This is a genomic window from Rhodococcus sp. M8, assembly GCF_015654185.1.
In the GTDB taxonomy this organism is placed as follows: domain Bacteria; phylum Actinomycetota; class Actinomycetes; order Mycobacteriales; family Mycobacteriaceae; genus Rhodococcus; species Rhodococcus aetherivorans.
The window spans coordinates 921,650-979,320 of the sequence record NZ_CP064065.1 but is presented as its reverse complement, the minus strand read 5'-3'; the positions used below and the strand labels follow the sequence as shown (position 1 = coordinate 979,320).

Annotated in this window: 49 protein-coding genes (2 of these 49 running past the window's edge); 35 read left to right on the top strand and 14 right to left on the bottom strand. The window is 70.9% G+C overall.

Annotated elements, in window-relative coordinates; genetic code table 11:
• The 5 genes from ISO16_RS04340 to ISO16_RS04320 form a co-directional block, all read left to right on the top strand.
• On the top strand, positions 1-562 hold the 3' portion of the coding sequence (locus tag ISO16_RS04340; protein WP_072635363.1) for an isocitrate/isopropylmalate dehydrogenase family protein. 533 nt of this gene lie to the left of the window's left edge; 562 of the gene's 1,095 nt are visible here — the last part of the coding sequence; its start codon lies off the left edge, out of view; it ends in the stop codon at positions 560-562.
• Between the two features lie 49 nt (positions 563-611).
• The gene (locus ISO16_RS04335) at positions 612-941 is read left to right on the top strand and encodes an antibiotic biosynthesis monooxygenase family protein (protein ID WP_072635410.1); all 330 of its coding nucleotides are present in this window, start codon (positions 612-614) and stop codon (positions 939-941) included.
• Positions 942-1,073: 132 nt separating this feature from the next.
• Positions 1,074-1,937, top strand: a complete 864-nt coding sequence (locus tag ISO16_RS04330) for an ABC transporter substrate-binding protein (RefSeq protein ID WP_050036368.1) — start codon at positions 1,074-1,076, stop codon at positions 1,935-1,937.
• A 14-nt stretch (positions 1,938-1,951) separates the two neighbouring features.
• Positions 1,952-2,938 (top strand): amino acid ABC transporter permease, encoded by a 987-nt coding sequence (locus ISO16_RS04325; RefSeq protein WP_006941147.1) that lies wholly within the window; start codon positions 1,952-1,954, stop codon positions 2,936-2,938.
• Entirely contained in the window at positions 2,935-3,696 is a 762-nt protein-coding gene (locus ISO16_RS04320; RefSeq protein ID WP_006941148.1) for an amino acid ABC transporter ATP-binding protein, read from the top strand. Before ISO16_RS04325 ends, ISO16_RS04320 begins: the two co-directional genes overlap by 4 nt.
• A gap of 13 nt (positions 3,697-3,709) precedes the next feature.
• On the opposite strand, the gene ISO16_RS04315 is transcribed toward ISO16_RS04320, so the two are convergent.
• From ISO16_RS04315 to ISO16_RS04305, 3 genes are all read right to left on the bottom strand, one after another.
• Positions 3,710-6,505, bottom strand: coding sequence for an AMP-binding protein (locus ISO16_RS04315; RefSeq protein WP_072635362.1), 2,796 nt, complete (start codon positions 6,503-6,505; stop codon positions 3,710-3,712).
• A 97-nt stretch (positions 6,506-6,602) separates the two neighbouring features.
• Positions 6,603-7,304, bottom strand: coding sequence for a TMEM175 family protein (locus tag ISO16_RS04310; protein WP_072635361.1), 702 nt, complete (start codon positions 7,302-7,304; stop codon positions 6,603-6,605).
• A gap of 75 nt (positions 7,305-7,379) precedes the next feature.
• Positions 7,380-8,228: a class I SAM-dependent methyltransferase gene (locus tag ISO16_RS04305; RefSeq protein WP_072635360.1), complete on the bottom strand. Its 849-nt coding sequence runs from the start codon at positions 8,226-8,228 to the stop codon at positions 7,380-7,382.
• Positions 8,229-8,449: 221 nt separating this feature from the next.
• On the opposite strand from ISO16_RS04305, the gene rpsA reads away from it, so the two are divergent.
• Positions 8,450-9,913: a 30S ribosomal protein S1 gene (gene rpsA / locus ISO16_RS04300; RefSeq protein ID WP_029543987.1), complete on the top strand. Its 1,464-nt coding sequence runs from the start codon at positions 8,450-8,452 to the stop codon at positions 9,911-9,913.
• A 169-nt stretch (positions 9,914-10,082) separates the two neighbouring features.
• Here rpsA and ISO16_RS04295 read toward each other — a convergent pair whose 3' ends face one another.
• Positions 10,083-10,298 carry a hypothetical protein gene (locus ISO16_RS04295; RefSeq protein ID WP_006948069.1) on the bottom strand — a complete coding sequence of 72 codons (216 nt, stop codon included), beginning with the start codon at positions 10,296-10,298 and terminating at the stop codon, positions 10,083-10,085.
• 216 nt (positions 10,299-10,514) lie between these two features.
• Between ISO16_RS04295 and coaE the strand changes: the two genes are divergently transcribed.
• Positions 10,515-11,732, top strand: a complete 1,218-nt coding sequence (gene coaE, locus ISO16_RS04290; protein WP_072635409.1) for a dephospho-CoA kinase — start codon at positions 10,515-10,517, stop codon at positions 11,730-11,732.
• A 24-nt stretch (positions 11,733-11,756) separates the two neighbouring features.
• Here the strand turns inward: coaE and ISO16_RS04285 are convergent, their stop codons facing one another.
• Together ISO16_RS04285 and ISO16_RS04280 are read right to left on the bottom strand one after the other, a co-directional pair.
• Positions 11,757-12,269 (bottom strand): DUF402 domain-containing protein, encoded by a 513-nt coding sequence (locus ISO16_RS04285; RefSeq protein ID WP_065922522.1) that lies wholly within the window; start codon positions 12,267-12,269, stop codon positions 11,757-11,759.
• A gap of 49 nt (positions 12,270-12,318) precedes the next feature.
• Positions 12,319-12,912: a DUF3267 domain-containing protein gene (locus ISO16_RS04280; protein WP_006948084.1), complete on the bottom strand. Its 594-nt coding sequence runs from the start codon at positions 12,910-12,912 to the stop codon at positions 12,319-12,321.
• Between the two features lie 218 nt (positions 12,913-13,130).
• Here ISO16_RS04280 and uvrB point away from each other — a divergent pair, with 218 nt between their 5' ends.
• The 3 genes from uvrB to ISO16_RS04265 all read left to right on the top strand — a co-directional run bounded on the left by uvrB (position 13,131) and on the right by ISO16_RS04265 (position 16,789).
• Positions 13,131-15,284, top strand: coding sequence for an excinuclease ABC subunit UvrB (uvrB, locus tag ISO16_RS04275; protein ID WP_072635359.1), 2,154 nt, complete (start codon positions 13,131-13,133; stop codon positions 15,282-15,284).
• A 10-nt stretch (positions 15,285-15,294) separates the two neighbouring features.
• A complete protein-coding gene (locus ISO16_RS04270; protein WP_006948091.1) occupies positions 15,295-16,167 on the top strand; it encodes an SCO6745 family protein in 873 nt (290 codons plus the stop codon).
• A 169-nt stretch (positions 16,168-16,336) separates the two neighbouring features.
• Positions 16,337-16,789 carry a universal stress protein gene (locus ISO16_RS04265; protein ID WP_006948093.1) on the top strand — a complete coding sequence of 151 codons (453 nt, stop codon included), beginning with the start codon at positions 16,337-16,339 and terminating at the stop codon, positions 16,787-16,789.
• Between the two features lie 8 nt (positions 16,790-16,797).
• Here ISO16_RS04265 and ISO16_RS04260 read toward each other — a convergent pair whose 3' ends face one another.
• From ISO16_RS04260 to ISO16_RS04250, 3 genes are all read right to left on the bottom strand, one after another.
• Positions 16,798-17,211, bottom strand: coding sequence for a DUF732 domain-containing protein (locus ISO16_RS04260; protein WP_230304473.1), 414 nt, complete (start codon positions 17,209-17,211; stop codon positions 16,798-16,800).
• 94 nt (positions 17,212-17,305) lie between these two features.
• Complete coding sequence (locus tag ISO16_RS04255; protein WP_139311025.1) at positions 17,306-19,546, bottom strand: HelD family protein; 2,241 nt, start codon at positions 19,544-19,546, stop codon at positions 17,306-17,308.
• A gap of 166 nt (positions 19,547-19,712) precedes the next feature.
• On the bottom strand, positions 19,713-20,792 hold the full coding sequence (locus ISO16_RS04250; RefSeq protein ID WP_083662524.1) for a DoxX family protein: 1,080 nt from the start codon (positions 20,790-20,792) through the stop codon (positions 19,713-19,715).
• A gap of 127 nt (positions 20,793-20,919) precedes the next feature.
• Here ISO16_RS04250 and ISO16_RS04245 point away from each other — a divergent pair, with 127 nt between their 5' ends.
• The 22 genes from ISO16_RS04245 to ISO16_RS04135 all read left to right on the top strand — a co-directional run bounded on the left by ISO16_RS04245 (position 20,920) and on the right by ISO16_RS04135 (position 45,329).
• Entirely contained in the window at positions 20,920-21,447 is a 528-nt protein-coding gene (locus tag ISO16_RS04245; protein WP_037201728.1) for a hypothetical protein, read from the top strand.
• Between the two features lie 129 nt (positions 21,448-21,576).
• Positions 21,577-21,936 carry an ArsR/SmtB family transcription factor gene (locus tag ISO16_RS04240; protein ID WP_029543966.1) on the top strand — a complete coding sequence of 120 codons (360 nt, stop codon included), beginning with the start codon at positions 21,577-21,579 and terminating at the stop codon, positions 21,934-21,936.
• Positions 21,937-22,018: 82 nt separating this feature from the next.
• Positions 22,019-23,821 (top strand): SulP family inorganic anion transporter, encoded by a 1,803-nt coding sequence (locus ISO16_RS04235; RefSeq protein WP_072635356.1) that lies wholly within the window; start codon positions 22,019-22,021, stop codon positions 23,819-23,821.
• Positions 23,822-23,999: 178 nt separating this feature from the next.
• On the top strand, positions 24,000-24,422 hold the full coding sequence (locus ISO16_RS04230) for an Rv3143 family two-component system response regulator (protein ID WP_029543962.1): 423 nt from the start codon (positions 24,000-24,002) through the stop codon (positions 24,420-24,422).
• Between the two features lie 292 nt (positions 24,423-24,714).
• Positions 24,715-25,074: an NADH-quinone oxidoreductase subunit A gene (locus tag ISO16_RS04225; RefSeq protein WP_003937927.1), complete on the top strand. Its 360-nt coding sequence runs from the start codon at positions 24,715-24,717 to the stop codon at positions 25,072-25,074.
• A gap of 67 nt (positions 25,075-25,141) precedes the next feature.
• The gene (locus ISO16_RS04220) at positions 25,142-25,708 is read left to right on the top strand and encodes a NuoB/complex I 20 kDa subunit family protein (RefSeq protein ID WP_006931008.1); all 567 of its coding nucleotides are present in this window, start codon (positions 25,142-25,144) and stop codon (positions 25,706-25,708) included.
• A gap of 110 nt (positions 25,709-25,818) precedes the next feature.
• A complete protein-coding gene (locus ISO16_RS04215; RefSeq protein ID WP_230304562.1) occupies positions 25,819-26,502 on the top strand; it encodes an NADH-quinone oxidoreductase subunit C in 684 nt (227 codons plus the stop codon).
• Positions 26,502-27,815, top strand: a complete 1,314-nt coding sequence (gene nuoD / locus ISO16_RS04210; RefSeq protein WP_006931006.1) for an NADH dehydrogenase (quinone) subunit D — start codon at positions 26,502-26,504, stop codon at positions 27,813-27,815. Before ISO16_RS04215 ends, nuoD begins: the two co-directional genes overlap by 1 nt.
• Complete coding sequence (gene nuoE / locus ISO16_RS04205; protein ID WP_072635355.1) at positions 27,812-28,675, top strand: NADH-quinone oxidoreductase subunit NuoE; 864 nt, start codon at positions 27,812-27,814, stop codon at positions 28,673-28,675. The genes nuoD and nuoE overlap by 4 nt, the downstream gene beginning before the upstream one ends.
• A gap of 1 nt (position 28,676) precedes the next feature.
• The gene (nuoF, locus tag ISO16_RS04200; RefSeq protein WP_006931004.1) at positions 28,677-30,002 is read left to right on the top strand and encodes an NADH-quinone oxidoreductase subunit NuoF; all 1,326 of its coding nucleotides are present in this window, start codon (positions 28,677-28,679) and stop codon (positions 30,000-30,002) included.
• On the top strand, positions 29,999-32,470 hold the full coding sequence (locus tag ISO16_RS04195; protein ID WP_072635354.1) for an NADH-quinone oxidoreductase subunit G: 2,472 nt from the start codon (positions 29,999-30,001) through the stop codon (positions 32,468-32,470). The genes nuoF and ISO16_RS04195 overlap by 4 nt, the downstream gene beginning before the upstream one ends.
• On the top strand, positions 32,463-33,869 hold the full coding sequence (gene nuoH / locus ISO16_RS04190; RefSeq protein ID WP_442800809.1) for an NADH-quinone oxidoreductase subunit NuoH: 1,407 nt from the start codon (positions 32,463-32,465) through the stop codon (positions 33,867-33,869). Before ISO16_RS04195 ends, nuoH begins: the two co-directional genes overlap by 8 nt.
• Entirely contained in the window at positions 33,862-34,455 is a 594-nt protein-coding gene (nuoI, locus tag ISO16_RS04185) for an NADH-quinone oxidoreductase subunit NuoI (RefSeq protein WP_072635353.1), read from the top strand. Before nuoH ends, nuoI begins: the two co-directional genes overlap by 8 nt.
• Positions 34,456-34,488: 33 nt before the next feature.
• Positions 34,489-35,295 (top strand): NADH-quinone oxidoreductase subunit J, encoded by an 807-nt coding sequence (locus ISO16_RS04180; RefSeq protein WP_170914106.1) that lies wholly within the window; start codon positions 34,489-34,491, stop codon positions 35,293-35,295.
• Positions 35,292-35,591 (top strand): NADH-quinone oxidoreductase subunit NuoK, encoded by a 300-nt coding sequence (gene nuoK / locus ISO16_RS04175; RefSeq protein WP_050035308.1) that lies wholly within the window; start codon positions 35,292-35,294, stop codon positions 35,589-35,591. The genes ISO16_RS04180 and nuoK overlap by 4 nt, the downstream gene beginning before the upstream one ends.
• Positions 35,592-35,698: 107 nt before the next feature.
• On the top strand, positions 35,699-37,651 hold the full coding sequence (gene nuoL / locus ISO16_RS04170) for an NADH-quinone oxidoreductase subunit L (RefSeq protein WP_072635352.1): 1,953 nt from the start codon (positions 35,699-35,701) through the stop codon (positions 37,649-37,651).
• Positions 37,651-39,285: an NADH-quinone oxidoreductase subunit M gene (locus ISO16_RS04165; protein WP_050035306.1), complete on the top strand. Its 1,635-nt coding sequence runs from the start codon at positions 37,651-37,653 to the stop codon at positions 39,283-39,285. The genes nuoL and ISO16_RS04165 overlap by 1 nt, the downstream gene beginning before the upstream one ends.
• A complete protein-coding gene (gene nuoN / locus ISO16_RS04160) occupies positions 39,282-40,928 on the top strand; it encodes an NADH-quinone oxidoreductase subunit NuoN (protein WP_072635351.1) in 1,647 nt (548 codons plus the stop codon). The genes ISO16_RS04165 and nuoN overlap by 4 nt, the downstream gene beginning before the upstream one ends.
• Positions 40,929-41,410: 482 nt before the next feature.
• On the top strand, positions 41,411-42,988 hold the full coding sequence (locus ISO16_RS04150) for an alkaline phosphatase D family protein (RefSeq protein WP_072635349.1): 1,578 nt from the start codon (positions 41,411-41,413) through the stop codon (positions 42,986-42,988).
• Positions 42,989-43,095: 107 nt separating this feature from the next.
• Positions 43,096-43,368 carry a helix-turn-helix transcriptional regulator gene (locus tag ISO16_RS04145; RefSeq protein WP_326839324.1) on the top strand — a complete coding sequence of 91 codons (273 nt, stop codon included), beginning with the start codon at positions 43,096-43,098 and terminating at the stop codon, positions 43,366-43,368.
• Between the two features lie 154 nt (positions 43,369-43,522).
• Positions 43,523-43,804: a hypothetical protein gene (locus tag ISO16_RS04140; protein WP_043799581.1), complete on the top strand. Its 282-nt coding sequence runs from the start codon at positions 43,523-43,525 to the stop codon at positions 43,802-43,804.
• A gap of 328 nt (positions 43,805-44,132) precedes the next feature.
• On the top strand, positions 44,133-45,329 hold the full coding sequence (locus ISO16_RS04135; RefSeq protein WP_083662523.1) for an adenylate/guanylate cyclase domain-containing protein: 1,197 nt from the start codon (positions 44,133-44,135) through the stop codon (positions 45,327-45,329).
• Positions 45,330-45,653: 324 nt separating this feature from the next.
• Here the strand turns inward: ISO16_RS04135 and ISO16_RS04130 are convergent, their stop codons facing one another.
• A complete protein-coding gene (locus ISO16_RS04130; RefSeq protein WP_195886185.1) occupies positions 45,654-45,995 on the bottom strand; it encodes a hypothetical protein in 342 nt (113 codons plus the stop codon).
• Positions 45,996-46,351: 356 nt separating this feature from the next.
• On the bottom strand, positions 46,352-49,822 hold the full coding sequence (locus ISO16_RS04125; RefSeq protein WP_072635347.1) for a serine/threonine-protein kinase: 3,471 nt from the start codon (positions 49,820-49,822) through the stop codon (positions 46,352-46,354).
• A 1,038-nt stretch (positions 49,823-50,860) separates the two neighbouring features.
• Between ISO16_RS04125 and ISO16_RS04120 the strand changes: the two genes are divergently transcribed.
• Complete coding sequence (locus ISO16_RS04120; protein ID WP_006936541.1) at positions 50,861-51,577, top strand: hypothetical protein; 717 nt, start codon at positions 50,861-50,863, stop codon at positions 51,575-51,577.
• The gene (locus tag ISO16_RS04115) at positions 51,574-52,926 is read left to right on the top strand and encodes a nitroreductase/quinone reductase family protein (protein WP_072635346.1); all 1,353 of its coding nucleotides are present in this window, start codon (positions 51,574-51,576) and stop codon (positions 52,924-52,926) included. Before ISO16_RS04120 ends, ISO16_RS04115 begins: the two co-directional genes overlap by 4 nt.
• A 364-nt stretch (positions 52,927-53,290) precedes the next feature.
• On the opposite strand, the gene ISO16_RS04110 is transcribed toward ISO16_RS04115, so the two are convergent.
• Entirely contained in the window at positions 53,291-54,757 is a 1,467-nt protein-coding gene (locus ISO16_RS04110) for a CYTH and CHAD domain-containing protein (protein ID WP_072635345.1), read from the bottom strand.
• A 662-nt stretch (positions 54,758-55,419) separates the two neighbouring features.
• On the opposite strand from ISO16_RS04110, the gene ISO16_RS04105 reads away from it, so the two are divergent.
• The gene (locus ISO16_RS04105) at positions 55,420-56,259 is read left to right on the top strand and encodes an alpha/beta fold hydrolase (protein ID WP_170914095.1); all 840 of its coding nucleotides are present in this window, start codon (positions 55,420-55,422) and stop codon (positions 56,257-56,259) included.
• Between the two features lie 83 nt (positions 56,260-56,342).
• On the opposite strand, the gene ISO16_RS04100 is transcribed toward ISO16_RS04105, so the two are convergent.
• Both ISO16_RS04100 and ISO16_RS04095 read right to left on the bottom strand, forming a co-directional pair.
• Positions 56,343-56,987: a hypothetical protein gene (locus tag ISO16_RS04100; protein WP_029543921.1), complete on the bottom strand. Its 645-nt coding sequence runs from the start codon at positions 56,985-56,987 to the stop codon at positions 56,343-56,345.
• Positions 56,988-57,226: 239 nt separating this feature from the next.
• On the bottom strand, positions 57,227-57,671 hold the 3' portion of the coding sequence (locus ISO16_RS04095) for a universal stress protein (protein WP_080688533.1). It continues 11 nt past the right edge of the window; only the last 445 of its 456 coding nucleotides appear in the window; the start codon falls outside the window, past its right edge; it ends in the stop codon at positions 57,227-57,229.

Genomic DNA, 57,671 nt, shown 5'->3' with positions numbered 1-57,671 from the left:
CTTCCGGCTCGCCACCCGCCGCCGCCGCCGCGTCACGATCGTGCACAAGGCCAACGTCCTGTCCCTGACCACCGGCCTGTTCCGGGATGTCTGCCGCGAGATCGGCGCACAGTATCCGTCGGTGACGGTGGACGACGAGCACGTCGACGCCATGGCCGCCCACCTCGTCCGCCACGGTGCCGATTACGACGTCGTCGTCACCGAGAACATGTTCGGCGACATCCTCTCCGACCTCGCGGGCGAACTGTCCGGCTCGCTCGGCACCGCGGCGTCGATCAACGCATCCGACACCCAGGCCATGGCGCAGGCCGCACACGGCGCCGCCCCGGACATCGCCGGCCGCAACCGCGCCAATCCCACGGCACTGATCCTGTCCGCCGCGATGCTCCTCGACCGGCTCGGCACCGCCCACGACCTGCCGGAATTCGTCGCCGCGGCCCGCCGGATCGAGCACGCCGTCGACGCGACCGTCGAGGCGGGCGTGGCTACCGCGGATCTCGGCGGCCTCGCTTCGACCGCCGAATTCACCGAGGCCGTCGTCGCCCGCACTCGTCGCCGCTGAGCTCGTAGCTCTTGACCTCGAGTCGGCTCGAGGTCCTACCGTGGCCGCCATGACGACCGAGATCCTGCGCATCGACAAGTTCTCCGTGCCCGCGGCCGCACGGGAGACCTTCCTCGCCGCGGTCCACGAGACGCACCGCGAGCTGCGTACCCAGCCCGGGTTCCACGGCGACGACGTCGTCGAACTGTGCTCCGGCCCGAGCGAATACAACATCGTCACCGTGGTGCGCTGGGCGGACCACTCGGCACTGCAGCGGGCCCGGGCGGCCCTGCAGGAGAGCCACGCACGTCGGGGGTTCGACCCGCCCGCGTTCCGGCTCGAGCTCGGCGTCGTCGCCGACGTCGGCAACTACGTACCGGTCGCCGCCGGCGACCGGTAGGCAGGTGCGGCCGTCGACACCGAGGGCCGTCCGGGGCGGATTCCGTAATCCGGGCCCGCCGATGGATACTGTGCGGTTGTGGACGAACCAGCACCTACCGGACCGACCGGCCGCCGACGCCTCGTCGCGGGGCTGCTCGGGACGTTGCTGACGGCCGCGGTCCTGTCCGGCTGCGTCGTCAACACCGAGTCGACCGTGCCGCCCGGCGAACCGGTCGGCGCCGAACGGGTCGAGGCGATCGCCGACCAGCTGCCGGCGCCCGTCGCGGCGACCGGCGAGCTGAAGGTGGGCGTCAACGTGCCGTACGCCCCGAACGAGTTCAAGGACGACGACGGGCGCATCGTCGGTTTCGCGGTCGAACTCGTCGACGCCCTCGGCGACGTCCTCGGCGTCCGTCCGGTGTTCAGCGAATCCGACTTCGACCGCATCATCCCCGCAGTCCAGGCCGGCACGTTCGACATGGGTTCGTCGTCGTTCACCGACACCGAGGAACGCGAACAGTCCGTCGACTTCGTCACCTACTACAGCGCCGGCGTGCAATGGGCCCAGCGCGTCGGCGACGACGTCGACCCCGACAACGCCTGCGGGTTGCGGGTCGCGGTGCAGACCACCACCTACGAGGACATCGACGAGGTGCCCGCCAAGAGCGAGGCGTGCGTCGCCGCCGGCAAACCGCCGATCGACAAGGTCAAGTACGACAGCCAGGACGAGGCCACCAACGCCCTCATCCTCGGCCGGGTCGACGCCCTCTCGGCCGACTCGCCGATCACCGCGTACGCAATCGCCCGTAGCGACGGCCGGCTCGAAACCGCCGGAGCCGTGTTCGACGCCGCCCCCTACGGCTTCGTCGTCGCGAAGGGCTCGCCCCTCGGACCCGTGCTGCAGCAGGCGATGCAGCACCTCATCGACTCCGGCGTCTACGCGCGCATCGCGCAGCGGTGGGGCATGGAAGAAGGAACCATCGACACCGCGCAGATCAACGCGGCGACGAGCTGAGCGAAAGGGGTGCGATGAGCGACCGCTCGACATCCGTCACCGGACCGGAACCGCAGACCGAACCGGAAACCATCAAGGCCGTGCCGCTGCGCCGGCCCGGCCGCTGGATCGCCGGCATCGTCGTCGCCGTGCTGCTGGCGCTGTTCCTCTACGGCGCCGCCACCAACGAGGCGTACCGCTGGGACGTGTACGCGCAGTACCTGTTCGACCGCCGCATCACCGAGGCGGCCTGGAAGACCGTGCAGCTGACCGTGCTGGCGATGCTGCTCGCCGTGCTCCTCGGCGTGCTCCTCGCGGTCATGCGCCTGTCACCGAACCCGGTGCTCAAGACCGTCTCGTGGGTGTATCTGTGGATCTTCCGCGGCACCCCCGTCTACGTGCAGCTGGTGTTCTGGGGTCTGTTCCCCTCGATCTACAAGCAGCTCGACCTCGGCATCCCGTTCGTGCACCAGTTCGTGCACATCGACCTGCAGGGCATCAACGCCGCCTTCCTGTTCGCCGTGATCGGCCTCGGGCTGAACGAGGCCGCCTACATGGCCGAGATCGTGCGCGCCGGGATCGGCTCGGTCCCCGAAGGCCAGACGGAGGCCTCGGTGGCGCTCGGCATGTCGTGGTCGCAGACCATCCGCCGCACCGTCCTGCCGCAGGCGATGCGGGTGATCATTCCGCCGACGGGCAACGAGCTCATCAGCATGCTCAAGACCACCTCGCTGGTCGCGGCGGTGCCGTACAGCCTCGAGCTCTACGGCCGCGCCCGGGACATCTCCGGCGCCAACTTCCAGCCCATCCCGCTGCTGCTGGTCGCCGCCACGTGGTACCTGGCCATCACGAGCCTGCTCATGGTGGGCCAGTACTTCCTGGAACGGCACTACTCGAAGGGCCTGAGCCGCCAGCTCACCGCGCGGCAGTTGCAGGCTCTCGCCGACGCGCAGGGCAAGCCCGTCCCCGTCGAGCCCGGCGCGGCGCAGGCACCCGACATCCCCGGAGGAGAACGCCGATGACACCGATGGTCCAGGCCGACCGGGTCTACAAGAGCTACGGTGCCCTGCGGGTGCTCAACGGCATGTCGCTCGACGTGCCCGACGGCACCGTGGCATGCCTGATCGGGCCCTCCGGCTCCGGTAAGTCCACCTTCCTGCGCTGCATCAACCACCTCGAGAACATCGACGCCGGCCGCCTGCACGTCGACGGCCATTTCGTCGGCTACGCCGAACGCGGGGGCAAGCTCTACGAGCTGAGCCCGCGGGCGGCGGCCAAGCAGCGCCGCGAGATCGGCATGGTGTTCCAGCACTTCAACCTGTTTCCGCACCGCACGGCCCTCGAGAACGTCATCGAGGCGCCGATGCTGGTGAAGAAGATGCGCCGCGCCGACGCCGTCGCGCTGGGGCGGGAACTGCTCGACAAGGTCGGGCTCGCGGCCAAGGCCGACGCCTACCCGGCCCAGCTCTCCGGCGGCCAGCAGCAGCGCGTGGCCATCGCCCGCGCCCTGGCCATGGAGCCGAAGCTCATGCTCTTCGACGAGCCCACCTCCGCCCTGGACCCCGAGCTCGTCGGCGAGGTTCTCGCGGTGATGCGGGACCTCGCCGCCGGCGGGATGACGATGATGGTGGTCACCCACGAGATGGGCTTCGCCCGCGAGGTCGCCGACCAACTGGTGTTCATGGACGGCGGCGTGGTCGTCGAAGCCGGTGCTCCCAGGGAACTGCTGCGCAATCCGCAGCACGAACGAACCCAGTCGTTCCTGTCCAAGCTGCTCTAGCGGTCGGGCCTCCTCAGCGGCCGCTGTCGGGCTCTCCGCAGTGTTCGGCGATCACGGCCCGCGCTGCGCGCTCCAGCGCGACGGCCGCGTCCCAGCCGTCTCCGGACGGGAGGATCGGCGCGCCGACGACGAGGTGGATCGCTCCGCGGTGGATGATCCTGCCGTGATCGGGCCACATCATCGCGCGGGTGCCGGTGATCGCGACGGGGACCACCGGAAGACCCGCCCGTGCGGCGGTCACGAACGCACCCAGGTGGAAGGACCGGAGCCCGGGCACCGGCGACAGCGCGCCTTCGGGGAACACCACCAGGCGGCCCCCGGCGCGTGCCTCCTCGACCAGCCGATCGGCGTCGGCCACGCTCTGCTCACGTTCGGTCCGTTCGACGAACCGCGTACCGATCCGCCGCAGGAGGAAACCGATGAACGGCTTGCGCTCGAAGACCTCCCCGGCCACGAACGTGTAGCGGCCCGGCAGGATCGTCGACAACGCGATGCCGTCGAGGAAGCTGGCGTGGTTGGCGACCACTACGCAGTTCGGCAGCCGCACGAGATGCTCGGCCCCTTGCGCGGTCACCGGGGTGCGGGTCAGGCGGGCGAGACCGCGGGCGGCCCTGCGCGCGGCCGCGCGGCGCGCCGGGAGGCGGGGCAGCACCGCCATGGCGATCAGGGTCGGCAGGCCGACCGCGAGGACCATCGACCAGCACCACAGGGCGAACGCACCGGTCCGGACGAGCTGCGCCGCCCGCCGCAGGCTCGGGATCGCGCCGCGGACCGCGAAGCGGGTCAGCTGCCACCACACCGGCCGGGGACGGGCCCGCACGTCGCCCTGCTCGTAGCGTTGCCGGGTGGCGGAACGCCGGATCTTGCCGCTCGAGGTCTTGCGCACCGTTCCGGGTGGGGCGAGCACGATGTCGTCCGGCGGTGTTCCGAGCAGATCCACGGAGACCCCGACGATGCGCTCCCGGAGCCGGTCCAGGGTGGCTGTCTCGGTCTCGCGCGTCTCGGCCAGCACGACCAGGCGTTCGGTGCCGGCGGTCTGCGCGGAGGTCGCGAAGACCGCCACGCAGCCCTTCCGGAGTCCCGGGATCTCGCCCACCGCCCGCTCGAGCTCCTCCGGGTGCAGGTTGCGGCCCGCGCGGATGACGAGGTCCTTGATGCGGCCGGTGACGTAGAGTTCGCCGTCGTCGAGATAGCCGAGGTCGCCGGTGTCGAGCCAGCCGTGCCGGGACAGCGCCTTGGTCGCCTGCGGGTTGCGGAAGTACCCCGCGGTGGCCGAGGGGCCGCGGAACTCGATCCGGCCCTCGCGCCGGTCGCCGAGCACGTTCGCAGCCGAGTCGACCACCCGGATCCGGTGATCCGGGATCGGCCGGCCGCAGGCGACGAAGCGCAGCGGGTTCGGGTCCTCGTCGGTGGCGGGGGCCGCCCGGCCGGTGCGCAGGAAACGTTCGCGGGCGACCGAATCGATCACCGGTCCCCGTCCCACGGGCGGGAAGGTGAGGCCGACACATGCTTCGGCCAGCCCGTAGACCGGGGCCAGGGACTCGCGGCGGAGTCCGTTGGCGGCGAACCGCTCGCCGAACCGGATCACGGTGTCCGCGTTCACGGCTTCGGCGCCGTTGAACAGCATGCGCAGCGAGCCGAGGTCGAGCCCCTCGACGTCGGCGTCGGCGATTCGGCGCAGGCACAACTCGTAGGCGAAGTTCGGAGCCGCCGACAGGGTGCCGCGGTGGGTGTGGATCGCCCACAGCCACTGCGCCGGGCGGGCGAGGAACTCCAGCGGGGACATCACCGCCAGCGGCACCCCGAAGTACAGGCCGGACAACCAGGCGCCGATCAGGCCCATGTCGTGGTAGAGCGGCAGCCAGCTGACGAAGACGTCGGAGGTGGAGACCTCGGCTGCCTTGCCCATCGCACGGATGTTGGCGAGCAGATTCGCGTGGGTCAGGGTCACGCCCTTGGGGTCGCCGGTGCTGCCGGAGGTGTACTGCAACAGGGCGATGTCGCCGGCGCCGCGCGGTCCGCCGGTCGCCTCCCCGCAGCCGGCCAGGTCGCCCGGGGTCAGGACGTGGCGCACCGTCTCCACCTGGCCGCGCGTCAACCGGGCCAGGCGGGCGGCCTCCGGGTCGGTGACCAGCACACGGGTCCGTGCGTTGTCGAGAATGTGCACCTGCCGACGGAGGTGCTCGGCGAGCTGGGAGGGACGCGCCGGCGGATAGACCGGTACCGGGACGCCCCCGGCCAGGAGCACGCCGGTGAACGTGGTGAAGTAGTCCCGGCTGGTGGGAAGCATGAGGCCGACCGCGTCACCGGGCCGGAGATCGTGGGCGAGCAGCGCGGCGGACACCGTGGCAGCCGCGGAATGCAGCTCGCCGTAGCTGATCTCGCTCTGGTGTCCCTCGGTGAGAATGCGCAGGTGGACCCGATCCGGATGGGTGCGGGCGTGCCACGAGAGCGCCTCGGTCAGGGTCGCGGTCGCGTCCGGCGTCCGGTCGGTGCATGGGGGCGCCGCCCGTCGCGCGGGCACCGGCCGGCGGCGCTCCCGCGCGGGTGCGTGGTGCACCGCCGTCAGCAGCTGACGCGGGGTGGTCACGGTGCCGAGCACCCCATGATCCAGGCTCACCCCGAACGCATCCTCGACGCGGGAGATCAGCTCGGTGACCGCGAGACTGTCGAGCCCGAGATCACGATCGAAGACGCTGTCGAGCCGTGTGCCGGCCGCGCGATCGACCGTGTACCTCTCGGCCACCAGATCCCGGACCACCGAGAGCAGCAGGGCATCGTCCTGCCCCGGGGTCGCAGGCTCGCTCACGGTCGTCTCCCGTCTGTGGGAGGGACGGGTCGTCCTGCTGCCCAACATAGGCGGCCGCTCCGGCGACCAGAAGGGCCGAAGGCCCCCGGGTGCCGGTTCACGCGGACCCGGTGCCTGCTCGGTGCCGGGGCACCCGGAGAAGCCGGAACGGCTCGACGAGCAGAAGCACCGCCACCGCGAGGTAGAACGCCACCGCGAGCTGCGGCAGGAACGCCGCCAGGAGGGTCGATGCGGCCATGAGTACCGCCACCGACCATCGTTCCCGGGCCAGCGCCGGCAGTTCGGCCCGGCCCGCCTCGTCGGTCAGGTCGGCGTTGCGCACGGCGTAGGCGATCAGCACGTTGCTCATGAGTATCGCCAGGGCCAGGTTCAGGCCGAACGCCACCGTGGCAGGCCTTCGCGCCGCGTCGGACAGGTGGGTCGCCATCAGGCTGGTGGTGAACGGCAGGACGGTCACGAACAGCAACCGCAGCAGATTCAGGCGCAGGAAGACCCCGTCGGTCGCCCACAGCAACCGGGTGAGGTTGCTGCGGGCGACCCACACACCACCGATGAAGGCGAAGCTGACCAGGTATCCCAGGAAGGAGGGCCACTCGGCGCGCAGGTCCTCGAGCAGCCGGGCTGCGGAGTCGGGTACGTCCAGTTCGAGGACGAGCAGGGTGATCACGATCGCGAAGACGCCGTCGGAGAACGCGTCGAGCCGCGTGGTGGGCAGCAACCGGCCGCCGTGCCGCGGCGGGTCGCGGTGATCGGCGCGGGGCGCTCGCGGTGCGCCGGAGTCGTCCTCGGCGGGCGTCACCCCACGACCATGACACAGGCGGGGACCGGGCATCGGCCGGACGGGTGATCGGCCGGGCGGGCGGCCGCGGGCGGGTCAGTCCGGTTTACGGCTGCAGAAGATCGCGGTGCCGGGGAACAGTTCCCCGCGCAGCGGGCTCCACTGGCCCCACTCGCGGTCGAGCCCCTCCGGCCATTCGGGTTCGACGATGTCGCGTACCTCGAGGCCGGCCGCGACGAGTTCTCGGACCCGATCCCCGATGGTGCGGTGATGCTCGACGTAGGTGGGTACGCCGGCCTCGTCGACCTCCACGTACGGGGTGCGGTCGAAGTACGGCAGCATCGCGGTCAGTCCCCGCTCACCGGGGTCGTCCGGGAAGATCCAGCGGATCGGGTGGTTGACCGCGAACACCCAGATCCCGCCCGGGCGCAGCACCCGCGCGACCTCCCGCATGACCCGCGCCGAGTCGGCGACGAACGGTACCGCCCCGAACGCCGAGCACGCGATGTCGAAGCTCGCGTCCGGGAAGGGCAGGTCCTCCGCGCCGGCCTGCACGAGCGGTACCCGCGGCCCGCCGCGGTCCATCGCGGTCAGCCCGCGCGCGAGCATCCCCATGGAGATGTCCAGACCCACCGCCCGGGCGCCCCGGCCCGCGAGCCAGCGGGCGCACGGCGCCGACCCGCAGCCGAGCTCGAGGACGTCCTTGCCGGCGACGTCGCCGAGCAGGTGCACGTCGCCCTCGTGCAGCCCCTCCGGGCACCACACGAACTCGCCCTCCGCCGAGTCCACGCCGAGGAACTCGCCGTGGGTGCGGTGGTAGTCCGCGGCGTCGGCGTCCCACCAGGTGCGGCTCGCGCGCTCACTGTCCCGCGTGCCGAGGCGGGCCCGACCTGCGCGGGTGGCTCCCAGGACGGACTGGGCGTGGGCGTGACGGTCGTCGGACATGTCGTTCAGCGTAGAGCCGCGGGCCCGCCGCGCCCGGGCCGGGTTTGCCCAGCTAGCACCGGGACGCGTAGCCTGATGATCGCGAGTGTCCGCCCGTGGCCCGATAAGGTTCCGGCGCGGGCGCCCGCGGCGGAGTGTGCGTGGCGTTCGCGCGGCGCGCGGTCCGCTTGTCCGACCGAACTTCATCAACCGACACCAACCCGTCCGGAGCAACTCAACACATGCCCTCCACCACCGTCACCTCGCCGCAGGTAGCCGTCAACGACATCGGCTCCGCCGAGGATTTCCTCGCCGCCATCGACGCCACGATCAAGTACTTCAACGATGGCGACATCGTGGAAGGCACCATCGTCAAGGTTGATCGCGACGAGGTGCTGCTCGACATCGGTTACAAGACCGAAGGCGTCATCCCGTCCCGCGAGCTCTCCATCAAGCACGACGTCGACCCCAACGAGGTCGTCTCCGTCGGCGACGAGGTCGAGGCCCTGGTTCTCACCAAGGAGGACAAGGAAGGCCGCCTGATCCTGTCGAAGAAGCGTGCGCAGTACGAGCGCGCGTGGGGCACGATCGAGGAGCTCAAGGAGAAGGACGAGGCCGTCAAGGGCACCGTCATCGAGGTCGTCAAGGGCGGCCTGATCCTCGACATCGGCCTGCGTGGCTTCCTGCCCGCGTCGCTCGTCGAGATGCGCCGCGTCCGCGATCTGCAGCCGTACGTCGGCAAGGAGATCGAGGCCAAGATCATCGAGCTCGACAAGAACCGCAACAACGTGGTCCTGTCGCGTCGCGCCTGGCTCGAGCAGACCCAGTCCGAGGTCCGCAGCGAGTTCCTGCACCAGCTCCAGAAGGGCCAGGTCCGCAAGGGCGTCGTGTCCTCCATCGTCAACTTCGGCGCGTTTGTCGATCTGGGCGGGGTCGACGGTCTGGTGCACGTCTCCGAGCTGTCCTGGAAGCACATCGACCACCCGTCCGAGGTCGTCGAGGTCGGCAACGAGGTCACGGTCGAGGTTCTCGACGTCGATCTCGACCGGGAGCGCGTGTCGCTCTCGCTCAAGGCCACCCAGGAAGACCCGTGGCGTCAGTTCGCCCGGACCCACGCGATCGGTCAGATCGTCCCGGGCAAGGTCACCAAGCTCGTTCCGTTCGGCGCGTTCGTCCGCGTCGAGGAGGGCATCGAGGGCCTGGTGCACATCTCCGAGCTGGCCGAGCGCCACGTGGAGGTTCCGGACCAGGTTGTGGCCGTGGGCGACGACGCGATGGTCAAGGTCATCGACATCGACCTGGAGCGTCGCCGCATCTCGCTGTCGCTGAAGCAGGCGAACGAGGACTACAACGCCGAGTTCGACCCGTCGAAGTACGGCATGGCCGACAGCTACGACGAGCAGGGCAACTACATCTTCCCCGAGGGCTTCGACCCCGAGACCAACGAATGGCTCGAGGGCTTCGAGAAGCAGCGTGAGGAGTGGGAGTCCCGCTACGCGGAGGCCGAGCGTCGCCACAAGATGCACACCGCGCAGATCGAGAAGATGGCTGCCGACGAGGCCGCCGAGGCTGCCGCGGGTGTCTCCGGCACCAACTACTCGTCGGAGACGGGTGCCGAGACCGGCACCGCCGAGTCGACCGGTGGTTCGCTGGCCAGCGACGCGCAGCTCGCCGCGCTGCGCGAGAAGCTGTCCGGCAACGCCTGACACGTTCGAGCGAGGGGCCCCGTACCTGCCGGTGCGGGGCCCCTCGCGTTCTCCGCGCCGGCAGACAGCCTGCACCGGACGCTGGTCCCCCCGGAAAAGGCCGCGGCCCCGCTCCTCGAGGAGCGGGGCCGCGGCCTTCGGCGTCGCGCCGACCGGATGCCGGAGGTGCTCAGCTCACCGCCGGGGTGCTGGCCCACTGGGCCGGCAGTTCGGCGGCGCGCTTGCGGATCGCCGCCTGGCTGTGGCGGGCGTTGCTGAGCAGCATGGTGAACCAGTTACGCCGGTGCTCGGCGAGCGCGGCGGCGACCTCGGGGATGAGGATGCAGTGAACACCGTTCTCCATGCCGAGGCGATGCCGACCGGGCAACTGAGGGGAGGATCGCATGCGGTGCCTTTTCGAGTGGGGCGGGTAATGACGATGGTCGGACGCTCGGTCCGACGATATCCGACGCGCCGATGATTCTGGGGCAGGCGAGGCGGGTGAGATGGGCGTGTTGCCGACGAAATCCCAGGTCGCGACCAGTCCGTGACCCCGTTGTGACTGCAGTGTGACGACCGGCCGGTGTCCGGCACCCGGATCGGTGATGCGACACTGTTCGACGTGCTGAGACTCGGACTGACCGGAGGCATCGGAGCGGGCAAATCCACCGTCTCCCACGAACTCGTCGCGCTGGGGGCGGTGCTCGTCGACGCGGACACCATCGCCCGCGAAGTCGTCGCGCCGGGCACCGAGGGCCTGGCCGAACTCGCCGCGGCCTTCGGTGACGACATCCTGCTGCCGGACGGATCCCTGAACCGACCGGCGTTGGCCGCCAAGGCCTTTGCCAGCGACGAGGCGCGGGCGGTGCTCAACGCGATCACCCATCCCCGGGTGGGGGCGCGCACCGCCGAACTGGTCGCCGCCGCACCCGCCGACGCCATCGTCGTCCAGGACATCCCGCTCCTCGTCGAGGGCGGCATGGCGCCCGCGTTCCACCTCGTCGCCGTGGTGCACACCGACGCCGGCGAGCGCCTGCGCCGCCTGGTCGAACTGCGCGCGATGCCCGAGGGCGACGCGCGTGCCCGCATTGCCGCCCAGGCCACCGACGAACAGCGCCGCGCAGCCGCAGACGTCTGGCTGGACAACAACGGCGACCGGGACGCCCTCGCGGCGGCCGTGCGCGCCCTGTGGACCGAGCGGCTCGTGCCGTTCGAGGCGAACCTGCGCAGCCGCACCCCCATGCAGCCGGCGCCGGTGCTCGTCGATCCGAATCCGGACTGGCACCGGCAGGCGCAGCGGCTGATCGGTCGGCTCGCGCTCGCCGCCGGGGGCGGCGCCCTGCGGATCGACCACATCGGCTCGACCGCCGTGCCCGGGCTGGCCGCCGTCGACGTGCTCGACCTCCAGATCACCGTGCCGGACCTCGCCGCGGCGGAGGCGCTCGAGGACGCACTCGCTGGCGCCGGATTCCCCCGCATCGCCCACGTCGACCACGACGACCCGCGGCCGTCGTACGGTGCCGGCGGCGAGACCGATCCGGCCGTGTGGGGCGCGCGCCTGCACGGCAGTGCCGACCCCGGTCGGCCCGCGTACGTGCACCTGCGGGTGCAGGGCTGGCCCGGCCAGCAGTTCGCGCTGCTGCTGCGGGACTGGTTGCGCGCGAACTCCGAGGCCGTCGCCGAGTTCGCCGAGATCAAGCAGGCCGCGGCCCGTGACGCGGCCGCCCGGCACGACCCGGCCGAGGCCGCCGCCGTCTACGCCGGGGAGAAGGCCCCCTGGTTCGACGGCGCCTACACGCGTGCCTGGGAGTGGGCCGAGAAGACCGGCTGGTCGGCCTGACGCCCGAACCGAGGCGGGACCCGCTCAGCGCCAGCTGACCGGCATGGCCAGCGCGGCCAGCCAGGCATCGAGGTCGTGGCCGTGCGTGGCGATGCCGTCCACCGCCCGCAACGCCCGCTGCACCGCGCGCTCGGCGGTCCCCGGATCCAGCAGTCCCGCCGCCGCGGCGGCGAGCAGTTCGTCGACGTCCTCGACGGCGGTGTCGCGGCCGGTGCGCACCACGAGATCGAGGTAGTGGTCGCGCGAGTGCCACACGTTCCCCTCGCACCAGAACTCGCCGACGTCGACGTACCGGTCCTGGTCGCGTTCGAAACCGGGCCGGAAGTGGAAGATCGACGCGCGCAGGCCGAGGTCCGGCAGCAGCCACGACTCGAGATACCCGAACTGCGGGTGGTCGGCGGGCCGCGCCATGTACAGGCCCCACCGCTCGACCCGGTACACCTCCACCTCCCGCACGATGCCCTTCGGGTCGACGTTCGTGTGCGCGGCCACATCGAAGGTCTCGACCTTGACGTGGTGAAGTTTCGCCTCGGACATGGGCTGAACGTTACTGCGGTCCGGGCCGGCGAACCCGCCGGTGCCGGACCTACCGGCCCGCCGGCCCGGCCGGCACCACCGTCGTCGTCTCGTGCCCGTTGTCCTGCACGAGCGCGGAGGCGGGCAGCCGCCACAGCGCGCCGGCCTGGACGTAGTCGCCGGCCGACCCCGCGAAGTTCACCACCGTGACGACAAAGACGGTGAGGACGAAGTCGGCGGGCACGGCGAACAGCAAGGCCACCAGGACCGCGCCCCACAGCGCCACGGGGGCGAGGGTGACGGTCACGGCCGCGTTCCGCGTGAGCCAGGCGTCGCTGCCCGTCGTCAGGAAGGGGAACCGCACCGCGTACGTCGGGCGCACGCCGGAGAGGATCCGGGAGACCAGGCCGTGGGTCAGTTCGTGCACCGCCAGGTAGCCGAGGCACGCCACAACGGTGACGACGACCGTGGGCGCCGTGCCCCACCCGCTCCGCAGCGGCAGGCCCAGGACCACTGCCGCGCCGAGGAGCACGGCGACGGTGAGGACGAGGACGGTCCGGACGGCCGCGGCCGCCCGCGTGTCGTTCTTCAGGTCCAGCCGGGTGTGGACCCGATAGTCCGGTGGGGGCGCCACCGCGGGCTTCGGGTCGTTGCGAGCGTTCACGTGTACCCCCTGGATTTCGCGGTCTCCCGGGCGGACGGTCCGACGAGAGCCGACGGTGGACGGGCGGGCCGGTCCGACCGATCATGCCCGGCGGACGACTCCGTGTCCCGGCGGACGACTCCGTGTCCCGGCGGATGACTCCGTGTCCCGGCGGCCAGGCACCGGGTCCCTGCCGCCGCCGATCGGCATTGTCGGTGCCGCCGCCTACCCTGGTTCCCATGGCGTTCGCAAGCGAGCATCCCGTTGTCGCCCACTCCGAGTTCCGCCCCGTGGGGGAGATCGAACGGGCCGAGGGCCGGTTCGAGGTGGTCAGCGACCACAAGCCTGCCGGGGATCAGCCGGCCGCGATCGACGAACTCGAGCGCCGCCTGCAGGCGGGGGAGAAGGACGTGGTGCTGCTCGGCGCCACGGGCACCGGCAAGTCGGCCACCACCGCGTGGCTGATCGAGCGGGTCCAACGCCCCACCCTGGTGATGGCGCCGAACAAGACCCTCGCCGCGCAGCTCGCCAACGAGCTGCGGGAGATGTTGCCGCACAACGCCGTCGAGTACTTCGTGTCGTACTACGACTACTACCAGCCCGAGGCGTACATCGCGCAGACCGACACGTACATCGAGAAGGACTCCTCGATCAACGACGACGTGGAACGGCTGCGGCACTCGGCCACCTCCGCGCTGCTCTCCCGTCGCGACGTCGTGGTGGTCGCGTCCGTGTCGTGCATCTACGGCCTGGGCACGCCGCAGTCCTACCTGGACCGTTCCATCGCGCTCGAGGTCGGGGTGGAGGTGCCCCGCGACGCCCTGCTGCGCCTGCTGGTGGACGTGCAGTACACCCGCAACGACATGGCGTTCACGCGCGGCTCGTTCCGGGTCAAGGGCGACACCGTCGACATCATCCCCGCGTACGAGGAACTCGCCGTGCGCATCGAGTTCTTCGGCGACGAGATCGACGCGCTCTACTACCTGCACCCTCTGACGGGGGACGTGGTGCGCAAGGTGGACGCGCTGCGGATCTTCCCCGCCACCCACTACGTCGCCGGGCCGGAGCGGATGGAACGGGCCGTGACCGATATCGAGGCCGAACTCGAGGACCGTCTCGCGGACCTCGAGAACCGCGGCAAGCTGCTCGAGGCGCAGCGCCTGCGCATGCGCACCCAGTACGACCTCGAGATGATCCGCCAGGTCGGGTTCTGCTCCGGCATCGAGAACTACTCGAGGCACATCGACGGCCGTCCCGCCGGTTCCGCGCCGGCCACCCTGATCGACTACTTCCCGGAGGACTTCCTGCTGGTCATCGACGAGTCCCACGTCACCGTCCCGCAGATCGGCGCCATGTACGAGGGGGACATGTCGCGCAAGCGCAACCTCGTCGAATTCGGGTTCCGGCTGCCCTCGGCCGTCGACAACCGCCCGTTGACCTGGGAGGAGTTCGCCGCCCGCATCGGCCAGACCGTGTACCTGTCGGCCACCCCCGGCCCGTACGAGCTCGGGCAGGCCGGCGGCGAGTTCGTCGAACAGGTCATCCGGCCGACCGGACTGGTGGACCCGAAGGTCGTCGTCAAGCCCACCAAGGGCCAGATCGACGACCTGGTACACGAGATCCGCGAGCGCGCCGACCGGGACGAGAGGGTGCTCGTCACCACCCTCACCAAGAAGATGTCCGAGGATCTCACCGACTACCTGCTCGAGCTCGGCATCCGGGTGCGCTACCTGCACTCGGACATCGACACCCTCCGGCGCGTCGAGCTGCTCCGGCAGCTGCGGCTCGGCGAGTACGACGTCCTCGTCGGCATCAACCTCCTCCGCGAGGGCCTCGACCTACCCGAGGTCTCGCTCGTGGCGATCCTCGACGCCGACAAGGAGGGGTTCCTGCGCTCGACCACCAGCCTCATCCAGACCATCGGCCGGGCCGCCCGCAACGTCTCCGGCGAGGTCCACATGTACGCCGACAAGGTCACCGACTCGATGGCGCGTGCCATCGAGGAGACCGAGCGGCGCCGCGAGAAGCAGATCGCGTACAACCGCGAGCACGGCATCGACCCGCAGCCGCTGCGCAAGAAGATCGCCGACATCCTCGACCAGGTCTACGAGGAGGCCGACGACACCGTGGAGGTCGGGGGCTCGGGCCGCAACGCCTCCCGCGGCCGCCGCGCCCAGGGGGAATCCGGTCGCGCCGTGAGCGCCGGCGTCTACGAGGGCCGCGACGTGAAATCCATGCCCCGGGCCGAACTCGCGGACCTCGTGCAGGAACTGACCGACCAGATGATGAACGCGGCTCGCGAGCTGCAGTTCGAACTGGCCGGGCGGTTGCGCGACGAGATCGCCGACCTGAAGAAGGAACTGCGCGGGATGGACGCCGCCGGCCTCGCGTAGCGTCTGCGGCATGGACCCACAGTCTGCCGGCCGCATCGCCCGTGCCCTCGAACTGATCCACTCCGTCGGGTACTTCGCCCCCGAAGTCGACGCCGCGCTCGGCGACACCGGCCTCGAGGCCGGCCGGATGCGGTACTTCGCGGCGCGTTCCGCCGCGCTCGGCGCGGTCGGGGCGGGCGTCGTGACCGCCACCTTCTACAACTTCAGTCCCCGTCTCGTCGCGTCCGCGATCCCGCACGCCTGGCGCCTCGCCACCCCGGAGGCCGTCGTGGCCGCCCGGCTGCGCGGCATCGACGAGTCGCTGGCCCGAATCCTCGGGCCCGAGGTGCTGGACTCGCCGGAGATGCGCGAGGCGGCGGACCTCGCCGCGAGCGCCGCCCGGGCCGTCCCGGGACCGGAGGGCCGGCCGCTGTACGCGGGGCACGCCGACCTGCCGTGGCCGGACGCCCCGCACCTGATCCTGTGGCACGCGCTGACCCTGCTGCGCGAATACCGGGGCGACGGGCACGTCGCGGCGTTGCAGACCGCCGGCCTGACCGGGATCGAGGCCCTCGTCACCCACACCGCCGCGGGGATCGGGTTCAGCGAGGACTTCGCCCGCGCGCGCCGCGGCTGGAGCAAGGAGGAGTGGGCCGACGCGGAGACGGCGCTGCGCTCGCGCGGACTGCTCGACCGCTCCGGTGCGCTCACGGACGAGGGCTTCGAGGTCCGCGAACTCGTCGAGGACCTGACCGACGACCTCGCGGCGGTGCCGTGGGCGGCGCTGGGCGAAGACAAGGCCGACCGGCTGACGGAGCTCGCGCTGCCGTGGCGGGACGCCATCGTGGAATCCGGCGTGTTCCCCGCGCAGATGTTCGGTCCGCGTTACGGTGACGCACGGTAACGTCAACGGTCGTCAGTGGCGTCGAGCGCACGGCGGCGGGCCCTGTGGGATCCACCCCAAAGGCCGTCAACCCCGTCCGGTCGGCCGCTACTGTCGACGCAGCAGTCGGAAGGGGGACGCAACGACGGTCGCCCGCCGGCGAAACCCGACCAATTTCATGGAGGAATGCATGAGCGCCTACCGGACCGTAGTCGTCGGAACCGACGGTTCCGAGTCGTCGTACCGCGCCGTCGAGAAGGCAGCAGCTCTCGCCGGTGACGCCGAGGCCCGCCTCGTCATCGCGTGCGCCTACTACCCGGTGGATCCGAAGGACAGCGCCCGCGCCGCCGACGTGCTCGGTGAGGACGCCTACCAGGTGACCGGATCGGCGCCCACCTACGACATCCTGCGCACCGCCCGGGAGAAGGCCCACGCAGCCGGCGCCAAGAACGTCCTCGAACGGGCCGTCGTCGGGGCTCCCGTCGACTCGCTCCTCGAACTGGTCGACGAGGTGGAGGCGGACCTGCTCGTCGTGGGCAACCGGGGCCTGAACACCCTCACCGGCCGGTTGCTCGGCTCCGTACCCTCGGATCTGGCCCGCAAGTCGACCTCGGACGTGCTCATCGTGCACACCGTCCGCTGACGCGTCGATCAGCAGTAGGTCTCGCGGGCGGCACCCACGTAGAACCGGGCGGCGTCGTCGCCCTGCAACGCCGCCCGCGAGACGGACGCCGCGAAGGCCGCGACGGACCGGACCGAGCCGAGGATCTGTTCTTCCGGCAGGCCGGCGGCCAGCTGGGCACACGTCCCCCGGACCAGTGCCACCAGCGTCTCGTCGGGTACCCCGGCGGCCAGCCCGGCCTCGGCCAGGGCCTGCTTGAACCGCAGGGCCGGCCCGTCCAGCGCCTCCGCCTCGACCGGTGCGGCCGCCATCGGGACCGTGACCGGGATGGCGGCCGCGGAGTCCTCCGAGGCCGCGGTCCCCGCACAACCCGCGGTGGTGGCGAGGACCCCGAACCCTGCCAGGATGCGCGCCCAGCGCCCCCGAGGCCACACCGCTCTCACCGCCCCGCCTCCCGCTCCGACCGGTCGCACGTTCGTCCGCAACATACCGCCCGGCCGAACGGCGCAGGCGGTGAAACGGCACATCGGTGACCTGTCACAGCCGGGCCGGCGCCACCAGCGCCGCCAGTGCCTCGGGCAGTTCCCCGGTGTGCAGCACCCCGAGCCGTTGGGTGGCGCGGGTGAGCGCCACGTACAGGTCGTTGAGCCCGCGAGGCGACTCCGCCACGATGGCGGTCGGCTCCACCAGCAGCACCGAATCGAATTCCAGTCCCTTGACGTCCTTCACGGTGGACACCCGAACCGAGTCCGACCGCAGATGCGCCCACTGCGCCGCGAGATCGTGCGGCACGATCACCGCCGTGAGGCCCGGGCCGTCCTCGGCCGCGAGGGCGCCGTGCACGGCTTCGAGAAGGCCGTCCGCGTCGACGTTCCGGACCCACGGTGTGAACCCGGACTCGCGCACCGAGCGGGGCGGCACCTGGTGCGGATCGATCTCGGCGAGGACCGCATGTGCGATCTCCATGATCTCCGCGGGCGTGCGGTAGTTGACGGTCAGCTCGGCCTTCTTCCACCGGTTGGCCACGTACGGCTCCAGGATCCGCTGCCAGGACGAGCTGCCGGCCGGATCGCCGGTCTGCGCGGTGTCGCCGACCAGGGTCATCCAACGGTTCGGGATGCGCCGCATCAGCATCCGCCAGGCCATCTCGGACAGCTCCTGCGCCTCGTCGACGATCACGTGCCCGTACGTCCAGGTCCGGTCCCCGGCGGCCCGTTCGGCCGTGGTCTCGTGGCTCGAGCGGCTCTGTCGCTGCGCGAGCTGGTCGGCGTCGATCAGGTCGTACGCCATCAGGATCTCCGGATCCAGCTCGTCCTCGAGATCCTGCGGGGCCGACCCCGTCAGGATGTCCAGGGCGCCCTGCGCGTCGGCGATCTGCTTGCGCCACTGCCGCGCGACGCGCTCCCGCTCGGCCGCGTCGTCGACGCCGAGCAACTCGGCGAGTTCGTCGAGCAGTGGCGCGTCCGCGGCGCTGAACACCCGCGTCGCCGAGGGGCGCAGCAGCAGTGCGCGCTGGTCCTCGTCGAGTTCCGGCGCCGCCGACGCGAGCCGCTGCCGGGACGCGAACAGCTCCGCGAGCACCTGCTGCGGGCTCAGCTGCGGCCACAGCGAGTCGATCGCCGCCGTGATGTCGCGGTCCGCCCGCATCTCGGCCCGGATGTCGTCGATGTCGTCCCGGCTCAACAGGTTTCCGCCGTCGACCAGATTCGCACCGATGATCGACGCGAGCTGGTCGGCGAGCGCGTCCACCACCGCGGAGACGAAGATCGGGCGAGCCAGGTTGTGCGGCCGGCGCGACGACCGGGCCCGGCCCCGCGCCCGCGTGACCGTCTTGCGGTCGAGGGTCAGCCGGTAGGTGTCGAAGACCAGGGGGATCGGCGTCGTCGGGATCTCCTGACGGTCCCGCACCGCCTTCTTCAGCACCTCGATCATGCCGAGGGAGCCCTTGATGGCGCCTGCCTCGAGGGAGTCCTCGACGCTCGCGCGCACCCCGGGGTACAGGTCACCGATCGTGGACAGCAACACGCCGGTCTCGCCGAGGGACGGCAGCACCTGCCCGATGTAGTCCAGGAACGTCGAGTTCGGTCCGACGATGAGCACACCGCTCTTCGCGAGCTGCCGACGGTACGTGTACAGCAGGAACGCCGCCCGGTGCAGGGCCACCGCGGTCTTCCCGGTGCCCGGGCCGCCCTGGACGACGAGCACGCTCTTGTGCTCGGATCGGATGATCGCGTCCTGCTCGGCCTGGATCGTCGCGACGATGTCGTGCATCTGCCCGGTCCGCGCGGCGTTCAGCGCGGCCAGCAGCGCCGTCTCGCCGGCGACACCCCCCGCCGAGACGGTGGCGTCGTGCGCCTGGGCCGCGTCGAGATCGAGGTACTCGTCGTTGAGCGCGGTGATCGCGCGGCTGCGCGACCGGATGTGCCGGCGCCGCGTCACGCCCTCCGGCGCCGCCGGCGTCGCCAGATAGAACGGCCGGGCCAACGGCGCCCGCCAGTCCAGCAGCAGCGGCTCGTAGTCGTTCGCCTCGTCGAGGATGCCGATGCGGCCGATGTACCGCACCTCGGTCCCGTCGCCGTCCTCGCCGTCGCGCACGTCGATCCGGCCGAAGCACAGCCCGTGCTCGGCCGCGTCGTATTTCGCGATGTCCTCGGTGTACAGCTGCGTGAAGGACTCCCGCTCGCTGCGGGCCTGCGGAGTGCCGCCGGTGTCGAGCAGCACCCGGCTCAGCCGGGTCTTGGCGTAGGCCCGCATGGAGTCGAGGTGGCCGTACAGCATCGACAGGTAGACCTGCTCACGCTCATGGTCGGGGTGGGACAGGCCATCGGCCGGCAAGGGGTCTCCTCGGGGTCGGACGGGCGGCGGGTGCGTCGCCACGAAGTGCCCAAGAAGTCTAGTGGCGGTCCCGCACCGGCGCAGAATCGCCGGGTGCGGGACCGTGCTGTCAGCGCTGCAACTGCAGGCGGGCGCGGGTGAGGGCCTCCTCGGCGCGGTGACGGGCCTGCTGCGCCAGCAACAGGGAACGCTCCTCCGCCGTCAGCGCCCGCTCGCGGGCGACCTTCGCCAGCTCCGGGCCGCGCTCACGGGCCGTGCCCCACAGCAGCGAACTCCGTTCCCGGGCGACCTCGGCGAGTTCGGGTCCGCGTTCGCGGGCGACGTCGAGCAGTTCGGTGCCGCGTTCGCGGGCGACGTCGGCGAGTTCGGTGCCGCGTTCGCGGGCGACGTCGGCGAGTTCGGGTCCGCGTTCGCGGGCGACGTCGAGCAGTTCGGTGCCGCGTTCGCGGGCGACGTCGGCGAGTTCGGGGCCGCGTTCGCGGGCGACGTCGAGCAGGTGCGTGCCGCGCTCGCGGGCGACCTCGGCGAGCTCGGGTCCGCGCTCGCGGGCAACGCCCAGCAGGTGGCTTCCACGCTCACGGGCGGTGCCGGCCACCTCCGCTGCCTCCTCCGACAGGACCCGGACCCGCTCGGCCACCTTGTGCAGGCTCTCGGTGACCGCTTCGCCCGCGCCGTCGTCCTGATGAGGCAGGACACCGGCGACGGCCTCCTGGGCGCGCCGTGCGGCCCGCCGTCCGCGCCACCCCAGCGACGGCTTGCCTTCGGTGTCCACCGCGGTGATGATCAGCCCGCCGAGCAGGCTGACGTTCTTGAGGAACTGGGTGCGCTGGATGGCCCGGGCCTCCGCATCCTCGACGTTCCAGAAGTCGTGACCCGCCACCGTCGTGGGCACGAGCGTGGTGGCCAGGGCAAGAGCCGCCAGCCGCGGTGCCTTCCCGACCGCGAGCAGCGCACCCGCCCCGATCTGCACGGCGGCGTTGATCCGCACGAGTGTCTCCGGATCGTTCGTGAGCTTCTCGCTCACCGAGTCCGGGAGCTTCTGCGTCACCGTGTCGGGCAGCATGCCCACCGCCCGGTCGAGTCCCGGCTGCGCTGCCGCCGCCTTGGTGGACGAGTCTCTCAGCGCGTCGATGCCCCCGGCGACGAAGACCGACGCGAGCATGGGGCGGGCAATTCTGCGGACAATCATGTGCTTCCTCCCGTGATCGGTGGCGGTTCCACCTTTGCACGCATACCCCGCCGCCCGGCGCGATATGCGCGTTCGACCCGGATCACGCTCCGGACGCCGCGCAACGATTGCGCGCCGAGGTGGCACGATGTGCGGCGTGAACGATGGGGGAGAAGCGGCAGGGGTCGGCGACATCGGTGGGGCCGGGGTGCGCGTGGTGCGCACGACGACATCGGTCCGGGTCGAGGCCACGATACCGGTGTCGGCCGCGGCGCTGTTCGGGGTGATGCGGGACCCGCTGCGGCACAGCGAGATCGACGGCTCGGGTACGGTGCAGGTGCCCGCGGGGCAGCCCCCGATCACCGCCGTCGGCCAGCGCTTCTCCGCGCAGGTGCACTTGCCCGGGCGCAGCGCGTATCCGGTGGTCAACCACGTGGTGGCGTTCGAACCCGACCGGCTGCTGGCGTGGCTGCCGGCCAACCCGGACACGCCGCCGCTCGGCATCCGGTGGGAGTGGTCCTTCACCGGGACGACCGGGGGCGCTGCGGTGAGCCAGACGTGCGACTGGTCCGCGGTGACCGACACCGCGTACCTGCGTCGCGTGCGGCTTCCGCGGGTCTCGCCCGCGCAGATGTCCGCGAGCCTCGCCCGGCTCGGGCGTGCGGCGCGTTCCTGAACCGCGCCGGGTGCCGACGGTGTCGGTGTCCGGTGTGTCGCATGTCACGCACACCCTACCTCTTTGATTGCTAAACTACGCAAGTAACGGCATCGCCCGCCGGCGGTGGCTCGGACGACGGGAACGGTGATGGTCGCGCAGGCGCGTCAGCCCCTCTATCGGATGAAGGCCGACTTCTTCAAGACGCTCGGACATCCGGCGCGCATCCGCGTCCTCGAGCTGCTCAGCGAGCGCGAGCATGCCGTCTCCGAGATGTTGCCCGAGGTGGGGATCGAACCCGCCAATCTCTCCCAGCAACTGGCGATCCTCCGGCGCGCAGGCCTGGTCACCGCGCGCCGGGAGGGGCTGTCGGTGACGTACGCGCTGACGTCGCCGCGGGTCGCGGAACTGCTGGGCGTCGCCCGCGCCATCCTCACGGGGGTGGTCGCCGGACAGGCGGAGCTGCTCGAGGACGACGTAGCCGAACCGGCGGGCCGAGCGCGCCGCTGAGCCGGTCGCGCACCGGGGCGCTTCGCGCGCATTGATTGCAGACTTTATTAAGTGCTTATTTATTGTTTGTGGTGGAGGCACGATGTCGATGTCGACAGAGCAGCAGGATGCGGTGACCGGGCGCACCGAGGAAGAGGCGGCGGGAGCCGGCACCGTCGTGGCTCGCGCCGCGCGGTCGGTCGCCGCGCTGATGCCGCGCTGGGTCGAGTGGAAACCGGCCCTGCGCTCGCCCCGCGCCGATCTGACCGCCGGACTCGTCGTCGCCCTCGTCGCGTTGCCCCTCGCGCTCGGCTTCGGCATCAGCTCCGGTCTCGGGGCCGCGGCGGGCCTCGCGACCGCCGTCGTCGCGGGAGCGGTCGCCGCCGTGTTCGGCGGCTCCCGCTTCCAGGTGTCGGGCCCGACCGGCGCGATGACCGTCGTCCTGGTGCCGATCTTCCATGAGCACGGCGCCTCCGGCGTCCTCGCGGTGGGACTCGTCGCCGGCGTCGTTCTCGTCGTCCTCGCCTTCGCCGGCATCGGCCGGGCGGTGCGGTTCATGCCCGCCCCGGTGATCGAGGGCTTCACCGCCGGGATCGCCGTGGTCATCGCCCTGCAGCAGGTTCCGGCCGCGCTCGGCATCGCCCACGCCGAGGGGGAGAAGGTGTGGCAGAGCGCGTTCGACGCCGCCCGGCAGTTCGTCGACCAGCCGTCCCTTCTGCCCACGGTCGTGGCGGTGCTTGTCGCGGCGGCCATCCTGATCGGCGGCCGGTACCTGCCGAAGCTGCCGTTCTCGCTCGTCGCGGTGGTGGTGGCCACCGTCGTCGCACAGCTGTTCCATCTGGACGTCACGCGGATCGGGTCCATCCCGTCCGGCTTCAGCGCCCCCAGCCTCGGATTCCTCGACCTGGGTGAGCTGACGTCGCTTCTCGCGCCGGCGCTCGCGGTGGCCGCGCTCGCGGCCCTCGAATCGCTGCTGTCCGCGACCGCCGCGGATTCGATGAGCGTCGGCACCCGGCACGACCCGGACCGGGAGTTGTTCGGGCAGGGCCTGGCCAACATCGCCGCCCCCCTGTTCGGCGGCGTTCCGGCCACGGGCGCGATCGCCCGGACGGCCGTCAACGTCCGCTCGGGGGCGCGGTCCCGGCTGTCCGCCCTCACCCACGCCGTCATCCTCGCCGGGATCGTCTACCTCGCCTCGCCGCTCGTCGCCCAGATCCCCCTTGCCGCGCTCGCCGGCGTTCTGCTCGCCACCACGGTGCGCATGGTCGAGACCGCCTCGATCGTCGCGATCACGCGGGCGAGCCGCGCGGATGCGATCGTCATGACGGTGACGTTCCTGGTCACCGTCGCCCTCGACCTCGTGACGGCGGTCGCGATCGGTGTCGGGTTCGCTGCGGTGCTCGCGCTGCGGGCGGTCGCGAAGTCCGCCCGGATCGAGCAGGTTCCCCTCGACGAGGAAGGGGATCACGCCGCCGAGGAACACGAGCTGTTGCGTGAGCACATCGTCGCGTACCGGATCGACGGCGCTCTGTTCTTCGCCGCGGCCCACCGATTCCTGCTCGAGCTCGCCGACGTCACGGACGTCAAGGTCGTGATCCTGCGCATGTCCCGGGTGACGGCCATCGACGCCACCGGCGCCCTCGTCCTCAAGGACGCCATCACCAAGCTCGAGCACCGGCACATCACGGTCCTGATCTCCGGGGCCAAACCGGAGCACCTGCGGCCGCTGTCCGCGCTGGGTGTCTTCACCACCAAGGACAGCGAGGAGCGGCACGTCTTCGCGACCACGCCCCGAGCGATCGCGTACGCCCGCATGCTGGTGCTGCCGGAACACCGGTACGCCCAGGCCACCGCCGGTTCCGAGGGGAAGGGGCCGGGAGATTCCGAAGCTCTTCCGGGCGAGTAGAATCGGCGGTGTGACCGGCCCTCGTGGCAGCCTGGCTCTCCTCACCCGGTAACGCCAGGTGAGCACGGGGACCGGTCGCCTGCCGTCGGCGGGACCGGCGGGGCGCAGGCGGCCGCGAGCCGTGCGTGCCGCGGCTCGCCTCCCGGGCCCCTCCGTTCCGGCCAGTAGCATCTGCTCCGTGACCGACTCGACCGCGAGTACCAGCCGTCCTGCCGCCCTGCGCGTTCTCGTCTACAGCGACGACGCCGACACGCGCGAGCAGGTCACCCGGGCGCTGGGCCGGCGACCCGATCCCGAACTCCCCGAACTCGACTTCGTCGAGGTGGCGACCGAGCCGATGGTGATCCGCCGCATGGACGCCGGTGGTATCGACCTCGCGATCCTGGACGGCGAGGCGGCCCCCGCCGGTGGGATGGGGATCGCCAAGCAACTCAAGGACGAACTCGAACAGTGCCCGCCCGTCGTCGTGCTGACCGGCCGGGCGGACGACGCGTGGCTGGCCGACTGGTCCCGCGCCGAGGCCGCGGTGCCGCGGCCTCTCGACCCGTTCCGCCTCGCGGAGACGGTCGTCGCGCTGCTGCGCGGCCGCAGCACCACCTGAGGGCGGCGCGAAGCGGGCGCCGGCATCGGCCCACGGTCCGGGCGATCTGCCGGTCCCGGCGTCCCGGCACCCCCGCAAGGGTCGGGCGAAACGGAGAAATCACGCCGCGTCGTATCCGCCTCGGCGGGACACCGCGCCGGTAGGCTGAGCCGTACATCACAATGATGCGGTTGAAGTGACTCACGGCACTGTCTCCGTATCGTGATCGTTCGGCCCCAGCGGCCGGTGGAGGTCGGCAAGGGCAACGGGGTCGGCGCGGGTGGCCGGCTCGCACGGAGAGGAGCCAGGCGCCATGAACGTCTACATCCCGATCCTCGTGCTCGGAGGGATCGCGGTCGCCTTCGCGGTGTTCTCGGTCGTCGTGTCCTCGGTGATCGGCCCGAGCCGCTACAACCGAGCCAAGCTCGAAGCCTACGAGTGCGGGATCGACCCGACGCCGCAGCCGCCGGGCGGCGGCAGGTTCCCGGTGAAGTACTACCTGACGGCCATGCTGTTCATCATCTTCGACATCGAGATCGTGTTCCTCTATCCGTGGGCCGTGCACCTCGATGCCCTGGGGGTCTTCGGGCTGGCCGCGATGGCGCTGTTCGTGTTCAACGTCGCCGTCGCCTACGTCTACGAGTGGCGGCGGGGTGGTCTCGGCTGGGAATGACCGCGACAGGGAATGGGATTGTGCCGTAATGGATTCGAACACCGACCGAAAGTGATAAGAGTCGGACATGGGTCTCGAGGAGAAGTTGCCGAGCGGCTTTCTGCTGAGCACGGTGGAGAGTTTCGCCGGTTTCGCGCGCAAGGGTTCGCTGTGGCCCGCGACCTTCGGGCTCGCGTGCTGCGCGATCGAGATGATGACCACCGTGTCGCCGCGGTTCGACATCGCACGGTTCGGGATGGAGGCGTTCCGCGCCTCGCCGAGACAGGCCGACCTCATGATCGTCGCCGGCCGGGTCAGCCAGAAGATGGCCCCGGTGCTGCGGCAGGTCTACGACCAGATGGTCGAGCCGAAATGGGTATTGGCCATGGGTGTGTGCGCCTCCTCGGGCGGCATGTTCAACAACTACGCCGTCGTCCAGGGTGTCGACCACATCGTTCCCGTCGACATCTACCTACCCGGGTGCCCGCCGCGGCCGGAGATGCTGCTGCACGCCGTCCTGATGCTGCACGAGAAGATCCAGCAGATGCCGCTCGGCGTGGACCGGGAGAAGGCCGTGCAGGCCGCCGAGGAGGCGGCCCTGGCCGCCGCCCGGCCCGTCGTGCCCACCCTCCAGGTGCGGGGGTCGGCCCGGTGACCTCCTCCTCCGACAACGAACGGTCCTCGCGCCCTACGGATCCCGCGACGCACGCGCAGGACACCGCACTGCCGGTGGACCGGGCGGCCACCACCGGCCCCGAGGGAACGCTGCCGGCGCGGCCCGACGGCGGCGCCGAGGTGATCGGCGTCCGCACGGGCATGTTCGGGGTCCGCGGCAGCGGCGACACCTCCGGCTACGGGCGGCTCGTATGCCCGGTGACCCTGCCCGGGAGCACCCCGCGCCCGTACGGCGGGTACTTCGACGACGTGGCCGACGCCCTGCACGCCGCCGTCACCGAGTCCGGGGTGGATGTCGAGGCGGCGATCGAGAAGGTCGTCGTCCACCGCGGTGAGCTGACCTTCCACGTCCGTCGCGAGCACCTTCCCGAGGTGGCCCGGCGGTTGCGCGACGAACCGGACCTGCGCTTCGAACTCTGCCTCGGCGTCGACGGGGCGCACTACCCGCAGGACACCGGCCGCGAACTGCACGCGGTGTACCCGCTCATGTCGATCACCCACAACCGCCGCATCCGGCTCGAGGTGTCGGCCCCGGACGCCGACCCCCACATCCCGTCGCTGTACGGGGTGTATCCGACCAACGACTGGCACGAGCGCGAGACCTACGACTTCTTCGGGATCGTGTTCGACGGCCACCCGTCGCTGACCCGCATCGAGATGCCCGACGACTGGTCGGGGCATCCGCAACGCAAGGACTATCCGCTCGGCGGCATCCCCGTCGAGTACCACGGGGCGGAGATCCCGCCGCCCGACGAGCGGAGGGCGTACAGCTGATGACCGACATCACCGAGGGGCCGGTCCACACCGTCGTCGGCGAGGACTGGGACAGCATCGTCGAGGCCGCCCGCGCCTCGGCCGCCGACCGCGGCGACGAACGCATCGTGGTCAACATGGGGCCCCAGCACCCGTCGACCCACGGCGTCCTGCGGCTCGTGCTCGAGATCGAGGGCGAGACCGTCACCGAGGCCCGCTGCGGAATCGGCTACCTGCACACCGGCATCGAGAAGAACCTCGAATACCGCACCTGGACCCAGGGCGTCACCTTCGTCACCCGGATGGACTACCTGTCGCCGTTCTTCAACGAGACCGCCTACTGCCTCGGCGTCGAGAAGCTGCTCGACATCACCGACGCGATCCCCGAACGGGCCACCGTGATCCGCGTGCTGCTCATGGAGCTCAACCGGATCTCCTCGCACCTCGTCGCCCTGGCCACCGGCGGCATGGAACTCGGCGCGATGACCGCGATGTTCCTCGGTTTCCGGGAGCGGGAACTGATCCTCGACGTGTTCGAGACGATCACCGGTCTGCGCATGAACCACGCCTACATCCGTCCGGGCGGGCTCGCGCAGGACCTGCCGGCCGGGGCGGTCGAGAAGATCCGCGACCTGCTCGACCTGCTGCCCCGGCGGCTGCGGGACATGGCGGACCTGCTCAATGAGAACCACATCTGGAAGGCCCGCACCCAGGGCATCGGCTACCTCGACCTGACCGGCTGCATGGCCCTCGGCATCACCGGCCCCGTCCTGCGCTCGACCGGCCTGCCGCACGACCTGCGCAAGTCGCAACCGTACTGCGGCTACGACACCTACGAGTTCGACGTGTGCACCGACACCGGATGCGACGCCTACGGCCGCTACCTGATCCGGATCGACGAGATGAAGCAGTCGATCAGGATCGTCGAGCAGTGTCTCGACCGGCTGCGACCCGGGCCGGTCATGGTGGAGGACAAGAAGATCGCGTGGCCGGCCGACCTGTCCCTCGGCGCGGACGGTCTCGGTAACTCCCCGGAGCACATCCGGAAGATCATGGGCAACTCGATGGAGGGCCTGATCCACCACTTCAAGCTCGTCACCGAGGGTTTCCGCGTCCCACCCGGCCAGGTGTACACCGCCGTCGAGTCCCCGCGCGGGGAACTGGGCGTGCACATGGTCAGCGACGGCGGCACCCGGCCGTACCGGGTGCACTTCCGGGACCCGTCCTTCACGAACCTGCAAGCGGTGTCCGCGATGTGCGAGGGCGGCATGGTCGCCGACGTCATCGCCGCGGTCGCCAGCATCGATCCCGTGATGGGGGGAGTGGACCGTTGACGCAGGAGCAGCGAGTAGCGATCGAGCCGGACCCGGCCCCCGGCCCGGTGTTCATCCAATTCGGCCCACGACCCGAGGAGCGGACCCGATTGGTGCGGCCGGGCGCCCGCGAGCGGTACCCGGCGGACGTGCGGGCCCGCCTCGAGACCGACGCCGCGGAGATCATCGGCCGCTACCCGCAGCCACGCTCCGCCCTGCTGCCGCTGCTGCACCTGGTGCAGTCCGAGGACGGGTACATCACCCCGGCCGGCGTCGAGTTCTGCGCCGACCGGCTCGGGCTCACCGGCGCCGAGGTCGGCGCGGTGGCCACGTTCTACTCCATGTACCGGCGCGAGCCCACCGGCGACTACCTCGTCGGCGTCTGCACCAACACCCTGTGCGCGATCATGGGCGGCGACGAGATCCTCGAAGCGCTCGAGGAACACCTCGGGCTGCGCACCGCAGCCGCCGGCACCGCGGAGGACGCCGCCGGCGACGCCACCGAGGCCGGCACCATCACCCTCGAGCACCTCGAATGCAACGCCGCCTGCGACTTCGCACCCGTCGTGATGGTCAACTGGGAGTTCTTCGACCACCAGACCCCGGACTCGGCCCGCGCGCTCGTCGACGACCTGCGCGCCGGCCGCCCCGTCACGCCCACCCGGGGCGCACCGCTGTGCACCTTCCGGCAGACCGCCCGCATCCTCGCCGGGTTCCCGGACGAGCGTCCCGGCGCCCTGGCGGCGGGCGGCAGCGCGGGTGCGGCATCGCTCGCGGGCCTGCGCATCGCCCGTGAGCGGGGCATGCGGGCCCCCGCGCCGGAGCCGGACCAGTCCTCCGACCCGGGCCCGGTCGCCGGACCCCGATCCGAAGGAGGCTGACGTGCCGTTGACCCCTGTCCTGAGCCGGTACTGGGACGAGCCCGAGTCCTGGACACTCGACACCTACCGCCGCCACGACGGATACGAAGGCCTGCGCAAGGCACTGCGCATGCCCCCGGACGAGGTGATCGCCACCGTCAAGGAGGCGGGCCTGCGCGGCCGCGGCGGCGCCGGCTTCGCCACCGGCGTGAAGTGGAGCTTCATCCCCCAGGGCGACGGCAAACCCCACTACCTGGTGGTCAACGCCGACGAATCCGAGCCGGGCACCTGCAAGGACATGCCCCTGCTGCTGGCCACACCGCACGCGCTCGTCGAAGGCGCCGTCATCGCGGCGTACGCCATCCGCGCCGCGCACGCCTTCGTCTACGTCCGCGGCGAGGTGGTGCCGGTGCTGCGCCGGCTGCAGGCCGCGGTCGCCGAGGCCTACGCCGCGGGCTTCCTCGGCCGCGACATCCTCGGCAGCGGCTACGACCTCGAACTCGTCGTGCACGCCGGCGCCGGGGCGTACATCTGCGGTGAGGAGACCGCGCTGCTGGATTCCCTCGAGGGCCGACGCGGCCAGCCCCGGCTGCGCCCGCCGTTCCCCGCCGTCGCGGGCCTGTACGCCCGCCCGACGGTCGTCAACAACGTCGAGTCGATCGCGAGCGTGCCGTCGATCCTCCACAACGGGATCGAGTGGTTCCGCTCCATGGGCACCGAGAAGTCACCGGGCTTCACGCTCTACTCCCTGTCCGGTCACGTGACGACACCCGGCCAGTACGAGGCGCCCCTGGGAATCACCCTGCGGGAACTGCTCGACTACGCGGGCGGCGTGCGGGCCGGGCACCGGCTGAAGTTCTGGACCCCCGGCGGCTCGTCGACGCCGCTCTTCACCGACGAGCACCTCGACGTCCCGCTCGACTACGAAGGCGTCGCCGGGGCCGGCTCCATGCTGGGCACCAAGGCACTGCAGATCTTCGACGAGACCACCTGCGTGGTGCGCGCGGTGCTGCGCTGGACCGAGTTCTACGCGCACGAGTCGTGCGGCAAGTGCACACCGTGCCGGGAGGGCACCTACTGGCTGGTGCAGATCCTGCGGCGGCTCGAGCGAGGCGACGGAACCGGAGCCGACCTGGACAAGCTGCTCGACCTCTCCGACAACATCCTCGGCAGGTCGTTCTGCGCACTCGGCGACGGCGCGACCAGCCCCATCACGTCGTCGATCAAATACTTCCGCGACGAGTACCTGGCGCACTTCGAGCACGGCGGCTGCCCGTTCGACCCGCACCTGTCCACCCTCATGGCGGGGGCCGGTGCGGGCCGACCGAACGACGGGGGTACGCGATGAGCGTCCACACCAACCACGACACCACCGGCCTGCCGACCCCGCCCGATCTGGTGACCGTCGTCGTCGACGGCGTCGAGATCAGCGTCCCGAAGGGCACCCTCGTCATCCGCGCCGCGGAACTGCTCGGCGTCCAGATTCCCCGATTCTGCGACCACCCGCTGCTCGAACCCGTCGGCGCGTGCCGCCAGTGCCTGGTCGACGTGGAGGGCCAGCGCAAGCCCGTCGCCTCGTGCACAACCCCGGTGACGGACGGCATGGTCGTGCACACGCAGCTGACGTCGCCTGTGGCCGACAAGGCGCAGAAGGGCGTGATGGAGCTGCTGTTGATCAACCATCCGCTGGACTGCCCGGTCTGCGACAAGGGCGGCGAATGTCCCCTGCAGAACCAGGCAATGTCGAACGGGCGTGCCGAGTCCCGCTTCACCGAGGTCAAACGCACGTTCCCCAAACCGATCTCGCTCTCCTCGCAGATCCTCCTGGACCGCGAGCGATGCGTGCTCTGCGCCCGGTGCACACGGTTCTCCCAGCAGATCGCCGGCGACCCCTTCATCGAACTGATGGAACGCGGCGCCCTGCAGCAGGTCGGCATCTACGAGAAGGAACCGTTCGAGTCCTACTTCTCCGGCAACACCGTGCAGATCTGCCCGGTCGGCGCGCTCACGGGGGCGGCCTACCGGTTCCGCGCCCGGCCGTTCGACCTGGTGTCGAGCCCGAGCGTGTGCGAACACTGTGCCAGCGGCTGCGCCCAGCGCACCGACCACCGGCGCGGCACGGTGCTGCGCCGGCTGGCCGGTGACGACCCGCAGGTCAACGAGGAATGGAACTGCGACAAGGGCCGGTGGGCCTTCACCTACGCCACCCAGCCCGACCGCCTCACCACCCCGTTGGTCCGGGGCGACGACGGCACGCTCGCACCCGCCTCGTGGCGCGACGCCCTGCGGGTCGCCGCCCGCGGCCTCACCGCCGCGCGCGGCCGTACCGGCGTGCTCGTCGGCGGCCGCGTCACCGTCGAGGACGCGTACGCGTACGGCAAGTTCGCGCGTATCGGCCTGGACACCAACGACATCGACTTCCGGTCGCGTCCGCATTCCGCGGAGGAGGCACAATTCCTGGCGGCCCGGGTCGCCGGCCGGTGGCCCGGCGCCGGCGCCGTGACCTACGACGACCTCGAGAACGCCCCCGCGGTGCTGCTCGCCGGATTCGAGCCCGAGGACGAGTCGCCCATCGTGTTCCTGCGGCTGCGCAAGGCGGTCCGCAGGCGGGGGCTGGCGGTGCGCGCGATCGCACCGTTCGCGAGCCGTGGCCTCGAGAAGCTGTCCGGCCGGCTCCTGCCGGCCGTCCCGGGCGCCGAACCGGACCTGCTCGACACCCTCCGCCTCGCCGGTCGGCCCGGACACCGGGACGAAGCGGAGACCGCCGAGCTCCTGCGCCGACCCGGTGCGGTCGTCCTGGTGGGGGAGCGGCTGGCCGCGGTGCCGGGGGCGTTGTCGGCCGTCGGCCGTCTCGCCGACGACACCGGCGCGCGGCTGGCGTGGATCCCGCGGCGGGCCGGTGAACGCGGTGCGCTGGAGGCCGGGACCCTGCCGGGGCTTCTGCCCGGCGCCCGCCCGGTCACCGACGCCGACGCCCGACGCCAGGTCGCCGCCGTCTGGGGCGTGCCGGACCTGCCGCCGTCCGCCGGCCGGGACACGGCGCAGATCCTCGCCGACGCCGCGTCGGGCACGCTCGGAGCCCTGGTGATCGGCGGGGTCGACGTCGACGACCTGCCCGACCCGCACGCCGCTCTCGCCGCGGTCGACGCCGCCGGCTTCGTCGTCAGCCTGGAACTGCGGCGCAGCGCGATCACCGACCGGGCCGACGTCGTCTTCCCCGTCGCACCCGCGGTGGAGAAACCGGGAACCTTCCTCGATTGGGAGGGCCGGGCGCGCCCCTTCGCCGCCGCGTTGCGCAACACCGGCGCCCTGCCGGATCAGCGGGTCCTCGGCGCGATCGCCGACGAGATGGGCGTCCGCCTCGGCCTCGTCGACGCCGCGGCGGCTCTCGACGAGCTCGTGGCGCTGGGTTCCTGGGACGGCGCACCTGCCGGTCCACCGGACGTCGCGCCGCGGGACCGCCCGCAGCCGGGCCCCGGTGAGGCGGTGCTCGCGGGATGGCGGATGCTCCTCGACCGCGGACGGATGCAGGACGGCGAACCGCATCTCGCCGGGACCGCCCGCCGGCCGGTGGCCCGGCTGTCCGCCGTCACCGCCGCCGAGATCGGCGCCGACGCCGGGGATCCGGTGACCGTCGCGACGGACCGGGGCTCGATCACGCTGCCCCTGGCGATCGCCGACATGCCCGACCGGGTCGTGTGGGTGCCGCTCAATTCGCCGGGATGCGCGGTGCATCGGCAACTGGCCGCGTCCGTGGGGGACACCGTCCGGATCAGCCGGGGCGACGCCCGGTCACAGGAGGTGACCGATGAGTGACGCCGTTCTGTTCGGCGCCGCGGCGGTGCCGGTTCCCGGTGCCCTGTCGGCGCAGTCCGGGTACCCCGATCCGGCGGCGTTCGGTCAGGATCCGTGGTGGCTGGTCGTCGTCAAGGCGGTGGCCGTCTTCGCCTTCCTGGTGTTGACGGTGCTCGTCGCGATCCTTGCGGAGCGAAAGATCCTGGCGCGCATGCAGATGCGGGTCGGCCCGAACCGGGTGGGCCCGCGCGGGTTGCTGCAGAGCCTCGCCGACGGCGTCAAACTCGCCCTGAAGGAGGGCATCGTGCCCGCGGGCGTGGACAAACCCATCTACGTCCTCGCGCCGATCATCGCGACAGTGCCGGCGTTCATGGCGTTCGCCGTCATCCCGCTCGGGCCGGTGGTCTCCGTGTTCGGCCAGCGCACGCCGCTGCAGTTGACGGACCTGCCCGTGGCCGTGCTGTACATCCTCGCGGCCACCTCGATCGGCGTCTACGGCATCGTGCTCGCCGGCTGGGCGTCCGGGTCCACCTACCCGCTGCTGGGCGGTCTGCGCTCGACGGCGCAGGTGATCTCCTACGAGATCGCGATGGCCCTCTCGTTCGCGGCCGTCTTCCTGCTGTCGGGCACGCTGTCCACCTCCGGCATCGTCGCCGCCCAGGACGGCGTCTGGTACGTCTTCCTGCTCCTGCCCTCGTTCCTGATCTACGTCACGGCGATGGTCGGCGAGACCAACCGGGCACCGTTCGACCTGCCCGAAGCCGAGGGTGAACTCGTCGGCGGCTTCCACACGGAGTACTCGTCGCTGAAGTTCGCGATGTTCATGCTCGCCGAGTACGTCAACATGGTGACGGTCTCGGCTCTGGCCACCACCCTGTTCCTCGGCGGCTGGCGCGCGCCGTGGCCGCTGAACATGTGGGAGGGCGCGAACTCCGGCTGGGTGCCGCTGCTCTGGTTCGTCCTCAAGGTGTGGGGATTCCTGTTCCTGTTCGTATGGTTGCGCGGCACACTGCCCCGGCTGCGGTACGACCAGTTCATGAACCTGGGCTGGAAAGTGCTGATTCCGGTGGCGCTCGCCTGGATCATGGTCGTCGCCGTGATTCGCGTCCTGCGCACGGAGGGCCTGGACCGGTGGCAGATAGTCCTTGCCGCGGCGGGTGTCGTCGTCGCCCTGGCGGTGCCGTCGCTCATGTGGAACCGCATGCGCGCCGGCCGCCCCCGGCCCACCGAGACCCCCGGCGGGACGGCCGCCCCTCCGGCTGCGGCGACCGCCGAGCCGTTCGACCCGATGGCCGGGGGCTTCCCCGTCCCGCCGCTGCCCGGCCAGACGCTGCCGCCGCGGCGGCGACGCACCCCCGTCGCCGCAGCCGGCGCCGGGCGCCGTTCCGATCCGACCACCGAGGAGAACCGCGATGCCTGACTTCCTCGATCCCATCGCGGGATTCGGAGTGACCTTCAGGGCGATGTTCCACAAGGCCCAGACCGAGCGCTACCCGGAGCAGAAGGAACCGACCGCACCGCGCTACCACGGCCGACATCAGCTCAACCGCCATCCCGACGGACTGGAGAAGTGCATCGGGTGCGAACTGTGTGCCTGGGCGTGCCCCGCCGACGCCATCTACGTCGAGGGTGCGGACAACACCGACACCGAGCGATACTCGCCGGGGGAGCGCTACGGACGCGTCTACCAGATCAACTACCTGCGGTGCATCGGGTGCGGGCTGTGCATCGAGGCCTGCCCGACGCGGGCGTTGACCATGACCAACGAGTACGAGATGGCCGACGACAACCGGACCGACCTGATCTACGACAAGACCAGGCTGCTCGCGCCGCTCGCGCCCGGCATGGCCGCCCCGCCCCACGACATGTACCCGGGCACGACGGACGAGGACTACTACCTCGGCACGGTGACCGAGGCCGCGCCCGGCACCGCGTCGGCCGCCGACGGAACCGTCGAAGCCGACCGGGAACCGACGCAGCCGCGAGGCGGCCGCGATGTGGCGTGACCGGCGGAGAGGGGAGTGGTCTCGATGGACCCGATGACTCCGGCGCTGCTGGCGGCCGAGGCCTTCACCCGCACGTCCACCGGTGAGGCCGTGCTGTTCTGGATCCTCGGAACACTCGCGGTGATCGGCGCACTGGGCGTCGTCACCGCGACCAAGGCCGTGTACTCGGCGATGTTCCTCGCCGTCACCATGATCATCCTCGCGGTGTTCTACATCGCCCAGGACGCGTTGTTCCTCGGCGTCGTGCAGATCGTGGTGTACACGGGGGCGGTCATGATGCTGTTCCTGTTCGTGGTCATGCTCGTCGGCGTCGATTCCTCCGACGCGCTCGTTGAGACCCTGCGCGGCCAGCGGGTCGCCGCGATCGCGGCCGGCCTCGGATTCGGGCTGCTGCTCGTCGGCGGTCTCGGCAACGCCGCCGTCGGGGAGTTCGCCGGCCTCGACGACGCGAACGCCGCAGGCAACATCGCCGGCCTGGCCGAGCTGATCTTCGTACGGTACGTCTGGGCGTTCGAACTCACTGGAGCCCTGCTGATCACCGCCACGATCGGCGCCATGGTCCTCGCCCATCGGGAACGCTTCGGGCTGCGCAAGACCCAGCAGGAACTGTCGCAGGAACGCTTCCGCGCCGGCGGCCGCGCCACCCCGCTGCCGAGTCCCGGGGTCTACGCCCGCCACAACGCGGTCGACGTGCCGGCCCGGCTGCCCGACGGATCGTACTCGGACCTGTCGGTCAGCGAGGTGCTCCGGCGGCGGGCGATGTCCGCCGACGGAGCAGCCGGCCCACGCGCGGGCGACGCACCCCGACGCGGCTCGTCCGGTGAGGAGGGATCGCGGTGAACCCCGAGAACTACCTGTACCTGTCCGCCCTGTTGTTCACCATCGGTGCGGTCGGTGTCCTGCTGCGCCGCAACGCGATCGTCGTGTTCATGTGCATCGAGCTCATGCTCAACGCCGCGAACCTGGCGTTCGTCACGTTCGCCCGCATGCACGGCAACCTCGACGGTCAGGTCATCGCGTTCTTCACCATGGTCGTCGCCGCCGCCGAGGTCGTCGTCGGCCTGGCGATCATCATGACCATCTTCCGCGCCCGGCGTTCGGTGTCCGTCGACGACGCCAACCTCCTGAAGTACTGACGACCCCGGACAGCCCGTCCGCACACGCACGAGGAGGAGACTGTGCCCGAGACGACCGCGCCCGAGACGACGGCCCGCGCCGGTGGCGCCCCGACGGGCGGACCGGCATGAACGGCGGAATCTCGTCCACCGTCTGGCTGCTGCCCGCGCTGCCGCTGCTCGGCGCGGCCGTGCTGCTGCTGGCCGGCCGGCGCAGCGACACGTGGGGACACCTGCTCGGATGCGCGACGGCACTCGCCTCGTTCGCGCTCGGGGTCGCCCTCTTCGTCGACATGCTCGGCCGCGACGCCGCCGACCGTGCCGTGAACCAGAGCCTCTTCGAATGGATACCGGTCGCGGGCCTGCAGATCGACTTCGGGCTCCAGCTCGACCAGCTGTCGATGTGCTTCGTGCTGCTGATCACCGGCGTCGGCTCACTCATCCACATCTACTCGATCGGGTACATGGCACACGGCCCCGACCCCTCCGGTCGCTCCGCCGGCTCCGCTCCGGGTGCGTCGGGTCGCTCCGCCGCTCCCGGGCGCCGGTTGTTCTTCGCCTACCTCAACCTCTTCCTTGCGGCGATGCTGCTGCTCGTCCTCGCCGACAACTACCTCGGCCTGTACGTGGGCTGGGAGGGTGTCGGTCTCGCCTCGTACCTGCTCATCGGGTTCTGGCAGTACAAGCCGTCCGCCGCAACCGCCGCGAAGAAGGCGTTCGTCGTCAACCGCGTCGGCGACATGGGCCTGGCCGTCGCCATGATGATCATGTTCGCGACGTTCGGTTCCGTCACCTTCGACGACGTCTTCGGCGGGGCCGAGGGTGCGAGCGACGGCGTGCTCACCGCACTCGGCCTCGTGCTGCTGCTCGCCGCCTGCGGCAAGTCCGCGCAGGTGCCGCTGCAGTCCTGGCTCGGTGACGCGATGGAAGGCCCGACACCGGTGTCGGCGCTGATCCACGCCGCCACCATGGTCACCGCGGGCGTCTACCTGATCGTCCGGTCCGATGCGATCTTCGACCTCGCCCCCACCGCGCAACTCGCCGTCGTGCTCGTGGGCGCGGTGACCCTGCTGTTCGGGGCCGTCATCGGCTGCGCCAAGGACGACATCAAGAAGGCGCTCGCCGCGTCGACGATGAGCCAGATCGGCTACATGGTCCTCGCCGCCGGCCTCGGTCCCGCCGGGTACGCCTTCGCGATCATGCACCTGCTCACCCACGGCTTCTTCAAGGCCGGACTGTTCCTCGGTGCCGGATCGGTGATGCACGGGATGAACGACGAGGTGAACATGCGCCGCTACGGCGGCCTGCGCACCGTCATGCCCGTCACGTTCGTCACCTTCGGCCTCGGCTACCTCGCGATCATCGGCATCCCGCCGTTCGCCGGCTTCTTCTCCAAGGACAAGATCATCGAGGCCGCTTTCGGAGCGGGCGGCGCCGAAGGCGTCGTCCTCGGGACGGCCGCCCTGCTCGGTGCCGGAATCACCGCGTTCTACATGACGCGGGTGATGCTGATGACCTTCTTCGGCCGGCGTCGCTGGGCCGCCGACGTCCATCCCCACGAGGCGCCGGCCGTGATGACGGTGCCCATGATCGTGCTGGCCGTGGGTTCGGTCGGCGCCGGTGCTGCGCTCAGCCTGGGGGGAGCGCTGCAGAACTGGCTCGAGCCGGTGGTGGGGACGTACGAGGCCGAACACCTGCTGCCGGTGTGGGTGACCACCGCCCTCACCCTCGCCGTCGTGCTCGCCGGTGCCGCGGTGGCCTACCGGCAGTACGCTCGGCGCGACATTCCCGAGGTCGCCCCCGCCGAGGTATCGGTGTTCACCGTCGCCGCCCGCAGGGATCTCTACGGCGACGCGGTCAACGAGGCGGTGTTCATGCGGCCCGGACGGTCCCTGACCTCGACCCTGGTGACCGTCGACGACAAGGGCGTCGACGGCGCGGTCGACGGGATCTCCGCCACGGTCGGCGCCTTGTCCGCCCGGATGCGGCACCTGCAGACCGGTTTCGTGCGGTCCTACGGCTTGTCCATGTTGGTAGGCGCGGCCGTCGTGGTCGCGACGATGGTGCTGGGGAGGCTGTAGTGGACGACTTTCCCTGGTTGACGACCCTGTGGGTGGTTCCGCTCGTCGGTGCCGTCGTCGTGCTGGCGCTTCCCGCCCGCATGCGAAGCCTCGCCAAGACGACGGCGCTGGCGGTCGCGGCCGTGGTGCTCGTACTGGCCTGCGCACTGGCGGTCGGATTCGATCCGGCAGGTGAGCAGTACCAGTTCGTCGAATCCCACGAGTGGATTCCGGCCCTGGGCACCCGATACACGCTGGGCGTGGACGGTATCGCGCTCGTGCTGGTGCTGCTGACCGCGGTGCTGCTTCCGCTGCTGATGCTGGCGGGCTGGAACGACGCGACACAGGCCGAGTCCGCCGCGACCGCCCGGGGATCCGCGCCGCGGCGCACCACGCAGCTGTACATGGCGCTGATGCTGACGGTCGAGGCGATGGTGATGGTGTCGTTCACCGCCCTCGATGTGCTGCTGTTCTACATCTTCTTCGAAGCGATGCTCATTCCGATGTACTTCCTCATCGGAGGATTCGGGGATCGTCTCGGGGATCGCACGCAGCGCTCCCGCGCGGCGGTGAAGTTCCTGCTCTACAACCTGTTCGGCGGACTGATCATGCTGGCCGCGGTCATCGGGCTGTACGTGGTCACCGCCCGGCAGGGCGCCGGCACCTTCGACTTCCGGGACATCGTCGCCGCCGTGACCGGCGGCGGTCTCGGCGCCGACGCCGTGGTGCTCCACGCGCTGTTCCTCGGCTTCATGTTCGCCTTCGCCGTGAAGGCACCGTTGTGGCCGTTCCACACCTGGCTGCCCGGCGCCGCGGTGCAGGCCACCCCGGCCGGGGCGGTGCTGATGATGGCCGTGGTCGACAAGGTCGGCACGTTCGGCATGCTGCGCTACTGCCTGCAACTGTTTCCCGAGTCGTCGGTGTACTTCGCGCCGGTGATCGTCACGCTCGCGGTGATCGGCATCGTCTACGGTGCGGCGGTCGCCATCGGCCAGACGGACGTGATGCGCCTGATCGCCTACACCTCCATCTCGCACTTCGGGTTCATCATCCTCGGCATCTTCGCGATGACCAGCCAGGGGCAGGCCGGTTCGACGCTGTACATGGTCAACCACGGCATCTCCACCGCGGCGCTGTTCCTGATCGCCGGGTTCCTCGTCTCCCGGCGGGGATCCCGCGCGATCGCCGCCTACGGTGGCGTCCGCAAGGTCGCCCCCGTCCTGGCCGGCACGTTCCTCGTCGCGGGACTGGCGACCCTGTCCCTTCCCGGCCTGGCGCCGTTCGTCAGCGAATTCCTGGTGCTGATCGGCACGTATCCGCGTTACCAGGTCGCTGCCGTGTTCGCAGTGCTCGCACTCGTCCTCTCGGCGATCTACGTGCTGTGGCTGTACCAGCGCATGATGACCGGACCGGTCACCGACGGCAACGAGCACGTGTCCGATCTGGTGCCCCGCGAACTCGCCGTCGTGGTGCCGCTCATCGCGTTGCTCCTCGTCCTGGGCGTGTATCCGAAACCCGCCCTCGACGTGATCACCCCGGCGGTGAGCCGGGTCCTGGTCACGGTCGACCAGCCCGATCCGGCGCCGCCCGCGCCGGCCGAGCCCGTCGCGGGCGGCGGGACCGGGCCCGACACTCACGGAGGGACGCACAGGTGACTCTCTCGGACGGCACCACCGTTCTCGCTCAGGCGATTCCGGCCCCCGACCTCGAATACGGCCCGCTCTCTCCCATGCTGATCGTGTTCGGGGTGGCCGTCGCCGCAGTGCTCGTCGAGGCGTTCGTTCCCCGCCGCGGCCGGTACGCGAGCCAGCTGCTGCTCGCGCTCGGCGGTCTCGTGGCCGCGTTCGTGGCCGTCGTCGTGCTCGCCGCGGGGCTGGACTTCTCCGCCGAGGCCGCGCCCGGGTACACCGCCGCGGTGGACGCGGTGGCGGTCGACGGGCCCACTCTGTTCCTGCAGGGCACCATCCTGCTCGTCTCGATCCTCGCGGTGCTGCTCGTCGCCGAACGCGGAATCGAGCCGGGCGCCCGCGGCGCCACTGCGGGGGGACCGGGCGCGGCGGCGACGGGCGCCGGCGGTGCCGACGCATTCGCCCCGCAGGCGTCCGCGGTGCCGGGCAGCCTCGCCGAGCGCGAGGCCGCCGCGGTGGGGATGTCGCAGACCGAGGTCTTCCCGTTGGTGCTGTTCGCGGTCGGGGGGATGCTGCTGTTCCCGGCCTCGAACGACCTGCTCACGATGTTCATCGCGCTCGAGGTCCTGTCGCTGCCCCTGTACCTGCTGTGCGGCCTGGCCCGGCGGCAGCGCCTGCTCTCGCAGGAATCGGCACTGAAGTACTTCCTGCTCGGCGCGTTCTCCTCGGCCTTCTTCCTCTTCGGCGTGGCGCTGCTGTACGGCTACGCGGGCACGGTCCGGTTGGCGGGCATCGCCGACGCCGTCGCGGGTCGCGCGGACGGGGACACACCGGCATTGATCGGCGCGGCGATGCTCGCGGTGGGCCTGCTGTTCAAGATCGGGGCGGTGCCGTTCCACTCGTGGATCCCCGACGTCTATCAGGGGGCGCCCACACCGATCACCGCCTTCATGGCGGCGGCCACCAAGGTCGCGGCGTTCGGCGCGATGCTGCGGGTGTTCTACGTGGCGCTGCCCGGGATGCGCGACGACTGGCGTCCCCTGCTGTGGGGCGTCGCGATCCTGACGATGGTGGCGGGATCGGTGCTGGCCGTGACGCAGAACGACGTGAAGCGGATGCTGGCCTACTCGTCGGTCGCCCACGCCGGCTTCATCCTCACCGGCCTGATCGCCGCCGACCGGGCGGGGCTGGCGTCGACGATGTTCTACCTGTTCGCCTACGGATTCAGCACCCTCGGCGCGTTCGCCGTGGTGACCCTGGTCCGCGACGATCTCGGGGAGGCGACCCACATGTCCCGCTGGGCGGGGCTCGGCCGGCGCTCACCCCTCGTCGGCGCGGTCTTCGCCCTGTTCCTCCTCGCGTTCGCCGGCATCCCGCTCACGAGCGGGTTCGTCAGCAAGTTCGCCGTGTTCGGGGCGGCGGCGGGCAGCGGAGCCGTTCCACTCGTGATCGTCGGCGTGGTCAGCAGCGCGATTGCGGCGTACTTCTACGTGCGCGTCATCGTGCTGATGTTCTTCGACGAGCCGGACCGCGACGCCCCGACGGTCGTGGTGCCCAGTGTGCTGACAACCGTCGCGGTCGCCGCCGGGGCGGTGATGACGGTGGTGCTCGGCGTCTTCCCGCAGCCGCTGCTCGATCTCGCGGATCGGGTCGCGGTGTTCCTCGGCTGACCGCCGCGTCACCCGGCGGTCGCGGCGCGGTGGCGTCCGGTTCCCGCCGACCGCGTCGATCAGGCCGTAGTCACGGGCCTGCTCGGCGGTCAGGATCCGGTGTGCGCGCATGTTCTCGGCGATCTCTTCCACGGGGCGCCGGCAGACGTCCGCGAGGTGTTGCTGCAGTGCCCGCAACTGCTGCCGGTCGGCCTCGACGTCGTACGGCCATAGCTGCACCGGGTCGTCGCCGGAGGTGTCGAGCAGCGCGAGCGTGGTCGAGACGACCCGTCAGCCGGACGATCCGTCGGTCGCACAGCCGCTCGGCCAGCCAATCGGGGCCGGGGGCGACGAGCGACGTGTACTGCGCCGGTGCGGGGGCAGGCGGGTGAGGTTCGGGCTGCCAGGGCGGCACCGGCGGCCGAAGCGGGCCTGGAGCAGTCTCGATAGTGATGCACCCCGTCGTCCGGCTCGCTGACCGCAGCCGGGATATACCGTGGTGTATGTCCCTCTCCCGTCGGCAGGTGTTGCGAGTCGGTATGGCCGGAGCGGCTGCGGTGCTGGTGGGTACGTCGGGGGTGAGCAGCGCGCGCATGCCGGCGCCGCGGTGGCGAGGAGATGACCCGTTCGTACTCGGTGTGGCATCGGGAGATCCGACACCGGACGGTGTCGTCCTGTGGACCCGTCTGGCACCGGACCCGCTTGCCCCCGGCGGGCGCGGCGGCATGGGGTGGGATCCGGTGACCGTCGAATACGAAGTCGCGCACGATGAGAGCTTCCGGCAGGTGGTGACGCGCGGTACGGCTGTCGCGACGCGCGAACTCGCCCACAGCGTGCACCCGGAGATCCACGGCTTGGAGCCCTCTCGCTGGTACTTTTACCGGTTTCGTGCCGGCTCGGCGATCTCTCCGGTGGGCCGGACCCGCACGGCCCCTGCTCCGGGACAATCCACCTCGCGGATGCGGTTTGCGTTCGCCTCCTGTCAATCGTGGAGTTCGGGGTTCTACACCGCATACGAGCACATGAGCGATGAGGACCTCGATTTGGTCGTCCATCTGGGCGACTACATCTACGAACGCGGGTGGAGGCGCGGCCGTGAGGGAATGTCGATGGGAGTGGACCGTGACGAAGCCGTCGATCTGCCCGGCTACCGGTTGCGCTACGCACAGTACAAAGCGGAGCAGCCGCTGCGGGACGCACATGCAGCTTTTCCCTGGATTGTGACCATGGATGATCACGAGGTCGACAACAACTGGGCCGCCGATGCGCCGGGACTGGGCATCGACATCTATCGCATCTCCGCGCTGTTCCGTCGGCGCCGAGCCGCTGCCTTCCAGGCGCTGTACGAGCATCAGCCGCTGCGACTCGCGCAGCGGCCCTCCGGGCCGGGGATGCGCCTGCACCGTCGCTATCGCTTCGGTGATCTCGCGCAGATCACCATGCTCGATACACGGCAATATCGGGACCGGCAGGCCTGCGGGGAGGACGTCACCGCGAACTGCGCCGACCGGCTCGACACCGACCGCACGATATTGGGTGCACCGCAACGGGACTGGCTGATCGATGGATTCATCGACTCGGCGGTCCGTTGGCAGATCATCGGCAATCAGGTGGCGATGGGCCAGACCGACAACGATCCCGGGCCGGAGACGGTCGTGTCGTCCGATTCCTGGGACGGGTACGTCGCCGATCGCAACACCGTCCTCGGCGCTGCGGCGGATCGCGGCGTCCGCAATCTGGTGGTGATCACCGGGGACCGCCACCAGAACATCGTCGCCGACTTGCGCCGGGACTACGCCGATCCGGAATCACCGGTCGTTGCGGCCGAATTCTCGGGAACATCGATCACCTCAGCTGGCGACGGCGCCGACATGAACGACACCGGGCGCCGCCTGCTGGCCGCCAACCCCGACATGAAGTTCTTCAACGCGCAGCGTGGATACGTGCGCGTCGACCTGGATCATCAGGTGTGGCGAAACGACTTCCGCGTCGTTCCCTATGTCCGGCGCCCGGGCGCGCCCATCCACACCCGTGCCAGCTTTGTTGTCGAGGATCAGAAGCCCAGTGTCACCGAGGCCTGACGGGGTTCAGCACTGATCCTCGGCCGGTCGGCGGCGGGCCCCTTTCGTCGCCCGCACTTCTGTCGCCTGCACGTTCGTGACGTAGGTTCGAGTCATGGCCGGGTCATCTGTCCCGACGACCGCGGAATCGACCACAGCGACCGGTTGCCGAGGAGTTTCGAGTGGAGCGACTCCGCAGGCACCTGACTCACGGCGCTCTCGCCAAGGCGAGCGGCGTCAGCCACCACACGATCCTGCGCCTGGAACGAGGCGAAGGAATCACCGACATGGTGGATCTCGTCTGGATCGGCCTGGTGTTGGAGGTGCAGGCAACGGATCTGTTGAGGCGCGCTCTCGCGGAGGCGCGCCTGGCGGGGTACTTCACTGCCGAAGCGGAGTAGACCGCTCGCGGAATCGGTCCCCCTCGAGCAACTACGGGCGATATGCACCGACGCCGACGGCGGTGCCCAGCTTCGAGGCGTGACTACAGGGACTTGCGGGGCGGATAATTGCGGCAGGTGAAATCGGTGCTGAGCCGAGTCGAGGGCGGTCGGCATGGATTGGCAACAACGCTGGGCGGTCGAGGGTGTGCAGACAGGAATTCTCATCGTGCGATCCCTGGTCGCAGAGGCGCTCGACGAGGTCCCCGCCGGAGTCGCACTGCGCGATGTTGCGTTGCCCGAGGACCTTCGGTGCCGCTACGAGCAGGCCCGCCTGTTGCTCGCCCGGGCGGTGACCGAGGCCCGGGCGATCGGTGTGGTCGTTCCCCCGGCCGCCGAACTCGACCCGGACAGGCTTTTTCGGGGGTTGCGGCCGTGTGAGTCGGGGAGGAATTAGAGCACCGGCCGTCGGCCGGAGCCGGCAGCGCGAGCGATCGCGTCCTCCGGCGGTGCGGTGCCCCGGATTCTCGGTGCGCTCGCCCACGGCGTTCAGGCACGGCTCGTCGACGTCGAGGCGACCGCCCTGATCGACCGACCGGGTTCTGTGTGCTGCATGTGAGGCACCGGTACCGAGTGTTGATCCTGAAGGGCATCCGGGTCACCCCGAGGTACCGAGTGACGTTTGCGGCAGCAGTGGCCATGTCCGACGCCGGTAGTTTCGACGTCGTCGTCATGGACGCGAGACTCCTGGGACAGGAGGCGGCGCGAGCCGGGACAATCCAGAAGTGCTCCTTTCGTTGGCGAGGCGTCTGCTGTCCGCGCCGTCCCGGCTGTGCCGCCGCCGACGTCGCGTTCGTGAGTTCGCGGCGGCCGGCTTGCTGGACGGGCTGGGGGGAGTAGCCAGAGCACGCCGCATCCGCGTCCTGCTGCACCTCGCCGACCATGGCGCAAACGTGGCAGCGCTGACCGAGGCCACCCGGCGAGGCCAGCTGGGATATCTGCTGTTCGACGATGCGTTGACTCCCCGCGGGGTCACCTACACGATCGAACAGATCTCGGGGCGGACCGGCCTCTCCAGGTCGGATGTGGAGCGGTGGTTTCGCTCGATGGGCCGTGGGGTGTCGACCGCGGGGGCGGCGGACTACAGCGAGGACGAGCTGCGTCTGGCCCGGCTGTTGGCCGAGTACCGCGCTCTCGGTGGCGCGGACGCCGACCTGTTCGCGTTCGCCCGGATTGTGGGCAGAAATACCGCGACCCTCGCCGGCGCGACCGTGTCCTTGATTCAGCGGCAGCTCGATGCCGACGCCGATCACCCCGAGATGGCACTGCGCTATGCCCGCGAGCTGCGACGGTTCGCGGAGTTTCAATCCCGCTTGCTCGGTCGCGCCGTCACCACGCGCCTTCGGCAGTATCTGCGTCAGCAGATCCACGCAGATACGGTCGATCACCGTGATCCCGGGGCACACGAGGTCGCGGTGTGCTTCGCCGATCTGGTCGGGTTCACCGGTCTCGGGGAGCAACTGTCGCCATCGGAGCTCGGCGAGTTGGCCGATCGACTCGATGCTCTGACCACGGATGTGGTGGCCCCGCCGGTGCGGTTCGTGAAGACCGTCGGGGACGCGGTGCTGCTGCTGTCCCCGGACCCGACGAGTCTGGCCACGGTGGTGCTGGAGCTCCTTGCTGCCGCGCACCGGCAGGGTCTTCCGCCGCTGCATGCCGGGATCGCATGGGGCACTGCCGTGCGCAGTGCCGGTGATTGGATCGGTCGACCGCTCAACCGGGCGAGCCGCATCGCTTCGATCGCCAAACCACTCGAGGTGCTCGTCGACGTCGCGGCGATGCGTCGGCTGGACAGCGCGGCAGTGGCCGCGGAGCCGGCGGGCAGGTACACGCTGAAAGGCTTCGCCGGCGAGCACGAGCTTTATCGGGTCCATGCGGTCCGAAGGTCACCGAGCGAGACGGGACTCGAGCCCTCCCCGTAGCGGCTCCTCCCGATAGAGGATCGGGTGGTGAGTTACGCCCGCGGTTGGAGCAATCCCGCGGCCGCCCGCGAAGTCGGAGTCCCCCGGTCATCCGGCAACAATTGGGCCGCGGCTGCAGCAGGTCTGCTGCCGGCACTTCCGCTGCCACGGCGAGGTAGACGAGATCCACCATGTTCACCAACCGGATGTAACTGAGCCGCAGAGCTTTTCTGTAGGTGGACCGCGCCGGTGAGGGGAGCGGCGTGGACAAGTCGGCTCGGACGGGATCGTGTGTAGTTCCTCGACGATCCACCGATTCCAGGCGACCGGTGCGCCGGCTCCGCATCAGTGGTGGAACCGAGCCTGCGGCTTCCCTGCGCGCACCACCACCCGGAACCGGCGCTGCGCCAGATGCGCGTCGACCGTGGGGCTGTCCGAATCGGGTCCGACGGTCTCGCGGAGGTGTTCGAGCGCGTCGACGGCGGTGATGCCGCCGGCCTGGCGTGCGGCGTGCTCGACGGCCTTCGCCGGAAGCGAGAACGCGGCGCGGCCGCGCACGTGGGGCAGGACCAGGGTGCCGGCCGGATACGTGTCGACGAGGTCGTGAGCGCTGTCGGTGCCCAGCCGGCCGAAGTACAGCCCTTCCGGCAGGACCACCATGGTGGCCGCGAAGCGATCCCCGCCCACGTGGAGGACGACGGATGAGCAGGGCCCGGATGTGGCCGTGCGCTGCGTCCACGGCATCGGTGACCGCATCGGGCAGAACGCCGGAATTCGGATTCGGCCACTGCGGCGGTTTACCTCGAACAACGCACCGTGACGGAGAGCGTCAGGAACGCTTCATCCTCTCGCGCACCCGATCGTCCACCGAACACCCCGCGCGGCAGGTTCTGACCCACGCATCGACCAGTCTGGTGGGTGGCGGACGAGGCCGGGCGTTGGTCCGCGGGTTCGCGCCCTCTCGCGGTCGGAGTGGGGCCGCGGGATGCGGGTGGATGCGCCGCTGACGTTGTGGACGATGCGATGAGCGCATGGGCGGGGCATCACGGTTCTGTCGGGGTGAGCGCGTCCCAGAATCGGTCGGGCACCGCGGGCCACTCGTCTCGCCACCGCCCGGCCTCCCAGTCCGCGCGCAGATCCGCGAGCAGCGCCACCAGGTGCGGCCCGCCGTCGAGCAGGTAGCGCACGATGCCGAGCGTGGCGCATTGCGCGGTGATCGTCGCGAGCAACTCCTTGGCCTCGTCGGTGCGGCCGGCCGCGGCGAGGGTGTTGACCAGCAGCCGCCGTGCCTGCAGTAGCGCCCGCGGCCGGTCGGCGTCTGCGAGCATGTCCACCCATTCCTGCGCCCAGGTGCAGGCCAACTCCGTCGACGCCGGTGTGTCGTCGTCGAGCAGTGCCCAGATGGCGACGGTCTCGTCGAGTTGGGCGGTGATCGCGTCGACCCCGTGCACCGGCCGGCGCCGTTCGGGATAGGCGATCGGGGGGCGCGGGGGAATGCCGGCGGTCGGGGGCAGCCGCAACCGTACGCGTTCCTCCTCGATCCGGGCCCGCAGCCTGGGCAACGTCAGCGTGTGCGCGGCCCGAGCGCCCGCATCCAGGCGCTGCGCGGCCGCCGCGCGATCGCCCCGCACCGCCTTGATCCGGGCGCCGATCGCGTACCGGGCCACCTTGAAGTCCACGGCACCGCCCTCGTAGCCGAGCAGGTAGGCCTCGTCGAGGAGTCGTTCCGCCTCGTCGAGGCGGTCCTGTTCGTACAGCAGCTCGCCGAGCAGTGACGCCGCGAGTCGGGCGGCGAGAGAGTGCCCGTCGCCCCGGCTGCGGGATACCCGCAGACCTTGCCGGAACCGCTCCTCGGCGGTGGCGATGTCGAGTCGTTCGTGCGCGGCGAGGCCGAGGCAGCAATAGCTGTGCATGTGGGCGTATGGCCCGTGGTTGCGGGCGTGGTATGGCGCGGCCCACTCCTGAAGCCGCTCCGTCGCGTCGAAATCGAACCGGTAGATCGCGGCCATGCTGGCGAGGTTCGCGGCCGCGGACACTACCCATGGTGAGAGCGAGTCGGCCCGGGCCAGGCTGGGGCGGACCAGCTCGTCGATGGTGTCGAAGCGGTCGCACCGGGCCGCTACGACGGCACGCACCACCCCGACTTCGGCTCGCAGGTCCTCGGTCTCGTCGGCGGTGGGAGGCGCGGTGGTGAGGAGGGATTCGACGGCCTCGAGGGCCTGTTCGGCGGGGCGAACGCGGTTCAACAGGATCGTGGTCCATGCCACCATCAGTTGCAAGCGGGGGCGGTTGGACAGCACCGCCGGGGGTAGCTTGTCGAGAAGCGCCAGCGTGGACGTCACCTGGGAGTGCTCGAGCAGGCTCGCGCCGTGCCGTTCGACCAGGTCGACGGCCATCTCCTGATCCCCCGCGGCTTGGGCGTGGGTCACCGCGTCGCGGATGATCGCGTGCTCGGCGAACCATTGGGCCGCGGTGCGGTGCAGCTGCGTCACACGTTCGGGGGTCTCGCGTTCGATTCGGCGTTGCAGGAACTCTCGGAACAGGTGGTGGTAGCGAAACCAGGTGCGGTCCTCGTCCATCCGGCGCAGGAACAGGCCGCGGTCCTCGATCTCCTCGAGCAACGACTGGCATCGAGTCGTTCCGGTGAGCACGGTTGCCAGCTCTGCAGAGACGTATTCGCAGATGCAGGTGGCGAGCAGGAACTCGAGAATTCGGGGTTCGAGGGTGTCGAGGACGTTCTCGGCGAGGTATTCCCCGATGACATGGTGGCGGCCGGTGATTCCGCGGATCAGCTCTGCCGGATCGTCGCTGTCGCGCAGCGACAGCGAAACCAGCTGCAGCGCGGCCACCCAGCCGCCGGTGGCGCGGGTCAGTGCGTCGACGTCGTTGTCGGTCAGGCGGAGTCCGGCCAGCTCGACCAGCAGCCGTCGTACCTCCGGAGGGTCGAACCGCAGGGTGGCCGCGTCCACCTCGATCAGCTCGTCGCGCAGCCGCATGCGGCTCAGCGGCAGTCCGGTGCGCGCCTGGCTGGTCACGATGATCTGCAGGTGATTGGGGTCGGCGTTGTCCAACAGGTACGCCATCGCAGCGATGGTCGCGGAGTCGGAGACTCGGTGCCAGTCGTCGATGATCAGAGCGACGTGCTCCTCGGACTCCTGGATTTCGTTGATCAACGCGGTGAGCACATACTGCGTGGCGTCGTCGCCGTACTCCTCGAGGACCGCGCCGAGATCCTGGGCCAGGGCCGGCCGCACCTGTCGGAGGGATTCGACCAGATGCGCCAGAAGTCGCACGGCCCCGTTGTCGTCACTGTCGACGGACAGCCAGGCCACCTGGACGCCGTTGTCGGCCAGTTCGCGCGACCATTGTGCGGCCAGGGTGGTCTTGCCGAAGCCCGGCGGGGCGGTGATGGCCGTCAGGGTGCGCCGCCCACCCACACGCAGCAACCGCAGCAGGCGCTCGCGGACCACCAGGGGGCGGGTCGCCGTCGGTGGGCGCAGCCGCGTGGCAGGCACCGGTGGGGTCAGCCGGCCGGATCCGGTCCGCCGCCGGCGGCCGGTGCCGGTCGTGGCGCGGGGGTGCGCGGCGCCGAGGTCGGTGGGCTCGCTGGCATCGGGCACCGGTAGCTCGTCCACCGGCAGCCCGTGGTGTTCCTCGACCGCACGCAACTGCTCGCCGAATGCGGCGGCGGTGCCGGTGCGTGAGGTCGGATCCCGGTCCATCGCGCGCTCGAGCATCTCGCCGACATCATCCGGGATGCCGGTGCCGCCGTGCAGGTCAGGTGCCGGCCCGCGGGTGATCCGTAGGAACTGCGCGACCACGGATTCGCCGCGGCGCCTCTCGTACGCCGCGTGCCCGGTGATGGCACAGAACAAGGTCGCGCCGAGCCCGTACACGTCCGCCGAGCGGGAGGGGGATTGTCCGGCGAGCACCTCCGGGGCGGTGAACGCCGGAGATCCCGTGACCGCGCCGGCGGCGGTCTCGAAAGCCCCGGCGACCCGAGCGATTCCGAAGTCGGTCAGCTGCGGCTCACCATAGTCGGTGAGCAGGATGTTCGCCGGTTTCACGTCCCGGTGCAGCATGCCCATGCGGTGCGCGGTCTCCAACGCGCCGGCGATCTTGACGCCAATCCCGAGTGCGTCCTCCCACCGCAGTGGGCCCTGCTCCCGGATCCGGGCCTCGAGCGAGTTGCGGCGGTGGTACTCCATCACGATGTACGGCTGACCGGATGCGGTGGCCCCGACCTCGTGGACGGTGACGATATTCGGGTGGCCGGACAGCCGCCCCATTGCGCGCTGCTCACGCAGAAAGCGTTCGAGGTTGTCGGGGTCCGGTTCCGAGGTCAGCACCTTGATCGCCACGGTGCGGTCCAGGGCGGGCTGCCGACACCGGTAGACGACGCCGAAACCACCCCGGCCGATCTCGTGCACGTCCTCGAACCCGGCCGCGACAAGTTCGGCCACGATGCGCGGCGGGGTCTCCCGCTGCGTCGCCAGCGGATCGCTCTCGGCCATCGGCTGCCTCACTCATAGCCGGGGTTGGTCGAATGCCCTGATCATATCCCCGTGGGATCGGAGGCGGGGCGATCGAACGGACGACCAGCGGCCTGTCCATCGAGGGAGCGGGCATTGTCGGCGGGCACTCACGCCTGGGTCGCATGTTCCCCGAGAACCATTGTGCGGCAGCAGAACCCGACTCGCCGGCCTACGCGTCCGCGTCGCGGCGGCGTCCGCCGCGACGCCGAAGTCGGCTGTCGGCCGGTTGTCGGCCCCGGTTGGCCATTCGCCGATACGCGTGACGCACCGCCTTCTCAGCGGACGCTCAGCGAGCGGTTGGCCGCGCGGCGGCGACGTCGGTGTGTTGCTGCACCCCAGAGCTGGAGCTGGTACGAGGGGCCTCGTCTGTCGCCAGGATTCGGCGCGGAACGGGTCCTCGAGGATGATCGGGTATCCGGGGACAGGACTGTTCACCTCGTCTTGGCCGGCGATGGTGTATCCGGCAGTTCGGGGCCGGCGGGGACCGGGTCCGGGCGTCGGGCGGGTTTGACGCCGCTCGAGGCTCGGAGGGCACCGTGCAGCGTCACCCGCAGCGGATTCTGGGCGGCGTGTGCGAGGAGGGTGTGGAACTCGACGTCGAACTTCGATGACTCATCCGATGAGAGCGATTCGCTTCCCCGACCTGCCGTCGACCTCCCTGACCACGCTGCAGGAACTGGACTTTCACCCACCACGGCAGTCATGACCGCGTCTGCGCACACCGCACTCCCGCGGTGGAAGGCGGGACCAGCCCGCAGCTGGGCGGCGTTCCCGCTCGCCGCCTGTAGTGGCGGTTTCTGGGGTCGTGTGGCTTCTTCGGCAGATCGGCACGAGATCTCGTGCCGATCTGCCGCGATGCGCACCTACAGTGGGTGCACCCACCGCAACCGCGGTCGGAGAAGGCGCCGTGCACACCTTCGAGGATCCGAGGTGAGAGATGACTGCATCCGAAGCCGGTTCCGCGGAATACGTAGTCGAGTCGACCGGCGCCCCCGTGACCGCCCCAGGGTGATTCGGGTGACCACCGCAGAGAACGCCGAGTCCGGCGGCAGCCGGCAGCAGGTCCGGCCGGGTGCCGCCACCGGGACCGTGGTCGCCGTGTTCGGGGCGCTGGCCGCCCTGGCCGGCATCGAGCACGGGGTCGGGGAGATGCTTCAGGGCTCGGGCCCACCGCCGGGGTGGGTGATCCGGTCCTGGCCCGAGCACGCGGCGTTCGAGGCCCTCGGCGGCGAGCCCGCCCTGACCGTGCTCCCCGACCTGCTGGTCTCCGGGGTCGTCACCGTGGTGGTGGCGACCGCGCTGGGTGCCTGGGCGATCGTCGGCGTGCACCGCCGGCACGCAGGGCCGCTGCTGCTCGGGCTGTCGTTGCTGCTGTTGGCCGTGGGCGGCGGGTTCGGGCCGCCCCTGCTGGGCATCGTCTTGGGCTTGGGCGCAGCCTGGCCGGCCGTATCCCCGCAGCACTTCGGCGCAGCCAGGCGCTCCCTGGCACGGATGTGGCCGTGGGCGCTGGGAGCCGGCGTGGTCGGCTACCTGGGATTGGTCCCGGGCACTCTGGTGATGCACGCGGTGTGGGGTTCGACGAGTCCTGCCGGGGTGTACGGGCTGATGGTGCTGGCCTTCGGCGGGGTGATCCTGGCGCTGCCGGCGGCCCGGGCCCGGGACCGGCTCGAGGCCGGGCGCGGCGTCGCGCACGCGCAACCCGGCAGCGGCCACCGCAGCAGGGGCACCCGATGACCTTCCGTGCCCGACCGCACCAGATCGCCCCCGGCGTCCACCTGCTCCGGGCCGGCCGGAGCGCCGCCGCCTCCAACGTCTACCTGATCGCGTCGGGGTCGACGTGGGCGTTGGTGGACGCGGCCTGGGCCGGCAGCGCCGAGACCATCACCGCGGCGGCGGAGTCGCTGTTCGGCACGGGCACGAAGCCGGCGGCGATTCTGCTGACCCACCTCCACCCGGATCACTCCGGGGCCGCCGGGGCCCTGGCCCGGACCTGGGGGGTGCCGGTGTACGTCCACCCCGCTGAGCTGCCGATGGCCCCGGGCCGGTACCTGCCGGAGTACACGATGCCGCTGGACCGGTGGGTGGTGATCCCGCTGATGCGGCTGCTGCCCCGGCGGACTCAGGCCCGGATCGAACAGGCGGGCAGCCTCACCGACGTGGTGCGTCCGCTGGGGCCGGGCGGCGTGGTGCCGGCGCTGCCCGACTGGCAATGGGTGCACACCCCCGGGCACACCCCGGGTCACGTGGCCTACCTGCGACGCAGCGACGGCGTGCTGATCGCCGGGGACGCCGCGGTGACCGTGGACCTGAACTCGGTCCTCGGGACGCTGACCGGCCGGCGGCGGCTCGCCGGACCACCCCGGTACACCACCTGGGACCAGCCGGCGGCGGTGCGGTCCGTCGCTGCCTTGGCGGCGCTGGAGCCGCGGGTGCTCGCTCCCGGGCACGGGCTGCCGCTGGCCACCGCAGCGGCCGAGGCACTGCACCACCTGGCCCGGAAACTGGACCGGCCTCGGGCCGGTCGGCTGCGCCGGGGGCTGCGCACGCTCCGGGTCGCTGTGGCCGCACCCCGGTACGGCGGAGCGGGCCGGTATCGGCCCCCACCGCTGGTGTACGCCCGGCTGCAGTGGCTGGGTCACGCGTTGACCCGGCTGCGGCTCAGCCCGCGATATGTCGTGACGCTCGAGGTTCCCGGGCGCCGCTCCGGTGTCGTGCGCCGGACCAACCTGGTGCTGCTGGACCACGACGGCGCGCAGTACCTGCTGTCGCTGGCCGGGCAGTCCCAGTGGGCCCGCAACGTGGGGGCCGCCGGCGGGCGCGCGATGCTGGCCCGCGGCCGCCGACGCAGGGCTGTCACGTTGGTCGAGGTGCCGGTCGCCGACCGGGCCGGCCTCCTCCGCGCCTACTTGCTGCGGGGCGGACGGCAACCCGGCAACCGACGGATCGCCCGGGAGGCGGACATGTACTTCGGCCTGGCCGGTGCACCCACCCTGGAAGAGTTGGCGGCTGTGGCACCGCGCTACCCGGTGTTCCGGGTCACCGACAGCGGACAGCCGGCCCACCAGACGAGAGCACCGCGATGACCGTCACCCGAAGAGCGGCCCCGCCCGGTACTGCGTTCCCCGACATTCGCCCACCTCCGGGGGACCTGGCGGCCCATGGCCGGCTACCGTCGCAGCCTGCTCGACGTCGAGCACCCGCCCTGTGCTCCGCCGGGGGTCGGACCCCCATCGCGGCATACGCCGCCATGCGGGTCCTGTGCGGCATCGCGGCGGTCGTCGCCATCGCCAGGTCGATCACGACCTCGCTCGGATCATGGATCGACCGACCCTCGCCGCGGTGGTGCAGTGACGGCTCCCGGGGATCGGCGCGGTGGTGCGCACGGTGACCGAGGCCGGCAGCCTCGACGAGGCGCGCCGCCGCCTCGACCGGACCAGGGGGTGCCGCTCAGGTGGCCAGGTCGGCGGCGTGGCGACGGGCCCGCTCGGCCGCCTGCAGTTCGAGCCCGTACAGCAACCCGAAGGTGAACCCGTTCTCCCCGGGTGTGGTCCCGGCCCGGGCACCGAACTCGCGCAGCAGGTCGGTGGCGACGGCGCTGTCCCGATGTTCGCCGAGGACCTGCTGGATGTTCGTGTAGCGGGCGATCTTGCGCTTCGCGCGTGTGCGGCCCAGCAGCGGGGCAGCCAACTCGACGGCGTAGCGGGCCCGCTCGGCGGCCTTGCGGGCCCGACTCGGCGCCGGCTCGTCCTCGTCGGCGGCGGCCCGCACCCGGCTCAGGGCCGTGCGTTCGGCGGTGCGCACCGCCTTCTCGATCACCCGCGCACCGTCCCCATGGTCGGTCAGCGGTGGCTGCGTGCGCCAGCGTGCCAGCGCGGCGAGCAGCATGCGATACCGGTCGGAGTCCAGGGCGCGCAGCACCTCGTCGAGGTGGCGGCGCTCGTCGGCGAGCAGATCGGCGTCGATCCGGGACGCCACCGGGCCCATCACCACTTCCGGCGGCAGTGTCTCGAGCGCGGCGGCCAGCCGGGCGCGCTGCACCTGCCGATCCCGAACATGACCGAGCAGCCCGGAATACCAAGACAATTCGGAATCGAGCCAGGTGCGTTGCGCGGGTTCGAACAGGTCCTGCCACACCCGGAGGGTGCTGCGCAGCCGCCGGATACCGACCCGGGTGGGATGTATCGGGTCCAGACCGCGGCGCAGCCACACGTCCCCCGCGCCGATCGCCTCGATCTGGGTGTCGAGGTAGGCACCGAGCATCCGCCGCGCTGTGGGGGCCTTCCCGGTGGGGGTGTGGGGGCCCGGGGCCGGGTCGGTTGCGGCGAGGGCGTGCTCGAGCTCGCTGCGGTGCGGGGCCGGTGCGGCGCCGGCGCGGGCCAGGGCCGCGGTGACGGCGGTGCGGTGCTTCTTCGTCGCCGCCGTACCGAGGTCGAGGTGGAGCTGGTGCCACTGTTCGACGGTTGCCGCCCGGCCGATCACGGTGGCCTGGACCGTCTCGACGATGATCTGCGCGAGCAGCCGGTCCTTGCGGTCGTACCACTCGTGCCGGTGCTCGCCGATGCCGAGGGTGACCGAGCGTCGCAGCGGCCGCCCGCCCGTCAGGCCCGCCACCGCCGCGGTGAGTTCGTCGGGCACGAGGTCGCTGTCGGGGGAGGCGAGGTGCAGTTCGGTGCCGAGCGTGCCGCCGGGAACGGCCAGTTCCCAGCCGGGCTCGTCGTCGGGGCCGGGATTTCGGTACCGGAGGACGCTGTCCCAGTGCCGCAGATCGCGGTCGTCGGTGTCGAGGTAGATGCTGTGGCGCTCGGGGCCGGGGTGCTCGACGTGCCGTGCCTTCGGCAGGATGTCCTGCCATCGCGGCAGGTCCCCCCGGGACGACGCGAGATACGTGGTGTGGGCGGGCGCGGACGAGGCCATGACTTCGAGTCTGTCGCATCCGGCCGGGCTTCGGCAGTGAACGCGCCGGGTTCCCGCCGCAGGATGGTCTTCGGCGGTGGGCCAATCGACGGTCGAGGATCTCCGGGAATACGTGCTACATCCGCTCGTCTGGTCACCGACTCGACCCCGGCGGCCGCGGCGACGCTGGCCGCCCTCGGCAGCACCGGGCTGGTGGACTGGCCGGTGCCGGCCGCCGTCGGGGACGGGGCACCGGCCGCGAAACGGCTGATCCCGTACCGGCCCACCACCCGAGTCCAGTCCGGTACCACCACCGCTGCTGCGCCGGCGCGGTCGTCGACGCAGCCGAAGAATGCGGCGACGGTCGCACCGAGGCCCCTGCCGACGCCGGCGACGGACCGGGCGGCCCGGCCCGATCCGGCGCGGGTGCGGTCACCGAAGCGTAAACCCCGGGTCGAACGCGCGGTGCAGTATGTGCGCGGAAGCTTTTGGGCCGATCAGGCTTTCACGCACCTGACCGAGGCACAACTGCACGTGCTGAAGTGGTGTCGCGAGATCGCGGGCACACGGATCCACGGCGCCACTGCGGTTGCTGCGGCCCCCCTTGACACCGGCGGTGCTCGGAACCGATCCTCGACCTCATTCCGCGACGGTCCCCGTCACAGCTCGAAACGGAGCATGCCATGACAACGCCCAGAGTTCCGGACATGCGCCGGTCGTACCTGCGGGTGCGGGACGTCGACCTGTACTGCGAGGACACCGGCGGTGCGGGCGAGCCGATCCTGTTCCTGCACGGGTTCTTCTTCGACGGGCGAATGTACGAGGCGCAGATCGCGGCGCTGAGGGATCGATACCGTTGCCTCACCCTCGATTTCCGGGGACAGGGCCGCTCCGGGCACGCCCGGGGCGGCTACCAGCTCGAGCAACTGACCGCCGACGTGCTCACCGTGATCCGGCGGCTCGACCTCGCACCCGCGCATCTGGTGGGGCTGTCGATGGGCGGCTTCGTCGGGATGCGCATCGGAGCGCGGGAACCGGACCAGGTGCGCTCGCTGACCCTGCTCAACACCGGCGCAACCCCGCACCCGCCCGCGAAGTACCCGCTGCACCTGGCCCTGACGGCCGTGGCCCGGCTCCTCGGGCCGTCACCTGCCCTCGTGCTGCGCGGCATCGAGAAGGAACTCTACGGCGAACCGTTCCGCACCGACCCCACCCGGGAATCCGAGCGTCAGGCGTGGCGCAGGCGGTGGGCGCAGGCCGACCGGTCGTCACTGGCGAACACGATGCTCGGCATGATGGTCCGCCCCGACATCCGGGACGAGCTCCCCGCGGTGAGCGTGCCGACGCTGATCGTCGCGGGACAACTGGATGTCGAGATGCCGCCGCATCTCTCCCGCGAAATGCACGCGCTGATCCCGGGCTCGCGACTGGTGGAACTCGACGGGGTGGGCCACAGTTCGACGCTGGAAGACCCGGCCCGGGTCGCCGGCATCCTGGAGCGCTTCCTCGCCGAGGTCGGCTGACCGAGGAGAACCCCCGGGGTGCGTGGCCGCCGGTCCGACAGGTCCGCCCCTCACCCGGGCGACATCGTCTCGACCTGCGCCTCCTAGATCGGACGGAACCCCGCCCCGGCGCCGCCCCGCGCATCGGCGTCACCGACGACGGCCGTCATGCTCGTGCCGACCTCCGGACCGAGGCAGGCAACGCTGAGATAGCCGTTCACCATGCCCACCAGCGTGGTTCCGACCACCACCGGACCTCCCGAGTCGCCGAGGTCGACGCACGTCTGCGTCCAGGTCTGCCCCGAACCGAACACATCGCCGTAGGCCACCCCGCAGGTATGCCCCGTGGTGCGGCCCTGCTTGCAGACGATGTCCGGGAACTGCGCCGGCCCCCCGATCCCCGTGATCGTCGTGTTTCCCACCCGATTCACGGGCACCACCTTCGCCGGCTCGAACACGATCACCGCGTAGTCCAAGTCCGCATCGGTGTAGGCGATCGTGCCGACCACACCGGCGTCCGGATCGGCCTCCGAGGCGACCGTTGACCCGGCGTTTCCGCAGTGCCCCGCCGTGAATCCGACCAGCCGGCCCCCGGAATCGGGGCCGATCGTGGTGAGGGTGCAGTAGTTCCGGCCGTCCATGACGATACCGGAACCGCCGCCGAGGACGGCCGGATCGGCGGCCGCTGCAACACCGGTGCCGGCGAGCAGCGACGCGCCGACGGCGAGAACGAGGATGCCGAGTCTCATGGCGGGCCTCTCCCGAAGATCGAGCGAACGAGTCGGACACGCGCAGGAACGGGAGGGTCGCGCGTACGATCCACCGCCCTCGGGCGCTGTTTCTCGATCATCCGCCGCACCGGGTGCTGTTCGCAGCGTTTTCCGGGACGAGAACATGCGGCGGGGACCGATCCGGGGAAGGGAACGACCGGACCGGCAGATCGGGGACAGCGGTGCGACGGGGGCGCGGGATCGTCGCCGCGATCGCCTCAGGGCGAGACGGGCGGAGGCGGGGTATCGCCGTGGATGACCAGCACCGGGCAGTGTGCGTGCTCGGCGCATGCGGCGCTGACCGAACCGAGCAGCAGGCCGCTGAAGCCGCCATGCCCCCGGCTTCCCACCACCAGGAACTGCGCGTCGCGGCTCTCGTCGAGCAGGACGCGCGCGGCTCCGCCGCGGCGAACCAGTTCCTGCACGGACACGCCGGGCTCGCTCCCGAGGACCCCGGTGACCGTCTCGTGCAGCATCCCGGACGTTTCCCGCTCCGGATCCCAATCGCTCGGCCAGCCTTCCGCGGCGGCCCAGGGAATCTCCCATGCCGCCACGGCGTCGACCTCGAACCCTGCCGAGCGGGCGACGAATCGTGCCCAGCGCAGTGCCCCCTTCGATGGCTCCGAACCGTCCACTCCGACCACGACGCGGCCGGTCATTCCG

Coding starts and splice junctions, on each gene's coding strand:
- ISO16_RS04335 (WP_072635410.1), top strand. CDS start 612: ATGACGACCGAGATCCTGCGCATCGACAAGTTCTCCGTGCCCGCGGCC.
- ISO16_RS04325 (WP_006941147.1), top strand. CDS start 1,952: ATGAGCGACCGCTCGACATCCGTCACCGGACCGGAACCGCAGACCGAA.
- ISO16_RS04320 (WP_006941148.1), top strand. CDS start 2,935: ATGACACCGATGGTCCAGGCCGACCGGGTCTACAAGAGCTACGGTGCC.
- ISO16_RS04305 (WP_072635360.1), bottom strand. CDS start 8,228: ATGTCCGACGACCGTCACGCCCACGCCCAGTCCGTCCTGGGAGCCACC.
- rpsA (WP_029543987.1), top strand. CDS start 8,450: ATGCCCTCCACCACCGTCACCTCGCCGCAGGTAGCCGTCAACGACATC.
- ISO16_RS04295 (WP_006948069.1), bottom strand. CDS start 10,298: ATGCGATCCTCCCCTCAGTTGCCCGGTCGGCATCGCCTCGGCATGGAG.
- ISO16_RS04285 (WP_065922522.1), bottom strand. CDS start 12,269: ATGTCCGAGGCGAAACTTCACCACGTCAAGGTCGAGACCTTCGATGTG.
- uvrB (WP_072635359.1), top strand. CDS start 13,131: ATGGCGTTCGCAAGCGAGCATCCCGTTGTCGCCCACTCCGAGTTCCGC.
- ISO16_RS04270 (WP_006948091.1), top strand. CDS start 15,295: ATGGACCCACAGTCTGCCGGCCGCATCGCCCGTGCCCTCGAACTGATC.
- ISO16_RS04265 (WP_006948093.1), top strand. CDS start 16,337: ATGAGCGCCTACCGGACCGTAGTCGTCGGAACCGACGGTTCCGAGTCG.
- ISO16_RS04255 (WP_139311025.1), bottom strand. CDS start 19,546: ATGCTGTACGGCCACCTCGACTCCATGCGGGCCTACGCCAAGACCCGG.
- ISO16_RS04250 (WP_083662524.1), bottom strand. CDS start 20,792: ATGATTGTCCGCAGAATTGCCCGCCCCATGCTCGCGTCGGTCTTCGTC.
- ISO16_RS04245 (WP_037201728.1), top strand. CDS start 20,920: ATGTGCGGCGTGAACGATGGGGGAGAAGCGGCAGGGGTCGGCGACATC.
- ISO16_RS04240 (WP_029543966.1), top strand. CDS start 21,577: ATGGTCGCGCAGGCGCGTCAGCCCCTCTATCGGATGAAGGCCGACTTC.
- ISO16_RS04235 (WP_072635356.1), top strand. CDS start 22,019: ATGTCGATGTCGACAGAGCAGCAGGATGCGGTGACCGGGCGCACCGAG.
- ISO16_RS04225 (WP_003937927.1), top strand. CDS start 24,715: ATGAACGTCTACATCCCGATCCTCGTGCTCGGAGGGATCGCGGTCGCC.
- ISO16_RS04220 (WP_006931008.1), top strand. CDS start 25,142: ATGGGTCTCGAGGAGAAGTTGCCGAGCGGCTTTCTGCTGAGCACGGTG.
- nuoD (WP_006931006.1), top strand. CDS start 26,502: ATGACCGACATCACCGAGGGGCCGGTCCACACCGTCGTCGGCGAGGAC.
- ISO16_RS04195 (WP_072635354.1), top strand. CDS start 29,999: ATGAGCGTCCACACCAACCACGACACCACCGGCCTGCCGACCCCGCCC.
- nuoH (WP_442800809.1), top strand. CDS start 32,463: ATGAGTGACGCCGTTCTGTTCGGCGCCGCGGCGGTGCCGGTTCCCGGT.
- nuoI (WP_072635353.1), top strand. CDS start 33,862: ATGCCTGACTTCCTCGATCCCATCGCGGGATTCGGAGTGACCTTCAGG.
- ISO16_RS04180 (WP_170914106.1), top strand. CDS start 34,489: ATGACTCCGGCGCTGCTGGCGGCCGAGGCCTTCACCCGCACGTCCACC.
- nuoL (WP_072635352.1), top strand. CDS start 35,699: ATGAACGGCGGAATCTCGTCCACCGTCTGGCTGCTGCCCGCGCTGCCG.
- ISO16_RS04150 (WP_072635349.1), top strand. CDS start 41,411: ATGTCCCTCTCCCGTCGGCAGGTGTTGCGAGTCGGTATGGCCGGAGCG.
- ISO16_RS04140 (WP_043799581.1), top strand. CDS start 43,523: ATGGATTGGCAACAACGCTGGGCGGTCGAGGGTGTGCAGACAGGAATT.
- ISO16_RS04125 (WP_072635347.1), bottom strand. CDS start 49,822: ATGGCCGAGAGCGATCCGCTGGCGACGCAGCGGGAGACCCCGCCGCGC.
- ISO16_RS04115 (WP_072635346.1), top strand. CDS start 51,574: ATGACCTTCCGTGCCCGACCGCACCAGATCGCCCCCGGCGTCCACCTG.
- ISO16_RS04110 (WP_072635345.1), bottom strand. CDS start 54,757: ATGGCCTCGTCCGCGCCCGCCCACACCACGTATCTCGCGTCGTCCCGG.
- ISO16_RS04105 (WP_170914095.1), top strand. CDS start 55,420: ATGACAACGCCCAGAGTTCCGGACATGCGCCGGTCGTACCTGCGGGTG.
- ISO16_RS04100 (WP_029543921.1), bottom strand. CDS start 56,987: ATGAGACTCGGCATCCTCGTTCTCGCCGTCGGCGCGTCGCTGCTCGCC.